We start from the raw sequence: 50537 nt of genomic DNA, 5'->3' as shown, positions 1-50537 counted from the left end.
GGGTGTCTTGTGGTCGTTTTTGTAGTACTCGATCGCGGGGGCGGGGGGGGCGGCGCCCCCGGCCTGGTGGCGGGGCCCGCGGGCGGCGGCCCGGCCCAACCCCTCACGGCATGCGTGGCTGCTGCCCGGGATCAGGCGTTGATGCAGAGGTTGCCGGCCGTCGGGTTCACCAGGCCGATGATGTTGATGCTGTTGCCGCAGATGTTGATCGGGATGTGGATCGGTACCTGGACCACGTTGCCCGACAGGACGCCCGGCGAACCGATGGCGGCGCCGTTGGCGGTGCTGTCGGCGACGGCGGATCCGGCCACGCCGAGCGCCGCGCAGACGGCCAGGGACGCTGCGGCAACCATGGTACGGATCTTCATGAGGATCTCCCATCGACTGAGGGGTGTGCGGGGCCCATCCCATACCAGTTCGCCGCAAATAAGGGCGTTTCACTCTCCCGTGGGCGTGTCCGCAGAGGGCCGAGGGGCGACTGTTGGGAGCCGTGGGGGCTTTGTAATGTCACATCGCATGATGTCCTTATGGCGCGCCGCGTCCACCGCGGCCCTCCTCGCCACCGTCCTGTCCACCGCCGTCACCGTCCCCGCCCACGCCGACGACGGCTCCGCCACCTGCCGGCCCCCGTCCGCCGCGGCGCCCGACCCGGAGCAGGCCCGCCTCGCGGACCCCCGTACCACCGCGCTCGTCGAACGCGGCGGACTCGGCGACTTCGTACGCCGCTTCCCCGCCGCCCTGTGCAGCACCCGCAGCACCGCCGAAGCCGCCCGGCTCCTCGACGGCTGGGGCACCGCGCTCTGGCAGGCCGCCGTCCACCGCACCCAGGGCCGCCGCCCCGGCGGCGACCTCCCCGCGGGCGACGACCGGCCGCTGTACTGGGCGCGCCTCGCCATGACCCTCGAACTCGCCCGCTGGCAGCCCACGTTCACCGTGGACCGCACCGCGCTGCGGACCCGCTTCGAGGACGCCTCGCGCGGCCTGAAGGACAACGCCTTCCGCCCCGCCCCCGGTGTGCGCCGCGTCTTCGTCAGCGGCTTCGATCCCTTCGGCCTCGACACGGAGGTCCGCCGGGCCAACCCCTCCGGCTCCGCCGTCCTCCGGCTCAACGGGCGCCGCATCACCCTCGCCGACGGCACCACCGCCGAGGTCCGCGCCGTCGTACTCCCCGTGCGGTACGCCGACTTCGACGCCGGCATGGTCGAGCGCGCCTTCGCGCCACGGCTGGCCGGCGGCCCCGCCCCGGCGGACCTCATCACCACGGTCAGCCAGGGCTACCCCGGGATCTTCACCCTGGAGGCCTGGGCCGGCCGCTCCCGGTCCGCGGACCCCTACCCCGACAACACGCGCGCCCTCTCCGGCGGCACCCGCGAGCATCCGGTGACGGCTCCCGGCCTCGGCGCCGGCCCGGAGTTCATCCGCACCACCCTGCCCGCCGACGCGGTCACCGCCGCCGTTCAGACGCCGTTCCCCGTGCGCCTGAACACCGCGGTCACCGAGATACCCGCGGGCGGCACCGCCCCCGTCGACCGGGCCGACGGTCCGACGGCGGGCTCGCGGGCCGTCGCGGGCGGCGGGGGCGGCTACCTCTCCAACGAGGTGGCGTACCGCTCCAACCGGCTGCGCGGCGAACTCGCCCCGCGCCTGCCCGGCGGCCACCTGCACACGCCGGTGCTCACCGGCCTGCCGGCCGACCCGCAGGCGCTGACCGGGCCGGAGTTCGAGCAGAACGAGGACGCGATCGCCGCGGAGGTCCGGGCCGTCCTCGAACACGCCGCCACCGCCACCGTACGGCCGTAGCCACTCCGCCGCCGGAGGGCCGCCGTGGATCGGGAAGGGGGCCGGAGCGGACGCACCGCTGCGGCCCCGGGCCCTCAACCGGCGAGGACGTGGACCTCGGTGCTGCCCGTGCCCGTACGGCTCTTCTTGACGGCGGCCACGTCGGGGCGGCCGTCCCGGTTCCAGTCGGTCACGCCGAAGGCGAAGGTGTCGTCGGTCTCGTGCAGGACCGTGCCCGTCTGCAGCATGAAGCCCCGGTAGCCGCCGCCGGCGAGGACGTGGACCTCGGTGCTGCCCGTGCCCGTACGGCTCTTCTTGACCGCCACGACGTCCGGGCGGCTGTCGGCGTTCCAGTACGCGACGTCGAAGTCGAAGGTGCCGTCCGTCTCGTGCAGCGCCGTACCCGTCTGGAGGATGAACCTCTGGAAGTTGCTGGCACCCGAGAGCACGTGGACCTCCGTGCTGCCCGTCCCCGTACGGCTCTTCTTGATCGCGAACAGGTCGACCCGGCCGTCGCCGTTCCAGTCGGCGGCCCGGAAGTCGAAGGTGCCGTCTGTCTCGTGCAGGGCCGTGCCCGTCTGCAGGGCGAACCTGCGGAAGCCGTCCCCGCCGGACAGGACGTGCACCTCGGTGGTGCCGGTGCCGGTACGGCTCTTCTTGACCGCGACGAGGTCGGGGCGGCCGTCGCCGGTGTGGTCCGCGACGTCGAAGTCGAAGGTGCCGTCCGTCTCGTGCAGGGCGGTACCCGTCTGCAGGATGAACTTCCGGAAGTTGCTGGCACCCGAGAGCACGTGGACCTCCGTGCTGCCGGTACCCGTGCCGCTCTTCTTGATCGCGAACAGGTCCGGGCGGCCGTCACCGTCCCAGTCGTCGAAGGCGAAGTCGAACGTGCCGTCCGTCTCGTGCAGGGCCGTGCCGGTCTGCACCAGGAAACGGCCGAACTCCTGGGCCAGATCGGGGGCCGGGGCGGTCCGGGCGGGCCCCTGCTGCACGGCGAGCGCGGAGCCGGGGGCGACGAGGAGGGAGCCGAGGATCAGGGGCGTGACGACCGCGAGGGTCTTCAGCATGCTGCGTCGCATGAGGCGTTCCTTTCTGTCGGCGGGGCCGCCCGGGACGGTCCTCGTGCGGCCCCGCCATGCTAGGAACGCGGGTCGCACCCGGCGGTCCCGATCAGGGACGAAGGCCGAAATCCGGGGAAAACAGTCTCGATTCCACCAGAAGGTCCCGATTCGGCCTGCACCGACTGATTTCCTCCCACGATCCGGACCGCGGCGCCGAGGCAGCAGTGCGAAGTCGGCGGCGGGTACACCCAGCGGGGTGCCGGGAGGGAGCCGTCCGTGCGGAGACCGCTCACCGGGTGCTCCCCCGGGCGGGCAGCGGTGCGTGCCGCAACGGGGTCAGCTGCTGGATGTCGTACCGGGCGCGCAGGGCCTCGACCGCGGCCGGGTCGGGTCCGGCCGGGGAGTCCATCAGCTCCAGCAGTTCCTCGAAGTACCGCTCGTGGTCCGGCGGCGGGGCCGACTGGAAGAGCATCCGGGCCGGTTTCCCGGTGGGGTTGGCGAAGGCGTGCGGACAGCCCGGCGGTACGAGGATCAGGGTGCCGGGAGCGGCTCGTACCGGGCGCGCACCGGTGGCGGACTCCCAGCCCCGCCAGTCGTCGCGCGTGCGCACCGTCGGCTCGAAGGCGAGCACTTCCAGCTCGCCCTCGATCACGTAGAAGAGCTCCTCGCCGCGGGTGTGGGTGTGGGCCCCGACGTCGAAGCCGGGCGGGACGACCACCTCGAAGGTGGACGCGATCCGCGCATGGGCGCCGGTGACCTTGAACGTCACCTCCTGGGCGGGGGTCTTCACGGTGCGCCCGGCCCCTGCCGGGACCACCAGGCCGTCCCCTGGGTACAGCAAGGTCATGGTCGTCTGCTCCTTCCTGCTCGCTCTGCGTGTGCCTGTGCCTGTTGTGCTGCCCGTGCCTGCCGCCTCGCCGCCGCCCGTGCCTGCCGCCTCGTGGCCGGGCCGTCACCACCGGACCGGGAGTTCCTCGGGCCCGCGGATGAGCACCCCGCGCTGCCAGCGCAGTTCGTCCTCGGGCACGGCGAGCCGCAGGCCGGGAAAGCGGTCCCACAGGGTGGCGAGCAGGACCTCGGACTCCAGGCGGGCGAGGGTGGCGCCCGGGCAGTAGTGCGGCCCGTGGGCGAACGCGAGGTGCGAGGCGGCGTCGTCACGGTCGAGGTCGAGGCGCTCCGGGTCGGCGAACACCTCCGGGTCGCGGTTGGCCGACAGGTAGGAGACGTACACGGCGTCGCCCGCCGGGATCGTCACCCCGCCGACCTCGACGTCTTCCAGGGCGATCCGGGCGAGGCCGACCGCGTTGCGGTGCGGGATGTAGCGCAGCAGCTCGTCGACGGCCCGGGGGACGAGTGCGGGTTCGGCGCGCAGCCGGGCCAGCTGGTGGGGGTGGGTGAGGAGGGCGTAGACCATGTTGGCGCTGTTGTTGCGTACGGCGTGCGTCCCGCCGATCTGGATGAGCACGGCGAGGCCGACGGCCTCGTCGAAGCCGATCGTGCCCGCCTCGACCCCGTCGGCGAGGACGTCCACCAGCTGCTCCCGGCGGGCGTCGCCGTCGGCCGGGACCTGGTGGGGGAGGCGGGCGGCGGGTGCCCGGCGCGCGGCACCGATCAGCGCGGCGAAGCGGTCGGCGAGGGCGGCCTTGGCCCGCTCGCTCGCGGTGCGGCCGGCCGCGGCGGAGAGGATGCCGTCGGTCCAGTGCGCCATGGACTCCCGGTCCCTGGCGGGGACGCCCATGAGCTCGCTGACCATCGCCTGCGGGAACGGCCGGGCGACGTGGGCCACGAGGTCGGCCGGGGAGCCGTGCCGCTCCATCTCGTCGAGGAGCCCGTCCAGGACCTGTTGGGCGCGGTCGCGCAGCCGGCGCATGCTGCGGGCGGTGAAGGCGCCCGCGACGACCCTCCGCATGCGGGTGTGGTCGGGCGGGTCGGCGAAAGCGGTCGCGCCGTCCATCGGGATGAAGTGCGGGGCGACCCGGGTGACGTCCCGGCCGAGGACGGCCCGCCGGCTGAACCGGGGGTCGGCGGAGACGAGCCGGACGTCGGCGTGGCGGGTCACGAGCCAGGCGTGTCCTGCGCCGTTGGGCAGCCGGATCCGGCTCACGGGCTCCTCGTGCAGCATCCGGCTGAGGAAGGGGTCGAACTCCAGGCCGGGGAGGTCGGGCGGGCTCCAGAAGTGGATCGGCGATTCGGTGGTCGTCGGCGCGGTGCGCATGGCGGAACCTCGGGTCGTGTCGGGGCGGGCGGCGGCCGGGCAGGCGTCCCCGGGCCGGGCGGGGCGGGGCGTCAGCGGGCCGGCCCCGCGAGGGCGGCGGCCTGGGCGGACCGCTGCCGGCCGATGCCGCAGCTCCCTGCGGTACGGGCGCCCGCGCGGGTGGAGCTGCCGGCGGGAGCGGACCAGCGGCCGAGGGACATCTCTGCGGTGATGCCGGGGCCGAATCCGGCGATGATCCCCTTGGCGTGCTCTGCGGCCCCGCCCTCGTCGAAGAAGCGGGCGAGGGCGTCGAGGACGACGACGCTGGCGATGTTCCCGTACTCGGTGAGCGTGGCCCGGCTGAAGCGGAAGGCGTCCGGCGGCACCCCGAGGTAGCTGCCCAAGTCGTCCAGGATGCGCGGGCCGCCCGCGTGGACCAGGTAGAAGTCCAGGTCGGAGGCGTCCCAGCCGTGGCGATCGGCGAGTTCGGCGAGGACGGGGGCGAGGGGCTCCATGGTGCCGGGCACCCGCTTGTCCAGGAGGAAGTGGAATCCAGTGGCGCGGACGCTGTACGCGATCCAGCCCTCGGTGTCGGGCACGAGGTGGGAGGCGTTGGCCTCCAGCCGGATGCCGGTGCCGCCGGTGCCGCGGACGACGGCCGCGGCCACCGCGTCGCCGAACAGGCCGTTGGACAGGAGGGTTCCGACGCCGAGGTCGGTGGGCTGGTAGCACAGCGAGCAGAACTCGCAGGCGACGATGAGGGCGTTGGCGCCGGGGTAGGCCGTGCAGAAGTCGTGCGCGCGGTTGATGGCGCTGCCCCCGCCGGCGCAGCCGAGCTGGGCGATGGGCAGCTGCCGGGTGCCGGGCCCGAAGCCGAGCTGGTTGATGAGCCAGGCGGTGAGGGACGGCATCATGAAGCCGGTGCACGAGACGTAGACGATCAGGTCGATGTCCCGTGCCGTCAGTTCGGCTTCGGCCAGTGCCCGGTGCACCACGTGCGGGACGTGCCGCTTGGCCTCGGCCTCGTACACCCGGTTGCGGGCCTCGAATCCCGGGTGGCGCAGGATCTCCTCGATCGGCTGGACCAGGTGCCGGGTGCGGACGCCGGTGTTTTCGATCAGGCGTAACGCGAGCGGTAACCGGGGGTGGTCCGCGTGCAGGCCGCGGGCCAGGGCGAGGGTCTGGTCGAGGGTGATGACGTGCTCGGGGACGGCGACGGCGGGGCGGCACAAGGTGGCCATGGCAGGGGATCCCGGGGAGAGGGGGCGACGCCCGGCCGGCCGGCCGGGCGGGGCCGCGATCAGCCCGGAAGGGATCCTTCCCGATCACCACCAAGGGGGCAAACCGGTACGATTAACCCATCATCGGCTGGGTTACGGCACGTTGGCCGTGGTCTCGCAGGCGAGCGAGACGTCGGAGCCGCCCTTGCCGTCGCAGGAGTCCGTCGCGGCGTCATCGCCGCCGTCCATGACGTCGTTGCCGCCCGCGGCCGCGTCCGCCGTGCCGTCGCCGGGCGCCGCCGAGGGGACGGGGGAAGGGGCGGTTGCAGGGGTGACCGCGGGCTTCGGGCGCGAGGCCGAGGGGGTGCCGCTGTCCTGGCGGCCGCGGGAGGCGTGGCCCGAGTTGCCGTCGCCGATGAGCGCGTCCGTGCCGGCGCCGCCCATCAGGACGTCGTTGCCCTCGCCGGTCGCCGTGGCCTCGGCGGAGGAGTCGCCGGTGATGTTGTCGTCACCGGCACCGCCGTCGACGACGTCGTTGCCGCCGCCGGACGCGCTGATGCCGCCGCGACTGTCGCCGACCAGATGGTCGTTGCCGCCCCCGCCGAAGACCATGTCGTTGCCGCCGCCCGCGGCGCTGCCGCCGAAGGAGATGCTGTCGCCTCCGACCCGGTCGTCGCCCGCGCCACCGAAGACGATGTCGTTGCCGCCACCGTCCACGCTCGCCCGGGTGCCGATCAGGTCACCGCGTACGAGGTCGTTGCCGTCGCCGCCGTCCACCTGGTCGTTGCCGAGGCCGCCGGCGATCGAGTCGTTGCCGGCGAGGCCGCAGATCACGTCGTCGCCGCCCTTGCCGTCGATGGTGTCGACCTCCGCCGACCCGACGATGACGTCGTCGCCCTCGGTCCCGTTGATCGTTCCGGAGCCGGTGATCGTCGCGACCCGCCCGAAGCAGGTCGCCTCCTCGGCGGCACCGGCGGCCACCGTCGGGAATCCGAGGGAGAGCAGCGCTGCCGCCGCCAGGATCAGGTGGGACTTGCGGCCGGGCATACGGACCTCCGGTGGTCGCGCGGGGTGGGGGGACGGCAACGTCGAACGCCTGAGGACCATATGAACCGAATCCGACAAAAGCAATCAAATAGTGGGGTGTTGGGGCGTCATACCTTCGATCGGCCCCACGGCGGGTGCCCGCTGTCCCCTGCGGGGCACCCGCCGTGTCCGGCGGCGGGCCCGCTACACCCCCGAGGGGCACCGGCCGGCTCTGTCGGTGCCGTCCGCTCCGTGACGGCACGCCCCCGGACCGTGTCCCCGGCCCGGGGCTTCCTCCGGTGCGGTCCGCGGCTGCGGCGGCGAACCTCCGGAGACGATGAGGGCGAGGAGGACCGCGGCCGCCTCGCTCTGCAGGATCCTGGCCGCCTGCCGCAGGCGCCGCGGGTCGGGGGCCGGCATCGACAGGGCCAAGCACTCCGCGTTCGGCCCGGCCGTGATCGGCACCGCCGCGCACACCGTGCCGATGGCGTACTCCTGGAGGTCCAGCAGCGGTTCGTGCGGCAGCCGGGCGTCGAGCTCGCGGAACAGGGCCCGTTCACTGGTCAGGGTGTGCGGGGTGAACCGGTCGAGCCGGTGTCGGGCCAGGTGGTCCCTGCGGTCCGCGTACGGGAGCTGGGTCAGCAGCGCCTTGCCGACCGCGGAGGCGTGCGCCGCCGCACGGAAGTCGACCCATTCCACCACGGGCGGGGCGGTGGGCGAGTCCGCGTAGTGGGTGATGGCGACCTCGCCGTCCGTGTACCGGGCGACGTAGACGGCCGCGCCCACCGCGTCACGGACCCAGGCCAGGGTCTCGCCCAGCCGGCCCGGCCCGTCCGCGGCTTCGGTCAGGACCAAGGCCGAGCCCGCCACATAGGCGCCCGGGCCGACCCGGGTGGCCAGGTCCGCCCGCACCAGCCGCTCCATGATCCGCGCCAGGACCAGCCGCGGCAGCCGCGTCAGCCGGGCGATCTGGGCCAGGCTCACCCCGCCGGAGAACCTGCCGACCACCTCCAGGACGCGCAGTGCCTGGTGTACCGCCTCCAGCGCGGCCGGAGTGTGCCGCGCGTCCGGGGACCGGCGGGGGGCGGGGGGTACCTGCGGGGGCCGTCGGGCCTCCAGCGCCCAGGCGTTGGCCGCCTGGGTCAGGCGGGCGGTGTCGAGCTGGGCGTGCCGGGCCACGGCGACCGCGATCTGCGGGCCGGCGGTGAACACCTCGCCCAGGTCCGGGTCCTCCTCCGGGACGAGCCCGGCGACGGCCCTGCGCAGCCGGGCGGCCGGCCGGTGGCGGGTCCCGCCCGGGCAGCCCGGCGGGGGCAGGGCGGTGAGGTCCTGGGTGGTGATGGGCGGGGAGGTCCAGATCACCGAGGCGGCGAGCGCCCCTTCGAGGTTGTCGGGGAGCGGCAGCGGCGCCGGCAGGCACGGGTCCGGGGGCAGGGCGCGGGCGTACTGCTTCCAGTGGCGGGCGGTGGCCACCTCGGCCCGTGCCAGGTGGTGCAGGTAGAGGCAGTGGGCGGCGGCCCGGGAGTCGGCGCCGGCCGCGTACTGGAACCAGAACCGGGCGCCCTCCGGGCGTCCCGCGAGGTGCAGCAGGGAGCCGAACAGCAGTGCGGAGGCGGGCCCGTGGGGCCAGGACTCGGGGGCGAGGGCGTGTTCGGCGAGGGCTCTGCTGTCCGCGAGGTGTCCGGCCAGGGCGTCGAGGGCTCTTGCGGCCCGGACGTGGCAGGCCGCGTCCAGGACGAGGGGGTCCATCTCGGCCGCGGCGGCGCCGTGCCCCGCCGGAGCTCCGGCCCCGGTGCGGGCCGCGGCGCGGGCCCGGTCGGCTGCGACGCGGCGGGCGATGCGGCGCAGGGCCGCGTACTCGTCGTATCCGGCGTACTCCTCCGCCAGCACCTGTGCGTCCGCCAGGGCGGCGGCGAGCTCACAGCCGGTGGCGCCGCGGTCGCGGGTCATGTCGCCCACTGGCTCTTCTCCTCTCCTGGGGCCCAGTCCAGGTCGAGCTTCCGGGACAAGGTCCGGCGGGCTCCGCGGATGTGCGAGCGGACCGTGGCGGGGGTGATCCCCATCATGCGGGCGACGGTGTCGTAGTCGTTGCCCATCAGGAAGGCCAGGAGGACGACGTCGTAGTGCCGTTCCGTCAGCTCGGCGATGGCCGCGTACAGCCCCAGCTTGGACTCCAGCAGTTCCAGCCGCTCCCGGGACGCACGGCGCAGGGCGGCGAACCAGGCCGTCTCCACCATGGCCACCGGCCGGCCCAGGACGGCCAGCCGGCGCTCGACGTGTTCGCGCAGGACGGCCCACGCGAAACCGTGCAGGCTCTCCTGCCGCAGGGCGTGCTGCCACACCTTCAGCAGGAAGGTGAACACGTCGTCGACGGTGTCCTCGGCGTCCCTGCGGGTGCCCAGCTGGAGGTGGGCGTAGCGCAGGTAGGCGCGGTGGTGCTGGGAATGGAAGGCCGTGAAGTCCACCGGCAGGACGCCGGCCAGTTCGCTGGAGACCGCGCGGTCCCCGGATGGGTCGAACTCACCCTCGTTCATGCGCTACTCCCCCACAGCTGCTGGTCGCCGCGGAGGTGCGCGGCGGGTACCTCACGGTGACGGGGCTGGCCATCGATACGGCGGCGGCCCTTATCCGCACGTGGGCAACTGTCTGGACGGCGTTCACGTCGGTACGCGACCTTCCGGTGAGAGGGGGTCGGGAGGGCGCCGGTCCCCGTTCCGGCACCCGGGGAGTTCCGGAAAAGGGCTCCCCATCCTCAGCCCATCGCACAGACCGCCCGTTTGTGCACGCGTGGTCCACGATTTTCTTCGGAAATGGCGCATCCAGCGCAGTACGCGCCCCCTCGTTTCCGGCATGCGCCGGTCCGGGTGAGCCCGGGCCGGCGAGCAGAGCCGCCGGTACGGGCGCGGGTACGCGGGCGGGTACGGGGGCGGGGCGGTCAGGCCGGGGTGCCGCTCTCCTGCGCCCCGGTCGTTCCGCCTGCCGGCGCCCCCTCCGTCGCCTCCCTGGCCTCGCGGGCCTCGCGGGCCTCGCGGGCCTCGCGGCGGCGGCGGGCGTCCCGATCGGTCTCGGAGTCGTACGTCAACAGGGACGGCAGGAGGGCGCAGAGGGCCGCCACCGCGCCCATGCACAGCAGTCCACCGCCCCAGAACGCCGGCCGGGTGCCGGTCCAGCCGGCCATCGTTCCGGCGCGGACCTGGCCGAGCTGCGGGCCCACGCTGTACGAGAGCACCTCGATGCCGGCCAGCCGGCCGCGCAGTTCCTCCGGGATGGTCTGGTTCCAGATCGTCGCCCGGCCGAGCCCGCTGAGCATGTCGCCGGCTCCGGCGACCGCCAGGCACAGCAGCACGACCCGGACGTCCGTGAACCAGCCGGCGCCCGCGACGGCCGCGCCCCAGACCGCGGCCCCGCACACCACGAACAGGCCGTGGCGACGCACCCGCGAGGTCCAGCCGCTGGTGACGCCGAGGACGAGCGAGCCCACCGCGCCCGCGGAGTACATCAGGCCCAGCGCCCAGACGGCGTCGAGCTCGTCGGCGAGGAAGGGGTACAGCGTGTGGGGGAAGGCGAAGAACATCGCCGCGAGGTCCACCGCGTAGGTGCCCAGCAGCACCGGCCGGCTCCACGCGTACCGGGCGCCCTCGGCGATCCCGCGCAGCGAGGGCCGCTCCGCGCCGGGCGCGGGCGGCGCGGGGGACAGCCGGGTGCACAGGACGACCGAGACGGCGAACCCCACCACGGTGACGGCGTACGCGGCGGAGTATCCGGCGTAGGCGACCACCAGGCCGGCGACGGCCGGGCCGGCGATCGCGCCGATCTGGTAGCGCAGTGCGTTGAGCGCGGCGGCCGCGGTCATCTGCTCGTGCGGCACGATCCGCGCCAGCAGCGAGTCCAGGGCCGGGCGCTGGAGCCCGGACAGCGCCGAGACGCCGGCCGCGACCACGTACAGGGGCCACAGCAGCGGCTCCGGCAGCAGGGCGTTGACCAGGAGGAGAAGGGCCAGCAGGCCGAGCCCCGCCTCGCTCAGCAGGATCAGCCGCCGCCGGTCCAGGGCGTCGGCGAGCGCCCCTCCGTACAGTCCGAAGACGACCAACGGTACGAGTTCCACCGCGCCCATCGCGCCCACCGCGAACGGGGAGTCCGTCAGCTCCTTGATCTGCAGGGGCAGGGCGATCATCGCCATGAAGGAGCCGAAGAAGGTGACCGCGCCCTGGAAGAACAGGGTGCGGAAGTCGCGGCTGGAACGCCACGGCGAGAGATCGGGCAGGAGGCGGGAGAGGCGACGGGTGGTGCTCACAACGGTTCATCGTCGGCGAGGGCCGCGGCGGGTGGCAAAGCGTTTTCCGCCCGCCGGGCCCCCGGACGGCGGGTCAGGACCCTGCGCCGCCGTCGAGGTGCTGCCACAGGAAGGTGTAGGCGAGGGCCTGGTTGTGGGCGGCCTGTTCGTTGTCGGAGGCGCCGCCGTGGCCGCCGCCGGTGTTCTCGTGGAACAGGACGCGGTGGCCGAGCTCCCGCAGCCGGGCGGCGGCCTTCCGGGCGTGGCCGGGGTGGACCCGGTCGTCGCGGGTGGAGGTCATCAGCAGCACCGGCGGGTACGGCCGCCCGGCGGCGAGGTTGTGGTACGGGGAGATGTCCTCCAGGTGGGGCCGGTCGGCCTCGGTGTCGGGGTCGCCGTACTCGGCGATCCAGGACGCGCCGGCGAGCAGCCGGTGGTAGCGCAGCATGTCGAGGAGGGGGACCTTGGCGACGACCGCGCCGAACAGCTCCGGGTAGCGGACGAGCATGGCGCCCATGAGGAGGCCGCCGTTGCTGGCGCCGGTGATGCCGAGCCGGTCGGGGGTGGTGATGCCGCGGGCGGTGAGGTCGGCGGCGACGGCGGCGAAGTCCTCGAAGGCGCGGACCCGGTGGGCGCCGAGGGCGGCCTGGTGCCAGGCGGGGCCGTATTCGGCGCCGCCGCGGATGTTGGCGACGACGAAGGTGCCGCCGCGGGCGAGCCAGGCGCGGCCGGTGAGGGCGTTGTAGCCGGGGGTCTGCTGGTCGCGGAAGCCGCCGTAACCGTAGAGCAGTGCCGGGCCGGGCCGGTCGCGGTCGGCGGGGCCGACGACGAAGTAGGGCACGGCGGTGCCGTCCCGGGAGGTGGCGAAGTGCTGCCGGACGGCGAGGCCCGCGGTGTCGAAGCGGGCGGGGGCCTGCTTGAGCAGCTCGGTGTCGCCGCCGATGTGTCCGCGGCTGAGGGTGGAGGGCTGGAGGAAGCCGTCCACGTCGAGGAAGTACTCGTCGGAGGTGTCCGGGTCGGTGTCGGTGATGCACGCGGAGGACAGCGGCGGCACGTCGGCCAGCGGGCGGCGGCTCCAGCCGTCGGGGCCGGGCGTGAGGACCTCCAGCCGGGTGGCGACGTCGGCCAGCGTGTCCAAGATCAGGTGGTGGCGGGTCCAGCAGTGGCCGGACAGGGCGGTGCGCTCGTCGGGGGTGAACAGGGCGTGCGCGGTGCGGTCGCCGGCGAGGAAGGCGTCGAAGTCGAACAGGAGGAGCGAGCCGGCAGGGTGGCCGAGCCAGGGGCTCTTCGGGGTGACGACCAGCCACTGCCGGTACGCGTAGGCGCCGGCGTCGGCCGGTACGTCGATCCGGACCAGCCGGTCGCCGTCGGCGAGCAGGTGGAGCTCGTGGTGGAAGAAGTCGGTGGCACGGGAGACGAAGGCGCGCTCGAAGCCGGGCGTGGCGTCGTACCAGCCGGAGGCGGAGACGTCCGCGTGCTCGGCCTCGTAGACGACCTCGGCGTCATCGAGGGCGGTGCCGCGCCGCCAGCGGCGGACGGTGCGGGGGTAGCCGGAGGCCGTCAGGGTGTCGGGGCCGAGGTCGGCGCCGATGAAGAGGGTGTCCTCGTCGATCCAGGCGACGCGGGTCTTCGCCTCGGCGACCTCGAAGCCGCCCGCGACGAACGTGCGCTCTTCCAGGTCGAATTCGCGGACCACGACGGCGTCGGAGCCGTCCCGCGAGAGCATGACCAGCGCGCGCCGGTAGTCCGGGTAGCGGACGGCGGCCCCGGCCCACACCCACTCCTCGCCGTCCGCCGCCGCGAGGGCGTCGACGTCGAGGAGGACCTCCCAGGCGGGGTCGTCCTTGCGGTACTGCTCCAGCGTGGTGCGCCGCCACACGCCCTTCGGCCGGTCGGCGTCCCGCCAGAAGTCGTACAGGTACGCCCCGCGGCGGACGGTGTAGGGGATGCGTTCGGCGTCGTCGAGGACCTCGCGCAGGGCGCCGCGCAGTGTCTCGAAGCGGGGGTCCGAGGTGAGCGCGGCGGCGGTCTCCGCGTTCCGCTCGGCGACCCAGGCCAGCGCGGCTCCACCCTCGACGTCTTCCAACCACAGGAACGGATCTTCACCAGTCACCCCATGATTGTGCCGTCCGCTCCGGCCGCCCGGTGACGCCTCCCCCCTGCGGGCCGCCGCGGGTCGCGTCGCCGGGTCAAGCCGTCATGGGGTGGTCGTGCGCGCGTACGGGGGCGAGGAGGGAGGTGGAGCCGGTGAGGTAGCGGTCGACGGCGGCGGCTGCCGAGCGGCCCTCCGCGATGGCCCACACCACCAGGGACTGCCCGCGCCCGGCGTCCCCGGCGACGAACACCCCGTCCGGCCGGCCGGGGGTGGGGACGCCGCCGTCGGGGGCCGGCGGGGGGAGGGCCTCGAAGCCGGGGGTGCGGGCGTAGGTGCCGCGGGCGTCCCGGGTGAGGCCGAGCTGCTCCTCCAGGGCGGCGGACCGTGCGGGCCCGGAGAAGCCGAGCGCCAGCAGGACCAGTCCGGCCTCGATGACCCGGTCGGTCCCGGGGAGCGGCCGGCGGGTGACCGGTTCCACCGCGGTCAGGTGCAGGGCCCGTACCCGCCCCGCCGCGTCACCGGCGAAGTGCAGCGTGGCGTGGGCGAAGATCCTGGGGTCGCCGCCGTCGCGGTCGCGTGCCTCCTCGTGCGCGTGGGAGATCCGGTAGACCTTCGGGTACACGGGCCAGGGCTCGGTGTCGGACCGGTCGGGGCCGGGTTCCGGGTTGATGTCGAGCTGCACCACCGAGCGGGCGCCCTGCCGCAGTGCGGTGCCCAGGCAGTCCGATCCGGTGTCCCCGCCACCGACGATCACCACGTGCCGGCCCTCGGCGCTGATCGGGGCCGCTGCGAGGTCGCCTTCCTGGACCCGGTTCGCGCCGGTGAGGTACTCCATGGCCTGGTGGATACCGTGCAGGCCGCGGCCCGGTACGGGGAGCTCGCGGCGCTCGCCGGCGCCGACCGCGACGACGACCGCGTCGTGCCGTCTGCGCAGGTCGGCCGCGTCGACGCGGCCTCCGACGTCCACCTCGGTGCGGAAGACGGTGCCCTCGTCGCACATCTGCGCTATACGGCGGTCCAGGTGCTCCTTCGCCATCTTGAAGGCGGGGATGCCGTAGCGCAGCAGGCCGCCGATGCGGTCGGCGCGCTCGTGGACGACGACCGTGTGCCCGGCCCGGGTGAGCTGCTGGGCCGCGGCGAGCCCCGCCGGGCCCGAGCCGATGACGGCGACGGTCCTGCCGGTCGGCCGGGAGGGCGGGACGGGGGCGGCGTACCCGTGCTCCCAGGCCTGGTCGGCGATGGTCTGCTCGACGTTCTTGATGGTGACCGGGTCCGAGTTGATCGCCAGGACGCAGGCGTCCTCGCAGGGGGCGGGGCAGAGCCGGCCGGTGAACTCGGGGAAGTTGTTCGTCGCGTGGAGCCGGTCCGAGGCCGCCCGCCAGTCGCCGTGCGCGGCGTACGCGTTCCACTCGGGTATGAGGTTGCCGAGCGGGCAGCCGTTGTGGCAGAACGGGACACCGCAGTCCATGCACCGGTTGGCCTGCGCGGACACCAGCGGCAGCAGCGCCTGCCCGGCGTGGACCTCCAGCCAGTCGCCGATCCGCTGGTCGGCGGGCCGGGGCGGGACGGGGCTGCGGGCTGTGCGGAGGAACCCGTGCGGATCGGTCATGCGCCGCCTCCCTGTCTCACGGGCGGTTCCGGCGGTTCAGACCAGGCTACGCCGGGTCCGCCGCACCGTCCCGGTGACCGCCGGGACGGTGGTGCGGCCGGTCAGTCCAGGTCGAGGTGGTAGACGCCGGCCGTGGCGTCGGCGAAGAGCGTGAACTGCACCCGGGGCTCGTCCCTGCCGCCCGGGGCGTCCTCGTCGCAGTCGATGTCGAGCTCCACCGGTTCGGCGGCCACGAGGACGTACTCGCCGTAGCTCTCGAAGTCGCCGGGTCCGTCCGCGACACCGATGTGGATCGGGGTGTCGTCGGGCAGTGCGGCCAGCACCTCGCGCAGTCGGCCGGCGGTCCATACCTGCGGGTTGTGATCGAACGTCTCAGCCATGCGGAGACAGTAGAGCCATCCGGGGTCGTCGGTGGTCGCGCCGCGCCGAACGGTTTTTTCCCGGACATGGGTCAGTTTTTCAGGGCGTGTTGGCGCCCTCCCACAGGGCGGCCAGGTGGGCGTGCAGGACGTCCTGCGCCTGGTCCGCTGTGAGGTGGCCGATGAGGACGTGCGCGGTGAGTCCGTCGGCGAGGGCGAGGAGGGTGCGGGCCTCCCGGGCCGGGTCCGGGAGGGCGGCGGCGTCCCCGGCGGCTTCCGCGACGAGGTGGGTGAACGCGTCCTGCAGGGCTGCGTAGTTGGCCCTGACCGCCCGGGCCAGCGGCTCGCTGACGGCGGCCTGGGCGAGGAAGGCCAGCCAGACCCGGGCCTCGGCGCGGTGTTCCTCGCGCAGCAGGGCGAGTTCGGTGGCCGCGTGGCCGAGGGCGGTGCCGGCGGACTGGGCGGGGCTGCGGATCAGACGAGCCCGTACGCGCTGGCCGATGCGGTCGCCGACGTGGGCGAGGGCGAAGAGGAGCATCTCCTCCTTGGTGCGGAAGCACCGCTGGACGGCGCCCATCGACACCTGGGCGCGGTCGGCGACGTCGCGCAGGGTGACGCCCTCCAGTCCGCTCTCGTCGGCGAGGGCGCAGACGGCCTCGGCGATGAGGCGGCGCCGTCCTTCGTGGTCCACCTGCCGGGGCATGGAGTGTTCTCCCGTCCGTCGTGTGCCGTGTGCTGTGTGCCGTGTGCCGTGTTCAGGCGCACTTTATGCGATGCACCCGTATCGGTATCTGGGCTATCGTTCCGATGCAAGCGCATCACAACGACGTACGAGGAGGTGGGGCGCGTGCGCGAACCCCTGTGGCAGCTGTCGGCGGCGGAGCAGGCGGCGGCGGTGCGCCGGGCAGAGGTCTCGGCCGTGGAGCTGGTCGACAGCCATCTGGAGCGCATCGCCGAGGTCAACCCGCGGGTGAACGCCGTCACCCAGCTCATGGCCGAACGGGCCCGGGCGGACGCGGCCGCCCTCGACCGGCGGCGCGCCGCCGGCGAGGACCCGGGACCGCTCGCCGGGGTGCCGTTCACGGTGAAGGAGACCACCGCCGTGGCGGGGATCCCGACGACGTTCGGCGTGGAGCGGTTCCGGGACCTGGTGGCGCCCGCGGACGCGCCCCCGGTGGCGCGGCTGCGCGCGGCCGGGGCGATTCCGGTGGGGCACTCCAACATGCCGACGCTGGTCCTGGCCGGGATGCACACCCGCAGCCAGCTGTTCGGGGACACGCTCAACCCGTGGGACCCCGCGCGAACCCCCGGCGGTACGAGCGGGGGCGACGCGGTAGCCGTCGCAACCGGTATGGCAGCGCTCGGGCTCGGCAACGACTCCGGCGGATCGCTGCGCGTCCCGGCCCACTTCTGCGGGGTCGCGGCGCTCAAGCCGACCACCGGCCGGTTCCCCGCCGACCACCGCGTCCTCGGCCCCGAGGACCCCGGGCCGGCCTCGCAGATGCTGGTCACCGACGGCCCGCTGGCCCGCCGGGTACGCGATCTGCGGCTGGCGTACGAGGTGCTGGCCGGGGCCGATCACCGCGACCCGCGGGCGGTGCCGGTGCCCGTGCGCGGGGAGGCGCTGCCGGGACCGGTGAAGGTCGCGGTGGTGGCGGACCCCGGCGGACACGGCGTCCACCCGGCGGTGCGGGCGTCCGTCGAGGCGGCGGCGGACGCACTGCGCGACGCCGGGTACGACGTGCGCGAGGTGGCGGACGTACCGCGGCTGGACGAGGCGCTGGAGGCGTACGACCGGATCACGATGACGGAGTTCGCGCCGTCCTGGCCCGCGGTGCGGGGGCTGCTCGGCCCGGAGGGGAGCCGCTACGTCGAGATGGCGATGGAGCGGACTCCTCCCGTGGACGCGGCCGGGCTGGTCCGGCTGATGGGCACCTGGCTGGGCATCCGCCGCTCGTGGGCGGAGTTCCTCCACGAGTGGCCGCTGCTGCTCGGCCCGTCGTTCACCGAGCCGCCGGTCGAACCGGGGTTGGAGTCGCGGGACCGGGCGGGCCGGGACCGGGTCGCGTCGGGCCTGCGGCTGTGCACGGCGACGAGCTTCGCGGGCGTGCCCGGGGTGGCCGTGCCGACCGGGACGGACGCCGACGGGCTGCCCTGCGGGGTGCAGATCGTCGGGCGGGCGTTCCGCGAGGACCTGTGCCTGGACGCGGCCCAGGCGGTGGAGGACCGGCTCGGCGTGCTGGCCCCGCTGGATCCGCGCGGCTAGGACGTAACCCGGCCAGCTCCGACGGCTCGGAGGCCTTCGCCCTCGGAACCAACGGCGGCCTCCCGCACATCCCGGCAGGACGGCTCCGGTCACGCAGGGTGGTCGAACTGGCACGCGCTGGGCTGAGCAGGGCACGACGGGGTCCCCGCCCGACTCCCCTACCGGCCGCCCGCGTTGAGCAGCCGGTTCGGGGTCTGCGGCGGGACTCCCGTCAGGACGTCCCGCGCGGCCCGTTCGGTGACCCAGGTGCGGACCTGGGCCGGGGTGGCGTCCCGGTGCGTCGACAGGTACAGGGCGACGGCGCCGGCCACGTGCGGGGCGGCCCACGAGGTGGCGATGGCGTCGCTCGTGACGGTGCCCGCGCCCGCCAGCGCAGAGGTGATCCTCTCGCCGGGGGCGTACAGGTCGACACAGGTGCCGTGCCCGGAGCCGAACGCGTCGCTGTCGCGCCAGTGGCGGTCCTCGGCGGTGGACGCGGCGACCACGAGAGCGCCGCGCGCGCCGGCCGGGGAGTGCTTGCAGGCGTCGTCGGCGAAGTTGCCCGCGGAGACGACGACGGGGATCCCCGAGGCGATGAGGCGCTCCACGGCGGCGTCGAGGACGGCGGAGCGGTTCTCGAGGTTGAGGGACATGTTCACCACGGCCGGGCGGCGGGCGTGCTCGGTCACCCAGTCCACCGCCTTGATGACGGAGGCCTCGGCTGCCGGGCCGGCGTCCTTCGCCTGCGCCGAACCGCCCCCGCCCTCCTCGCAGGCGATGGCCTGCACGCGGACGAGTTCGGCGCGCGGGGCGACACCGTAGGTGCGGCCGCCGATGATGCTGGCCACGAACGTGCCGTGCCCCAGGCCGCCGCCGTCGAGGCAGTCGCCGGCGTCCGGGTCGCCGACGAAGTCGGCGCCGAGGGAGGCGCGACCGCCGAACTCCGCGTGCCTGACCTCCATGCCGGTGTCGAGCACGTACACGCGTACGCCGGTGCCGTCGGCGCCGGCGGCGAAGGTGTGGTCGAGCGGCGGGGTGCGCTGGTCGATCCGGTCCAGGTTCCACGGCACGCCGGTCCGGGGGGCGGGTGCGGCGCCGGGGTTCCCGGTCGGTGGCCGGCTGCCCGTGGGGGCACCGGAGGGTACGGTGCCGCCCGGCGAGCCGATCGGCGCGGGCCGGGACGCACCGGAGGAGGCCGTGGGCGGCCCGGGGGTGCCGGGCGCTTCCGGGTCCTCGGTCGGGGAGCAGGCCGAGAGCCCGAGGGCCACCGCCACCGCGGTGGCCGCCATCGCGTGGGTGCGCGCGCGTGCCATGTCAGTCCCCCGTCGCCGCCGAGGCCGTCTGCCGTCGGGGGCGGAGACGTCCGGGGCGGTGCGGCGGTTGCACGGGGCGAATCCGCCCGTGCGCTCGTGGCCGCGCTCGGCCCGGTCGCGGGCTGCGCGCTGCGGGCTGCGGTCCCGAGGACGCATGACGAACGCCTCGGCCGTGGAGCAGCCGTACACCCGCCCGCACCGCTTCCGGCCCCGGCCCCGGCCCGGCCCGGCCCGGCCTCCGGGCGTCACACCTCCGTGGTGCGGGCCCGGGCGAGGACGGCCCCGGTGTCCACCCCCGTCGGCAGGGTGCCGTACGCACCGCCGCGCTCGCCGCCCAGCCGGGAGGCGCAGAACGCGTCGGCGACCGCGGCCGGGGCGTGCCGCAGCAGCAGCGAAGCCTGGAACACCAGGGCCATGGTCTCGGTCAGCTGCCGGGCCCGGTACTCGGCCTCGGCGGGGTCGGCGAGCTGCTTGTGCAGCCCGGCCACCGCCGCGTCCAGGTGCCGGTCGGCGCCCGCGGCCAGCCCCACCTCGGCGAAGAACGCCTCCACGGTCTCCGGCTGCCGGGCCATGGCCCGCAGCCCGTCCAGCGCGGCCACGTTCCCCGAGCCCTCCCAGATGGACGACAGCGGGGCCTCCCGGTAGAGGCGGGGCATGCCCGAGTCCTCGATGTAGCCGTTGCCGCCCAGGCATTCCAGGGCCTCGGCCGCGTGCCCGGGGGCCCGCTTGCACACCCAGTACTTGGTCACGGCCAGCCCCAGCCGGCGCAGCAGCGTCTCGTCCGTGTCACCGCGGGCGACCCGGTCCGTGGCCCCGGCCAGCCGCATCGCGACGGCGGTGGCGGCCTCGGATTCGAGGGCCAGGTCGGCGAGGACGTTGCGCATCAGGGGCTGGTCGATCAGGGCCTTGCCGAACGCCCGCCGGTGGGTGGCATGGTGGACCGCCCGGATCAGTCCGAGGCGCATGCCGGACGCCCCGCCGAGGACGCAGTCGAGGCGGGTCATGTTGACCATCTCGATGATGGTGGCGACCCCGCGCCCCTCCTCCCCCACCAGCCAGCCGAAGGCCTCGTCGTACTCGATCTCGGCGGAGGCGTTCGAGCGGTTGCCCAGCTTGTCCTTGAGCCGCTGGAGCAGCAGGCGGTTGCGGCTGCCGTCGGGCAGCACCCGCGGGAGCAGGAAGCAGGAGAGTCCGCCCGGGGCCTGTGCCAGGGTGAGGAAGACGTCCGACATGGGCGCCGAGGTGAACCACTTGTGCCCGGTCAGCCGGTACGTGCCGTCCCCGGCGGGGACGGCGGTCGTGGTGTTGGCGCGGACGTCCGATCCGCCCTGCTTCTCCGTCATCGACATGCCGGCGATCAGGCCGCGCTTGGTGTCGGGGCGGCGCAGGCCGAAGTCGTAGGTGCGGGAGGCGAGCAGCGGCTCCAGCCACTCGGCCAGGGCGGGCGTCGTGCGCAGCGCGGGGACGGCCGCGTACGTCATGGAGACCGGGCAGGTGTGGCCCGCCTCGACCTGGCCCCAGACGAGGAACTTCGCCGCGCGGGCGACGTGTGCGCCCGGCCTGTCGTCGGCCCAGGGGGCGGCGTGCAGGCCGTGCAGGACGGCGGTGCGCATCAGCTCGTGCCAGTAGGGGTGGAACTCGACCTCGTCGACGCGGTGGCCGTAGCGGTCGTGGGTGTGCAGGACGGGGGAGTTCTCGTTGGCCAGGCGCCCCCAGTCCGTGGCCCGTTCGGAGCCGGCGAGGACGCCGAGCTCGTGCACCTCCCGCGCGGCCCAGCCGGCTCCCTCGCGGTCGAGGGCCGCGAGCAGGGCCGGGTCGGCGGCGGCGTCGTAGCCGTGGTGCGGCGGTACCTGGTTGGTGACCTCATGCGTCTGCGGCATCGTGTCCTCCAAGGGCGCGCAGGGTGAAGGTGATCAGGCCGGGGATGACGTCGCCGGGGGCCGCGTCGCCGTCGGCGAGGGGGCCGACGAGCGCCTCGGCGATGGCGCCGACCAGGGCGGCGGCGGTCAGCTCGGGGTTCTGCGGGGGCAGTTCGCCGGCGGCCACGCCCGCGGCGATCCGTTCGGCGTACACGTCGCGGAACGCGCGCCGGAAGACGAGGCGCTCGGTGTCGACGGCCGGGTCGGCGGGCTCCGCGAGGAGGGCGAAGGCCCGCCGGGGCGCCTGGAGCGCCCGGGAGGCGAAGGTCTCCACCGCGGCGGCGACCCGCCGGGCAGCCGTTCCGGGGCGGTCCGCGGCGGCGGCGACCGCCTCCAGTTCACGTGCGACCAGGGTGCGGAAGAGCGCGGCGGCGAGCTCGGACTTGCCGGAGAAGGACTGGTAGACGCTGCCGGTGGAGATGCCGGCCTCGGCCGCGATCGCGGCGACGGAGCAGCCGCCGTACCCCTCCCGGGAGAGCAGGCGGACGGCGGCTTCCAGGACCCGGTCGCGGCGGGCGTCGAGACGGGCCTGGACGGCAGGGGGGCGGCGGTAGGGCACGGGAAGGATTGAAGCACTGATTCACTGCTTCATGAAAGACCCTGGCCTGCCCGGCCCGCCGGCTGCGCGAGCGGCGGGCGGCTGCGCGAGCGGCGACTCTCGGTGCGGCGGCTCCCGGTGCGGCGGCTCCCGGTGCGGCGGCTCCCGGGCCCGGCCGCCTCAGGGCGCGGTGGCGTTCAAGGTCGCCGGGGCGGGGCCGTCGGGGCGGACGGTGATGCCGTACGCGGCCCCGGCGGGGGTGGCGCGGAAGGCGACGGTGTACGCGGGCAGCAGCCGCTCCAGCAGGACGGTCGACTCGCGCAGGGCGAACTGCAGGCCGAGGCAGGCGCGCGGGCCCATCCCGAAGGGCAGGTAGGCGCCCGGATCGGCCGGCCGCCCCTGGGGCTCGGTGAAGCGCCGGGGGTCGAAGCGCTCCGGGTCGGGCCACAGCCCCGGGTCGCGGTGCGTGAGGTACGGGCACACGAGGAGGTCGGTGCCGGCGGCGATGGCGTGGCCGGCCAGGACGTCGTCCTCGGCCGCGTGGCGGGGCATCATCCACGCCGACGGGTAGAGCCGCAGCGTCTCGTGGACCAGCGCCCGGACGGCCTGCCCGCGCTCCGGGGAGCCCGCGCCGCCGGCCGCGAGGGCCTGCCCACGGGTCTCGGGATACCGGTCGAGCAGCAGGTACAGCCAGGTCAGGGTGGTCGCGGTGGTCTCGTGCCCGGCGAAGAGCAGCGTGACCAGCTCGTCGCGGATCAGGCGGTCGGTGTACTCGGGCCGCTCCTCGGCCGCGTCGAGCAGGACGTGCAGCAGCCCGGGGCCGTCGGGTCCGGCGGGACCGGTACGGGCGGCGTCGATGGCGTACCGGGCCAACGCGTCGATCCGGGCGACGTCCGCGGCGACGGCGTCCCGGGCGTCGGCCTCGTCGGCGGGCAGGGTGGGCAGCGCGGCCGCCAGGGCGTCGACGGCGCCCAGCTCGCCCTCGGTCCGGGCGTCGAGGGGGTGTCCGGTCAGGGAGCGCCAGATGGTGTCGAGGGCGAAGCGGCGCATCTCCCGTCCGACGTCGAGGGTCTGCCCGGTGGCGGCGTACCCCGCCCAACGCGCGGCGACGGTGTCGGCGGCCCGCTCGATCCGGTGCTCGTAGCGGCGCATCCCGGTGCCGGTGAACTGCGACTGCAGCAGCCTGCGTTGTCGCTTCCAGGCCTCCCCGGTGGCGGCGAGGACCCCGTCGCCGATCAGCAGGCGGGCCCGGTGGGAGCGCTTGACGTACCGGTCGGGTTGCAGGGCGAGCACGTGCCGGACCGCCGCCGGGTCGGTGACCAGGACGGTGGGCGGGGTGCGGCCGTCCGCCGGCCCGAGGCGCAACGCGGCGATGCCGCCGAGCCGTTCACGCGCCAGGGCGAGCAGGTCGACGAGCTCGCCGCCCTCGCCGCGCCACCGCTGCACGTGCACGGGGTCCAGTTCGGGGACCGGGCGGGCCGGTCGGGGCGCCTGCGGGAGCGGGTCCCGGTCGAGGCCGGCTTCGGTGGCCACGCTTCTCCTCCTGCTTCCTGTCGCCTGCCCGGCCACGCCCCTGACGGAGCGTCGGCACGGCATCACGGACTGTACGGGAGGAGGGGCGCCCGATGACAGCCCGCGGCCACGGCCAGCGGCACGTTCCCTGCGGTCGGCCGCCGCACCGGTGGAAGGTGAACCGGCCGGTCCCCGGACCGGTGGGGTGCCGGCGCGCCCCGCCCGGGCGTCCGGCTCGGGCGTCCGGCTCGGGCGTCCGGCCCGGGCGTCCGGCCCCGGCGTCCGGCCCCGGCGTCCGGCCCCGGCGTCCGGCCCCGGCGTGTGGTCTCACACCATCGTCACAGGCGCACGAGCCCCCGTGCACGTTCAGCTGTCAGCAGCCAGTCGACGCTGCAGTTCAGCGTGACGAAACTGGTAGACCGCTCCCACTTGACGCAGAACACCACGCTGTTCATGCGCGTCGGCCAGGAAGCTCATGAGCCGCCATGGCAGTTGCCCCCGCAAGGCCAGCCAGCAACGCGCCACGCCAAAGGCGCCCCAGGCGGCCTGGGCGAGACCAAGCGCCAGGCCGGAGACGAGACCCATCCAGACGCCGGGAACGATCCCGGCCGTGAGTAACACAGCAGAATTGGCCGCCAGTTGCCGTTCCGTGGTGACCGCCAGCCCGGTCACCAATTCGACGACGATGCCAATCGCGAGGGCTGTAGCCAGCGCGATGACCACGAAGGTGCGGAAGTCGCGGCTCAACACCGCGTTCGGATCACCTGCTGCAGTCAGGTTCGTCGGCGCCCCTGCAAGCCCGGCGATCAGTGTGCCAACGGCTCCGGTGACGAGGCCGACCGTCATCCCGACCGCGAGACCGGCGACGAGCGCGGCTGCCAAACCGAGCGCCGCCCCGACCGCGAGGCCGCCGGCGATGCCGACGGGGGACCAGTGCAGTCTCTGCGCCGGTTCGCTCCGCCCCGCCAGCACAGCCGTGAGCCCGGCCGCCAGTCCGATTCCGATGCCGTTGATGATGCCCGACGGAACTCCCGGACCGAGTCCGGACATCAGGCCAGCGGTGGCCCCGCCGACGAAACCGCCGGCCAAGCCCCCTCTGGGGCCGCTCGCGGGCCCGACCGCGAGCCCCACTCCCAGTCCAGCCGCGATTCCCCCTGCGGGCCCGACGGCGAGTCCGATGCCGATCTGGCTCGCCAAACCTGCCGCCAGCCCGCCTCCGAGCCCGCCGGCCAAACCGCCTGCCAGCCCGCTCAGGGGGCCGCGGCCGGTCCGGCTCACCCTCCGGATCGGGAGTCCAACGCCGAAGCCCAGGAGGATTCCCGTCCCCAGACCTGCTCCGAAGCCGATGCCGATGCCCGCCCCGAACCCGGCGACGAGTCCGCCGGCCAAGCCGCTCGCGAAACCGAACACGAGGCCGACGAGAGGCAGCGGGGTTGCGTGCCGCAGTTGCCACCACGCCAGGTCGGTCGTCCCGCGCAGGCGGTGTTCCAGATGGGCGCCGAGGAAGGTCAACCAGCGTTGCGCGTCTTCCGGACGCCAACGGCAACGCTTCCTGGGATCCGGATGAGGCCGGTACGCCGCTGGGATGAAGGCGTCGAAGAGATGCTGCTCGATCTCGGAGGAAGTGGGGAAACGCTCCGTATCGCACAGTTCGCCCGGGTTGGGAAGGAGCCCACTGTGCTCACCGGGCCGGGGGTTGTAGATGGTGCGGGCCAGGAAGAGCATCAGCGGTGTGCTGAGCGCCCGGGCGACCTCGGTCTCGGCTCCGCGCAGATGGGCCAGCACCGGGTCCCAACGTGCTGCTGCAGCGGTCGCCTCCCCGCCGGAGTCTCGCCTGAGGTAGTCGGCAGCCACTTCGGGATCCACCGGCTGCAGTTCGACCCCCGCCGCCCCGGCGAGCTTCGAGGGGATGGAGGAAACAGGGGAAAGCGCCTCCCGGTACTCCTGGACCCTGCTGGACAGAACCACGCCTTGACCCAGTGGCAGTGCTGCGTTGATCCGGTCGAAGGCAGCTGTACGCACGGCTGCGGGGATCTCGTCGAAGCCGTCCAGCACGGGGAGGACCAGTCGGTGCGCCAGCAACGCCTGGGCGCAGTTCATCCGTTCCAACGAGCCCGGCGCCGACTCCCTCAGACCCTCGTAGTCCTGAATGAGCTGCTCGCTCAACCAGGCGTCCAACTCCTGCTCGACCGGATTCCACGACGAGAGGGAGAACAGCACCGGGACGGCGCTGCCGGGCGAACGCTGCCCGACCAGCGTCAGCAGCAGGCGGACCAGCAGCATGGTCTTACCCGAACCAGGTGCACCGAGGACCACCAGGCGGCCGGTAGGAACTCTCTGCAGCAGGACCTCGGCGATCTGCCCGTCGGTCCCGACAAGTCCTCCGGGGCCGGTCGACCATCCACCCCGGTCGGGCTGCGACCCACCTGGCCAACTCACGGCGATCGATTCCAGCCGCGCCCAATCCTCCACCAGGTCCGCGCCCGCCGGAGCCCAGGACACCGGCAACGGATAGGGATCATTGAGCCGTCGCACGCGTGCTTCGGCCTCCCATTGACGGCGCACGGCGAGGGCCAGGTGGTCGGCGATCTGCCCCAGCCCACCCTCTGTAGCGGCCTCCGAACGATCGGAGCGGAACGCCGCCCAGGCGAGATAGGTCGAAGCGACCGTCGGCAACAAGGACGCTGCCGTCGCCGCTGCTCCCACGTCGGCGAGCCACAGCGCTCCACCCGCCCCCGCCAGCGCCAGCAACAGGTAGACCAGGCCAGCACGCCGGGTTCGCAACCTGAGACCCCAATCGCCCACAGCGGCAACGAGTTTGCCGCCCGCCCCGTCCGAGTGTGCCACCAGCGCGGCGGCACTGTCGGCCTGAAGGAGAAAGTGGCTACCGGGTGCTGTGCGGCGGTCGTCGGTCCGGCGAGGACGGGAGCCGCCGGGCCTCGGTCCGGCGCCGCAGCCGCCCCGCTTTCCGGGTCGTCGACGCGGGGTTCCGCTTCGGGCCTCGGGCCGCGGGCCGACCGGGCCGGGATGCGCTCACCGCACGGGGCGGGGCAGGCGCAGGCTGAGGACGGCCGTGAGGGCGATCAGGGCCAGTTGGACCAGCAGGGCCGTGGTGAGCGCGGTCCGGATGCCGTGCGCGGCGGTCAGGGCGAGGAAGAGGCTGCCGAGGGTCGCGACGCCGAGGGCGAGCGCGGACTGTTGGGTGGTGGTCACGACCCCGCTGCCCACGCCGGCCCGGTCGGCCGGCACGTCCGCGAGCATCAGCCGCATCAGCACGGGCACTTGGAAGCCCTGGCCGAGGCCGGCGACGGCCACGCCCGGGGCCAGCTCGGCGATTCCGGGGTTCGGCCCGCCGTACCGGAGCGTGAGCAGCAACACCGTGATGCCGACGGCCTGGAGCACCGCGCCCGCGGTGACGACGCGGCTGCCGAACCGGCCGGTCAGCCGCGGCCCGGCCAGTGAGGCCGCGAAGAAGGCGACGGCCATGGGTGCGAGGGCGAGCCCGGCGGCCACCGGCCCCTTGTGCAGGCCCTCTTGGAGGACCACGGCCATCACGAACATGAATCCGCTGAAGCCGAGGGAGAACGGCACCAGCAGGACCAGGCCCCGGCGCAGCGACGGCAGCCGCAGCAGGCTCGGCGGCACCAGCGGGGTCCGCCCCAGCCGGTCGGCGCGGCGCTCGACGACGACGAAGCCGACGGCCGCGACGGGGAAGGCGCCCAGCGACAGCCAGGTCCACAGGGGCCAGCCGGTGGCCCGCCCCTCGGTCAGCGGCAGCAGCAGCGAGACCAGCGACAGGGCGAGCAGCAGGGTCCCCGGCATGTCGACCGAGGCGGGCCGCTCCGAGCGGGTCTGCGGAACGGTCCGCGCGGCGAGCACCAGCCCGACGAGGGCGACCGGCACGTTCACCAGGAACACCGAGCGCCAACCGAGGCCCGCCACGTCGGCGGCCACCAGGACGCCGCCCAGGACCTGGCCGGCCACCATGGACAACCCGCCCGTGGCCCCGTACAGGCTCATCGCCCGGGCCCGGCGGGGGCCCTGCGTGGTGGCCTGGATGGTGGCGAGCACCTGCGGCAGCATCAGCGCGGCCGCGGCGCCCTGCGCCACCCGGGCCGCGACCAGGGTCCACGCGGTGGGGGCGAGGCCGCAGGCGAGCGAGGTGAGGCCGAAGGCGGCCATGCCGGCGAGGAAGAGCCGGCGCCGCCCCGCGGTGTCGCCGAGGCGGCCGCCGAGGACGAGGAGCACGGCGTACGCGACGCCGTAGCCGCCCACGATCAGTTCGAGCACGGCGGGGCCGGCGGCGAGGTCGCGGTCGACGGCGGGCAGCGCCACGTTGACGATGAAGAAGTCGACCATCGGCAGGGCGGCGCCGAGCAGCACGGTGAAGAGCCCCAGCGGGCCCAGCGCGGCCGGGGCGGGGGCGGCGGCCGCGGCGGGGGCCGGGGCGGGGGCCGGGCCGGGAGCCGGGACGGGAAGGGTTACAGGGGCCGGGGCAGGCGCCCCGCGCGCGGCGGAGGCTGCACCCGGGGCGGCGGCAGCAGTGGGTCGTACGGTCGTCTCACTCACACCCCCGACGATCGCGCTCGGCCCAGCCTGGTACCAGAGTCTCCTTATCCTGGTACTCGAACTACCTGGCAACCGGATCGGCGGTGCGGCACCCTGGTTCCATGACCACTGTGGCCCCCCGGAGCGACGTACGCCGGCACGAGCTGGCCGACTTCCTGCGCAGCCGCCGCGAGCGCATCACCCCCGAACAGGTCGGACTGCCGCGCGGGCGCCGGCGGCGCACGCCGGGGCTGCGTCGCGAGGAGGTCGCCCAGCTCTCCGCCGTCGGCGTCACCTGGTACACCTGGCTGGAGCAGGCCCGCGAGATCCAGGTGTCCGCCCAGGTCCTCGACGCCTTGGCGCGCGCCCTGCTGCTCGACGCGAGCGAGCGCGCGCACCTGTTCGCGCTGGCCGGCGCGGCCGACCCCGCCCCGAACACGCCGTGCCCGAGCGTGACCCCGGCCCTGCGGGCGATGCTGGACCAGCTGGCCCCGCTGCCGGCCTGCGTGCAGAACAGCCGGTACGACATCCTCGCGTACAACAGCACCTACGGGCGGCTGCTGTGCGACCTGGACGCGCTGCCGCGGGAGGACCGCAACTGCCTGTGGCTGGCCTTCACCGACCCCGACTGGCGGGAGTCCGTCGTCGATCACGCGGAGACGCTGCGGATCCTGGCGGCCAAGTTCCGCGCGTCCATGGCCGAGCACCTGGCCGAGCCCGCCTGGAAGGCGCTGGTGGCCCGGCTGGAGGCCCGCTCCCCGGAGTTCCGCGAGGTGTGGGCCCGGCACGAGGTGGTCGGCCAGGGCGCCAGGACGAAGTACATCCTCAACCGGCACGTCGGGCTGCTGCACCTGGAGCACACCAGCCTGTGGCTCGGCCCGGCGCCGGGCCCGCGCCTGGTCACGTACGCGCCGCTGGACGAGGAGACCCGCGCGCGCCTGGAACGGCTCCGGGCGCTCACCGAGACCCAGACCCGGGCCCGGACCCAGACCCGCGCCCAGGACCCGGCCGGGCCGGCGGGACCGGCCCCGGCCCCCGGCCCGGTCGCGGTCTGACGACCCGGCTGCGGGTGCGGTCCGCCCGCTACGGCGTCGCCGCCTCCTCCAGCCCGTCGGGCAGGCGGCCGGTGTGCACCACGCCCAGGCTCTGGGTGGCCCGGGTCAGGGCCACGTACAGGTCGCTCGGGGCGAAGTCCGCGGGCTCGGCGACGATCACCGAGTCGAACTCCAGGCCCTTGGCCTGCCGCGGCTCCAACAGGACCACCGCCCGGGTGAGGTCGGGCTCCGAGCCCGCGCCCACGCCCGGCAGCACCGCGCCCAGCGGCTCGTGCAGGGCCCGCGGCGCGATCACCGCGAGCCGGCCCTCCGCCGGGGTGCCGCGGCGCACCGCGTCGGCCACCGCGGCGGCCAGGTCGTCCGCGGCCCGCACCCAGGGCTGCCGGCCGGTGGAGCGCACGGACCGCGGCGGCTCGAAGCCGGGGTGGCGGGCCCGCAGCACGGCGGTCGCGACGTCCATGATCTCCGCGGGCGTACGGTAGTTGACGCCGAGCCGGACGAGCTCCCACCGGTCGCCGACGTACGGGTCCAGGACCTGGGCCCAGGAGCCGCAGCCGGCCTCGTCGGCCGTCTGGGCCGGGTCCCCGACCAGCGTCATGGAACGGGTCGGGCAGCGCCGCATCAGCAGGCGCCACGCCATGGCGGACAGCTCCTGCGCCTCGTCGACGATGACGTGCCCGAAGGCCCAGGTGCGGTCGGCGGCGGCCCGTTCGGCCGTGCTGCGGTGGTCGGCCTCCTCGTGGCGCTCGGCCATCCGCTCGGCGTCGATGATGTCGTGCGCGGCGAGGAACTCGTTCTCCATGTCCTCGAATTCGTACGACTCCGAGCCGGCGGACAGGTCGAGGACGCCCTGCGCGTACGCGATGCGTTCCTGCCGGGCGCGCTCCTCGGCGGCGCGCTGGGCGCTGTCGTCGACGCCGAGGAGTTCGGCGGCCTCGTCGAGCAGCGGGATGTCGGCGGGCGTCCAGTCGCCGGCCGCGGACGTCGCACGTCGGATCAGCTCGGCTTCGTGGTCCGGGAGGTGGGTGGGGTCCTCGAGGAACTCCGCGATCAGCCGGCGCGGGGTCAGCGGCGGCCACAGGGTGTCGATCGCGGCGTGCACCTCGCTGCTCGTCGCGATCTCCTTGCCGAGCTGCGCGATGTCGTCCGGGCCCAGCAGGTTGGGGCCGCCGAACGGGTCCGCACCGAGCCGGTCGGCGAGCTGCTCGGTGAGCGCGTCGATGACGGAGAACGCGAAGTAGGGGTGGGCCAGGTTGTGCGGCAGCCCGGTGGCACGCGCCCGGTCCCGGGCCTCGTAGGCCATGGTCCGGTCCAGCAGCAGCGTCCCGTACTCGTCGTGGTCGATCTCCAGGGCCGGTTCGGGGACCACGGCGCTGTCCTCACCGCTGCCGGCCGGCACGGTCTCCGGCAGCGTCTGCCGGTCCCGGACGACGCGGGCCAGGACGCCGGCCATCTTCGCGTGGCCCTTGACCGCCGCCGCGCCGGGCCGGTCGGTGCCGGTCGCGCGGATGCCGGGGAACAGCTCGCCGATCGTGGCGAGCAGGACGCCGGTCTCGCCGAGGGCCGGGAGCACCTCGCCGATGTAGCCGAGGAACGCCGGGTCCGGACCGACGATCAGTACGCCGCGCTTGGCGAGCAGTTCGCGGTGCGCGTAGAGCAGGTAGGCCGCCCGGTGCAGGGCGACCGCCGTCTTGCCGGTGCCCGGGCCGCCCTCGACCACGAGCACGCCGCGGTGCGGCGACCGGATGATCCGGTCCTGCTCGGCCTGGATGGTCTCGACGATGTCGTGCATGCGGCCGGTGCGGGCGGCGTCGAGCGCGGCGAGCAGCACGGCGTCCGCGTCGGCGCCCTCGTGTCCGGTGCGCTCGGTGTCGGTGAGGTCGAGGATCTCGTCGTGCAGGGCGGTGACGCGCCGGCCCTGGGTGGTGATGTGCCGGCGCCGGCGCAGCCCCATGGGGTGGTGGCCGGTGGCGAGGTAGAACGGGCGGGCGACGTCGGCCCGCCAGTCGATGACGAGGGGGGTGCGCTCGGTGTCGTCGCGGCGAATCCCGATCCGGCCGATGTGGTGGTCCTGCCCGTCGGAAAACTCCAGTCGGCCGAAGCAGAGGCCGCTCTCGCCGGAGTTCAGCGCGGAAAGCAGCCCGGATTGCTCCGCGACGAGGATGTCGCGTTCCAGGCGGGCCTGCGCGCTGTTTCCCGCGCCGGCCGCGAGTGCGCCGTGCATGGCGCGTTCGGCCAGATCGCGCAGGTCATCGAGGCGCGCGTAGAGCGCGTCGATGAATTGCTGCTCTTTACGGAATTCCTCGGTTGACAATTCCACTCCCGACCCGATACAGTGTCCTCGTAAAGCTTCCTCACGCCTGCCCTCATCGGGGCGGCGTGAACTATTCAATATACGCGGATGAAAACCCTGGACGCCAATTCGGCCCGGGGTTTTTTCGTATGCCCCGGAGTGCTGCGCGGCGCCGCCGTGTCACCCGGACGGCCCACTTGTCGGGCCGTCCGGCCCCGGCCCTGGTGTGGTGGATGCACGAGCTGTCGAGCACACGGGGAAGTCTCATGTACGAAATGCACCTCGGCGAGGCGGCCACCGGGCAGGACCCGGTCTGGCACGTCGTCGCCCGCGACCGCTCCGCCACCCTGTGCGGCCGCCCCCTCCTCCCGGCCGGGTACACCGAGACCGACGCACACTGCGTGCCCTGTATGACGGCCTTCCGCGACGTCATGGGCGGGGAGACCGCGAAGCCCTGACAGGACCGGCCCGGAAGCCGGCTCCGACTGCGGTCCGGGCTCGCCCGGGCCCGCGTCCGGAACTTCCGCCTGACGCGTTTGCGGCCCGGACCACGGGTCAGACGCATGCGTGTTCACCGTTTCCGTAGGAGGGAGTGACCATGTCCGGCAAGGAGAAGGCCAAGGCCAAGGGCGAGCAGCTCAAGGGCAAGGCCAAGGAAGCCGCAGGCCGCATCACCGACGACAAGCGCATGACCACCGAGGGCCGGGCGGAGCGGATCAAGGGAGATGTCCGCGAGGCCGAGGAGAAAACGAAGGACACCCTTGAAAGCTGACGCCGACCCCGCCGAGAACGGCCGGGACGAAACCCCGGAGGAGCGGGCCGACCGGCGGTGGCAGGAGCTCGTCCAGGAGATCCGGGTCGTCCAGACGGGCGTCCAGATCCTGTTCGGGTTCCTGCTGACCGTCGCGTTCACCCCGCACTTCCAGCAGCTGTCACAGGCGGACCGGGCGATCTACACCATCACGGTCGTCCTCGGTTCACTGGCCACCGGCGCGCTGATCGGACCCGTGTCCCTGCACCGCATCGTCCTGGGGAGACGGGTCAAACCGCAACTGGTGGTGTGGGCCTCCCGCCTCACGATGGTCGGCATCGTGCTGCTGCTGGCCACACTCGTCGCCGCCCTGTTCCTGATCCTCCGCGTGTCCACGGACAACACCGTGGTGCCCTGGATCGTGGCCGGGGTGCTGTGGTGGTACCTGCTGTGCTGGTACGCCCTGCCGCTGTGGGTGCGCATCCGGCACGCCTCCGGGTCCTCCTCCGCCAAGTAGTCCCGTCCCCCCGCATCTCCCGCATCGCCCCGCGTCACCCGCATCCACCCGTGTCACCCGCATTCACCCGTGTCCTCCTGCGCAGAAAGCGCGTCGCGCGGCCGGCCCGTCGGCGCCTAGCCTGAGGCGGCCGCGCCGGGGCCGTTCCGGCGCGCAGCCTGCTGCGAAGGAGAAGCGGATGACCGTCACCACTCGGGTGGCCCTGGCCACCTCGGCCCCGGGCCTCGACGCGGACTCGGACATGCCGGCGCTGCTGGAGGCCCTGCGCGCGCGGGGCCTCGACGCCGAGGCCGCGGCCTGGGACGACGAGGACTTCGACTGGTCGGGGTGCGATGCGGTGGTGATCAGGTCCACCTGGGACTACCCGCTGCGGCGGCCGGAGTTCCTGGCGTGGGCCGATGCCGTCCAGGCAGTGGCGCGGCTGGACAATCCCGCGGGTGTCGTGCGGTGGAACACCGACAAGGTCTACCTGCGGGACCTCGCCGGACGCGGCGTTCCCGTCGTCCCGACCCGGTTCGTCGCGCCCGGCGAGGAAGCGGTCCTGCCGGACGGCGGCGAGTTCGTGGTGAAGCCCTCCGTGTCGGCGGGCGCGTACGGCGCCGCCCGGTACACGGCGGCGCAGCGCGATCTGGCGGTGGGGCACGTGGCCGCGCTGCACGACGCCGGGTCGACGGTGATGGTGCAGCCGTACCTGTCCCGGATCGACGAGGGCGAACGGGCGCTCGTCTTCCTCGGCGGCGCGTTCAGCCATGCCATACGCAAGGACCCGGTGCTCACCGAGCCCGGGGTCGTCGACAACGACCGGGTCCCCCACCCGAACCTGCGGCCGCACCGGCCGTCGGCCGCCGAGCTCGCGCTGGCGCGGGCGGCACTGGCCGCCGTACCGGAGCGGCAGGAGGAGCTGCTGTACGCGCGGGTCGACATCGCGTACGCCGACGACGGATCGCCGGTGGTGATGGAGCTGGAGCTGGTGGAGCCGAACCTGTTCATGGACCACGAGGCGCAGGGGCCGGCCCGGTTCGCGGACCTCGTGTACCGGCGCACCGCCGAGCGGGCCGGCGTCACCACCTGACGTCGGCCACGACCGGCAGGTGGTCGCTTCCGGTCGCGGGCAGGGTCCGGACCCGTACGACGGCGGCCGAGCGGGTGAGGACCTGATCGATCCGGGCCACGGGCAGCGCGGCGGGCCAGCTGAAGGCGAAGTCCCGGCCGGGCCGGGTCATCCGGGCGGTGACCGGGGCGAGCCCGCGGTCGTCCACGGTGCTGTTGAGGTCCCCGAGCAGGATCACCCGGTCCAGCGGCTCGGCGGCCAGCGCCCTGCCGAGGAGGACCGCGCTCTCGTCACGGCGGGCGGAGCCGAAGCCGTGCGCGCCGAGGCGGAGCGAGGGCAGGTGCGCGACGTACACGGCCGCCGCCCCGCGCGGGGTCCGGGCGGTCGCCCGCAGCCCGCGGTTCCACTCCTCCCCCAGGCTCGCCGGTCGGATGTCCACCGGCCGCGCGTCGGCGAGGGGGTGCTTCGACCAGAGCCCGACGGTGCCGCCGGCCGCGTGGTACGGGTACTGCGGCGCCAGGGCGGCCGCGTAGGCCGGCAGCGCGGCGGGGGTCAGCTCCTCCAGGGCGATCAGGTCGGCCCCGGTCGCGGCCAGCGCCCGCGCGGTGCCGGCCGGGTCGGGGTTCTCGTCGCTGACGTTGTGCTGGACGGCGACGAGGTCGGCGCCGTCCGGGTCCGGATCCGGGCCGGGGAGCAGGAACCCGCCGAAGAGCCAGAGCCAGGCGGCCGCCGGCAGCAGGGCGGCGTACGCGGCCGGGGCCGACCGGCGCAGCAGGGCCCAGCCGAGGAGGGCCGGGACGGCCAGGCCGAGCCAGGGCAGGAAGGTCTCCAGCAGCCCGGCGGGCCTGCCGGGCAGGTTCGGCAGGGCGCGGTGGAACGCCAGTAGCCCGGCGGTCACGGCCCCGAGCCCGCCGGCAACGGCTGCCCGCGGCATGATCTTCCTCTGCCTCATGCTCCCCGCTCCGGCTCCCCTCACGTTCCGGGGCGAAGACGTGGGAGGCGGGAATCCGGTTCCGCCCGGGTCGTCGTCCCGGCGTTAGCCTGGGCCTCATGGACGAGTTGGACGGTGTGGAAGTGGTCGCCTTCGCCGACGGCGGGGCGTTCGAGGGCTGGCTGGCCGAGCACTACGGGCGGCAGGAAGGGGTGTGGATCAAGGTCGCGAAGAAGAACTCCGGCATCCCCTCGGTCACGAGCGACGAACTGGTCGACAGCGGCCTGTGCTACGGCTGGATCTCCGGTCAACGCCGGTCCCTCGACGAGCAGTTCTACCTGCAGAAGTACGTGCCGCGCAGGCCGCGGAGCCTGTGGTCGCAGGTGAACGTGGAGAAGGTCGCCGAACTGACGGCACTGGGCCGGATGCGCGAACCCGGCCTGGCCGAGGTGCGCAAGGCGCAGGAGGACGGACGGTGGGCGGGGGCCTACGCCTCGCAGAAGTCCGCGGCGGTACCGCAGGACGTCACCGCGGCCCTGGCCGAACACCCCGCCGCCCGGGCGGCGTTCGAGGCGCTCGACCGGACCGGCCGCTACCTGGCGATCCTCCCGGTCCTGCAGGCCCTCACCCCGGAGGCCCGCCGGACCCGCCTCGACCGCGCGGTGACCCTCCTGGCCGCGGGGCAGCCCCGGCGCGACGACGACTGACGGGCGGAATCAGTCCGGATCCCCGTCGAGGAGCAGGTCGACCGGAAGCTCCAGGGACACGCCGACGTGCTCGGGGACGGGGACGGACTCGCCCCGCTTGAAGGTGCGACGGAGGCGGTACGTGCCGTTGCGGGGATCGCAGCAGAGGACGGCCTCGTCGTGGCGCCTGTCCGCGACGAGGTAGACGGGAATGCCTGCGTTGGCGTAGCTGTCGACCTTCACGCCGAGGTCGTCCGACCAGTTCGACGAGGTCACTTCGACGACCAGGCGGAAGACGTCCGGGGCGTAGCAGTTCTTCGCGATCTTGTGGTTCACGAAGTCGGCCTCGACCAGGGAGAAGTCCGGGATGGCGAAGTCGTCCGCCCCGGTGGGCAGCCAGATGCCGATGTTCTGGACGTACCGCAGGCCGGCCTTCCTCGCACCGGCCTCGTAGAACCTCTCGATCAGCCACGTCAGCGACAGGGCGTGCCGCCCGTCGGCGGGTGGTGTCACGGTGAGCCTCCCCTGGAGAATCTCCACTCGGTGCCCGGGAAGCTCCTCGGAAAGACGATCGGCTGCTTCCGCGATCGTGGTCTCGTGCTGCATCACGGCCATGGCTTCCTCCCTCTGGGGGCTCACTCTGTCCCGAGGGTAGACGGCGCCGCCGACATTCCCCCCACATTCGCCCGAACGGGGTGGAGGCTCCAACTCCATTCCCCCACTCGGGGTTTACGATCTTCCGCCGGCGTCACCGCGCCGGCTCGCCAGCCGGCGGAGCCCGGCGGACGCGGGCCAGGATGAGGACCGTGTCGTCCGTGGCGCCGGCGTCGGGGAGGAGCTCGGCGAGGATGCGGTCCGCGGCCTCCTCCAGGGAGTCGACGGGGGCGGCGAGCCGGCTGCGGAGGGTGTCGACACCGGTGTCGATGTCCTGGCCGCGGTTCTCGACGAGCCCGTCGGTGTACAGGGCGAGGACGGCGCCCTCGGGGAGGTCGACCGCGATCGAGCGGTAGGCCACCCCGCCCACCCCGAGCGGGATGCCGAGGTCCTCACCGAGGGTGCGGACGGTGCCGTCCGGGGTGCGGAGCAGGGGCGGCAGGTGGCCGGCGTTGGCGATGCGGGCACTGCCGGTGTGCGGGTCGTAGTCGAGGAACAGGCAGGTCGCCCATTCGATGCCCGCCTCCTGGGCGCAGTCGTCGAGTTCGGCGAGGAGGGCCGCCGGGTCGTCGGAGGTGTGCCGGACCAGGGTCTTGGCGGTGATCCGCAACCGGCCCATGGCCGCGGCAGCGAGGACCCCGTGCCCCATGACGTCGCCGACGACGAGGGCCACCCGGCCGCCGGGCAGGGCGATGGCGTCGTACCAGTCGCCGCCGACCTCGGTGACGCGGCTGCCCGGTAGGTAGCGGTGGGCGATGTCGACGTACGGTCCGGCGGCCGGGGCGCTGGGCAGCAGGGCGCGCTGGAGGGTGAGCGCGATGTCCTGGATCCGGCCGTACAGGCGGGCGTTGTCCAGGCAGAGGGCGGCGCGGGAGGCGAGCTCGCCGGCGAGGCGGAGGTCTTCCGTGGCGAAGGCGGGGCGGCGGGCGGACCGGCCGAAGATGGCGAGGCCCTGCACGGTGCCGCGGGCGATGAGCGGTGCGATGAGGATGTCGGCGAAGCCGCTGTCCAACAGCAGCCGGGCACGCTGCGGGTGGGTGACGGTCCGGGCGAGGAACTCCGCGTCGACCGGGACGGACAGGGGGCGGCCGGTGCTCAGCATCTCGTGGATGCTGGAGCCGGGCGGGTAGACGACCCGCTCCAGGCCGCCGAGGAGTTCGTCGGCGGCGGGGGCGTCGAGGACGGTGCCGGAGGCGATCCGCCGGGTGATGAGCGGCAGTTGCGGGTCGAAGTCCTCGGTCTCGTCCATCCATTCGACGAGTTCCACGACGCAGCCGTCGCCGAAGTCGGGCACGGCCGCCTGGACCAGTTCGTGGGCGGTGACGTCGAGGTCGAGGGTGGTGCCGATGCGGGCCGCGGCCCGGTCGAGGAGGGCGAGGCGCTGCCGGGCGGCGCTGGCTTCGAGGATGGCCCGTTCCCGGTCCGTGACGTCGACCATGAGGCCGCCGACGCCGCGCCGGGTGTCGCCGGCTCCGCTCAGCGGGAAGAAACTGACCGAGCGCACCTGGTCGAGGTCCGGGCGGCCCGGGGTGCGCAGTCCGACGAGGGCGCCGACGACGGTGAGGCCGCCGCGGGCGACGGCCCGCAGCATCCGCTGGTACTCGCCGCCGTCCGAGGTGATCATGATGTCGTCGACGGGGCGCCCGAGGTGGTCGGTGAGGGGGATGCCGTCCATGTCGGCCAGGGCCTGGTTGAGGTGGACGTAGCGCAGTTCCTCGTCGAGCATGACCAGGCCGATCGGGCAGGTCTTGAAGAGGGTGTCGATGAAGACGAGATTGGTCTTGACCCGGTCGAGGTCCTCGCCCCGGGCCGCCAGTCCGAGGACGACGGTGGCGCCCGTCGGGCCGGTCAGCGGGAAGACCCGGAACCCGCAGTTGAAGACGGTGCCGTCCGCGTGCAGCGCGGACATCCGTACCCGCCAGTATCCGAGGGCGTGGGCACGCTCGGCGAGCCGGGCCGCGCTGCCCGGCTCCCCGGGGGAGGGCGGCGGGAAGAGGTCCGCGGCGGGCCGGGACAGCACGGCCTCGGCCGGAAGTCCGAACAGGGCCTGCGCTCCGGGGCCCCAGTAGCAGACCCGCTCCTCCGTATCGATTCCGAAGACGGCCACGGGCACGTCCTCCAGCAGCGCCCCCGGTTCCGAGCGGAGCGGGCTGGTCCCCGGCTCGCCCCCCGGCCCGGCCGCTGGCATCGCCTGGCCCCCTTCCGCGCACGGCCCGCCCGGTGCACGCACGGCCCGCGCGGGAGGCTGTCGGAGCCCGCACGTCAGGTGGCGGGCCGCCTCCTCAATTCTGCGCGCCCCGCGGGCGGAGGACACATCTGACGGAACGCGTTCGGTGCACGACGGAAGGTGACCGGCCGCCGGGTTGCCCACGGCGGTACGGGCGCGCAGGCCGGGGGCGGTTTCCCGCGCGGCCGGGCGACGGGCGACAGGAAACCCGTCGACCTCCCCCGGCCGCGCGCACAGGCTGATCCCGTCACCATCAGCACGCACGCCATACACATGGGGGGAACGATGCGCACCGTGTTCCGCAGTGCCGCCGCCTTCGCCACCGCCGCCGCGGCCGTCCTGGCCCTGGGCGGTGCGGCCGACGCCCGGCCCGCCGACGAATGGGCGGGCTGCCCGTACGGGTCGGTCTGCATATACCCGGAGAACCAGAACCCGGCCGTCAAGCCGACCCACGTCTTCACCCGCTACGGGGCCCACAACCTGAGCAACCAGTACGGCAACCACTGGGTCCTCAACAACCAGTACGGCGGCGCCACCGCGAGCCTGTGCACCGGTTCCAACGGGGTGGGCTGCGGCGCCCCGATCGGTGCGGGCCGGGGCGTCTACGCCAACCTCACGCCGATCAACTCCGTCACCCTCAACCGGCCGTAGCCACGCGCCGGTTCGGGCAGCCTTGCGGATCCGCCGCGCGCCGGCTCCGCAGGGCTGCCCTGCTGTGCTGTTTTCCGCCACGCCGGACGCGGCGCACGCCGGACGGTCCGGCCCCCGCTGTAGCCTGGGGCTGCCATCTCACGACCTGGGCGCACACTGCCATGGGGGACGCCGTGGGGGACCCGGACCCGGACCGCGGACGGAACACCACTGACCAGCCCGACCCGTCCGCAGCAGCGCGGACGCCCGTACCGGCGGCGGCCGGCGACGGCGGCGCGGCGGCGGCGTTCCCGGCCCAGTTGCGCCGGCTGCGGATCGAACGGGGCCTGTCGCTGGCGGGCCTGGCCCGCCAGACGCACTACAGCAAGGGCTACCTGAGCAAGATCGAGACCGGTGCCAAGCGGGTCACCGTGGACGTGGCACTGCGCTGCGACCGGGTGTTGGAGGCCGACGGCACACTGCTGCGGCTGGCTCGGGAGGCGGAGGCGGAGGCGGCCGCGGGCCGGGACGCCGCCGCCCCGCGGGCACCGGCCCCCGCCCCGGTCACCGCCCGTGCCCCGGTCGGCGCCGCGGGCCCCGGGTCCGCGGGTGGGCCGCCGTCCGTCCCGCAGTCGGAGGGGGAGTGCCCCTACCGGGGGCTGGCGGCCTTCACCGACCGGGATGCGGACCGGTTCTTCGGCCGGGAGCGCGTGACGGCCGCGCTCGTCGAGCGGGTCTTCGAGCGGATCGGCTGCGGCCCGCTGCTGCTCGTGGGCCGGTCGGGCGCGGGCAAGTCCTCGCTGCTGAGCGCGGGTCTGGTGCCGGCGCTGCGGCGCCGCGGCGGCTTCCCGGCGGCCGGCGCCGCGTCGTGGCCGGTCGTACGGTTCACCCCGACCGCGCACCCCGTGCAGGAACTGCTGGACTGCACCGCGAAGGTGTTCGGCGGAGATCTCGGCGTCACCCCGCGGGAGCTGGCCGAGCGGCCCGAACGGCTCCTGGAGGTGGTGGGGCAGCGGGGGCCCACGGTACGGCTGGTACTGATCGTCGACCAGTTCGAGGAGGTTTTCACCCTCTGCGGTGACGAGGAGGAACGACACGCCTTCGTCCGCGTGCTCCGCGCCCTGGCCACGGCCCGAACGGAGCAGGACGCCGCCGTCGTGGTCCTCGGGCTGCGCGCCGACTTCTCCGGCAACTGCCTGGACCTCCCCGAGCTCGCCGCGGTCTTCGCCGACGGCCTGTTCGTCCTGCCGCCCATGTCCGTGTCCGAGCTCAAGGAGGCCGTCGCCCGCCCGGCGGAGCACGCCGGGCTCGGCCTCGAACCCGGCCTGCTGCCCCTGCTGTTGCGGGACGCCGGCGTACGCGACGGCCTCGCCGACGCGGACGGCGCCGGGCGGGCCGCGGCACCGGCCGGCGCGCTGCCGCTGGTGTCGCACGCGCTGCTGGCGACGTGGCAGCGGCGCGAGGGGTCGATGCTGACCGTCGCGGGGTACGAGCACACCGGCGGCATCCGGGGGGCCGTGGCGCAGACCGCCGAGAGCGTGTTCGCCCGGCTGTACCCGGCCGAGCAGCGGATGGTGCGCCGGATCCTGGTGGCCCTGGTCCACGTCGCCGAGGACACCGGGCCGACCCGCCGCCGGGTGGGCCGGAGCGCGCTGCTGGAGCAGTTCACGGACGGGGCGGCGCCGGCCGCGCGGGCGCTGGACGCCTTCGTCCGGGCCCGGCTCGTCACGGCGGACCGCGACACCGTGGAGATCACCCACGAGGCCCTGCTGCACGCCTGGCCGCGGCTGCACGGCTGGATCCACGCGGACCGGGACGGTTTGCTGATCCATCGTCAGCTCGCCGAGGCGGCCGCCGAGTGGGAGCGCGAGGGCCGCGACCCGTCGGTCCTGCACCGCGGGACCCGGCTGGAGACCGCCCGGTCCTGGGCCGAGGAGCTCGACGGCGGGAGCCGGCTCACCCCGCTGGAGGCCGAGTACCTGGGGGCGAGCACGGCCGCCGAGGACGCCCGGCGGACGCAGGCCCGGCGCCAGGTCCGGCGCCGGCAGCGGATGCTGGCGCTCCTCTTGGTCCTGCTGGTCCTCTCCGTGAGCGCGGGCGGGGTCGCGTACCGGCAGCGGGGACAGGCCCTCGGCCAGGAACGCGTCGCCCGGTCGCACGCACTCGCCGCGGAGTCGGCGTCGCTCGCGGCCGGCCGGCCCGAGGCCTCGATGCGGCTGGCGGAGGAGGCGTACCGCACGGAGGCGACCCCGCAGGCGCGCGGGGCGCTGCTGAGCACCCAGTCCCAGCCGTTCCTCGCCCGGCTCACCGGGCACAGCGGTCCGGTCAACGCGGTGGCCTTCGCCCCGGGCAACCGGCTGCTGGCGACGGCCGGTTCCGACGGGAAGGTGCTGCTGCGCCGGGTCTCCGACCGGCGGACGGCCGCGACCCTGACGATGCCCGGGCGGGTCCGGTCGGTCGCGTTCAGCCCCGACGGCCTCACCCTCGCGGCGACCTCCACCGAAGGCCCCGTACGCCTGTGGGACACCGCGGGGCGGGTCACGGCCGAGCTGCCGGCGGAGACGGCGGGCGCCCGGGCGGTGGTGTTCTCCCCCGACGGGCGCACCCTCGCCGTGGCGGCCGCCGACGGCACGGTGCAGCTGCGGGATCCGGCGGGCGGGGCGGACCCGCCGCGGGTCCTGACCGGGCACACGGAGCGGGTGGAGACGCTGGCGTACGCACCGGACGGCCGGACGCTGGCCTCGGCCGGCGCCGACCAGACGGTCCGGCTGTGGGACGTGGCCGGGGACCGTCCGCCCGCCGTCCTGCGCGGGCACACGGGCGGGGTGCTGGGCGTGGCCTTCGCCCCGGACGGGCGGAGCGTGGCCAGCGGCGGCAGCGACCGCACGGTGCGGTTGTGGGACGTGGCCGGGCAGCGGGCGACCGCGACCCTGACCGGGCACAGCGACGACGTCAACGCCGTCTCCTACCTGCCGGACGGCACGACGGTCGTCAGCGCCGGCGGCGACGGGGCCACCCGGCTGTGGGACGTGCGCAGCGGCCGGCCGACGGCCACGCTGTCGGGGCACACCGACTACGTGCTGGCGCTCGCCGTGGACCCGGCGGGGGCGGTGCTGGCCACGGCCTCCTTCGACCAGTCCGTGGTGCTGTGGGACCTGCGCGGTCCGGTCCTGGCGTCCCGGCCGTTCGCCGAGGTCTGGCATGCCGCGTACAGCCCGGACGGGAAGCTGCTGGCCACCGCCGACGGCGATCACACGGTGCGGGTGTGGGACGTGGCCGCGCGGCGGGTGGCCGCGGTGTTCGAGGGGCACACGGAGGCCGTCTACGCGGTGGCGTTCGCCCCGGACGGACGGACCCTGGCCTCGGCGGGCTCCGACGGCACGGTCCGGTTGTGGGACGTCGCCGCGCGCACGCCGCTCGCCACGCTGACCGGCCACGGCGGCATCGTGTACGCGGTCGCGTTCGCCCCGGACGGGCGGACGCTCGCCTCGGCGTCCTCCGACCGCACGGTCCGCCTGTGGGACGTGCCCGGGCGGGCGCCCCTGGCCACGCTCACCGGCCACACCGACTTCGCCAATGACGTCGCGTTCAGCCCCGACGGGCGCACCCTCGCGAGCGCGGGCGACGACCTGACGGTCCGCCTGTGGGACGTGGCCGGTCGGGCCCCGCTGGCCACCCTCACCGGGCACGCGGGCGCGGTGCGGGCCGTGGCCTTCGCCCCGGACGGGCGGATCCTGGCGAGCAGCGGCAACGACGGCACCGTACGCCTGTGGGAGGTGCGGCGGCACGCGGTCACGGCGGTGCTGGCTGGACACGTCGGCGCCGCCCGGGGCATCGCCTTCTCCCCCGACGGCCGCACCCTGGCCAGCAGCGGCAACGACCGTACCGTCCGGCTGTGGGACGTGCCGGGGCGACGGCTGTGGGCCGCCCTGGCAGGTCATGTGAACGCGGTGTGGGGCGTGGTCTTCTCTCCCGACGGGCGGACGGTGGCCAGCAGCAGCACCGACGGCACGGTCCGGCTCTGGAACCCCGACCCGGCGGCCCGGCTGGCGGCCATCTGCCGACTCGGCGCGGCCCACGGCCCGTCCGGCGATCCGTCGGACAACCCGCCTGACAATCCATCCGACAACCCGCCCGGCGGATCATCCGACAATCCGTCAGGCAGCCTTCCCGATGATCCGGCGAACATCCCGGAAGCCGCCGCGCACTGCACCGGAAAGCCCTGACCGGCGCGGGTTTCCCGGGGGTTTCCCGTTGCCCGTACGGGTGGGGTGACGCCCGGATCTCGACGCCGCGGCCGCGCTGCCAGCAGGCTCGTGCCCATACCCGCCCACGGCACCAGAAACGGGGTCCCGCATGCTTCGCCGGTCCGCTCCCCTCGGCACGCTCATCGCACTCCTCGCCTTCCTTCTGTGGGCGCCCGGCCCTGCCCCGGCCGCCGCCGACACCTCGTGCCGGGTCCTGGCCCCGGGGGCCTCCCCGGAGGCGGAACGGGCGGTCGCCGCCGCCTGTGAGCAGGTGGCAGCCGGTGTCTGGTACTCCTGGGGCGGTGGTCACGGCCCGGAGCCGGGTGCCACGTACGGCCAGGTGGACCCCACCGACCCGGCGAGCGAGCACGATCCCGAACGGCTCGGCTTCGACTGCTCGGGGCTCGTCCGGTACGCCTATGCGCGGGCCACCGGTTCGGACGTCCTGAACGGGACCGCGTCCTCCCAGTACTACACGCACCGCGCGGCCGAGCGCTTCACGGCCGCCCAGGGCCTCGCGCCGCTCCTCCCCGGCGACCTGCTCGTGTGGGGGACCTCCCGGGACCTGCACCACATCGCCGTCTACCTCGGAGCCGGCAGGATGGCGGAGGCCAGGCAGTCCGGCACCAAGCTGATGGTCAGTGACGTCCGGCTGTCCGGCGACTACTACGGGGCGGTGCGCGTCAACCCCGGTCCCGTGACGGGATCCCTCTTCCGGACGTGGGGCACCGGTGTCTGGACCAAGGCCCTCCCCTCCACCTCGGCCGCCCGCGTGTACGCCTTCCCGGGGCCGACGACGATCCGCGTCCAGTGCCAGAAGCACGCCGAGAAGGTGACCTCGGACGGCTACACCAACGACGCCTGGTCCTACCTGCCCGACTACCGGGCGTGGATGACGAACATCTACATCCAGGGACCCGCATGGCTGGACGGCGTGCCCACCTGCACCTTCTGACGCGTTGCGTGCACGGCGCGCCCCCGGGCGCGCCGTACGATCCCCCCCTCCTCCCCCACTCCGTTCCCCCTTCCTCCCCCCTCCCCCCTCCTCCCTCCTCCTCCCCGTCCTCCCTCCTCCTGTTCTCCGCATCCCGCCGAGGAGCACCGTGCGCCTGCCCACCCACCACCACCACCACCGCCGCCTGACCATCGGCGCCGCCCTGCTGGCCGCAGTGGCCGTCGTGGCACCGGCCGCCACCGCCCATGCCGCCGCCGCGACCCGGCCGGCCGCCACGCCCGCCGGGATCTCCCCCACCCCGGCGCCGCGGCCCGATCTCGACGCGCTCGTACGGGCGTTGCGCAGCACGACCGCGGCCGGCGCCCCCGGGGCCATGGCCCGCTTCACCGGACCGGGCCGCCCCGTGGCCAAGGCGGTCGGGGTGCGGGACCGGGCCGGCGGCGCGGCCATGGACCCACGGGCCCGCTTCCGGATCGGCAGCGTCACCAAGACGTTCTCCGCGGTCGTCCTGCTCCAGCTCGCGGCCGAGGGACGGCTGGGCCTGGACGACCCGGTCGAACGGCACCTGCCCGGGCTGCTGCCCGACGGCGACCGGATCACGGTGCGCCACGTGCTGTCCCACCGCAGCGGCCTGGCCGACTACACGGACGCGATGTTCGCGGACACCGTGCCCGGCTTCGAGGCCGTCCGGAACAAGGTGTTCGGTCCCCGGGAGCTCGTCGCCCTCTCGCTGCGCGAGCCGCGCACCACGCAGCCGGGGGCGGCGTACGCGTACTCGAACACCAACTTCGTGATCGTCGGCATGCTCATCGAGAAGGCCACCGGGCACGGCCTGGCACAGGAGTACGAGCGCCGCATCATCAAGCCGCTGGGGCTGGACCGCACGGCGTACGTGCACCCGGCCACGGCCGTGCCGGGGCGGCACGTGCGCGGCTACCTCCACCCCGACGGGGCAGGGGCGCCGCTGGTGGACTCCACCGAGCAGACGGCCTCGTGGGCGCAGGCCGCCGGGGCGATGATCTCCAGCCCGGCCGACCTGAACACCTTCATGTCCGCGCTGCTCGGGGGGCGGCTGCTGCCGCCGCGGATGCTGGACTCGATGCTCGTCATGAGCCCCACCGACGCCGCGCGCACCCGGTTCTACGGGCTCGGGCTGCGGCGCTACGACCTGACGTGCGGAGTGCAGGTGTACGGCCACACGGGAACGGTGCAGGGCTACTACACGTACGCCTTCGCCACCCGCGACGGGCGGCGCGCGCTGGCCGCCATGGCGAACACCTCGAACCGGGGCCAGGCCAACACCGCGCTGGGCGGCACGCTCGAAGCCGTGTTCTGCGGCGGGAAGTCCGCCGTCGCGCCCACGGGCCGCGGCCTCGCGACGACGCCGGGGCCCGCTCCGGCAGAAGCGGACCTGCCGGAGCGCGGCTGACCCGGTCCGCGCCCCGCGGGCCCCCGGGCCGGCGCTCCCACGGGGGTGGGGCGCCTGCCCGGGGCCTCGGACGAGGCGGTGGCGACGGCGCGGCGCAGCGGCCGTCAGCGCGACGAGCGCGAGGGCGAGGGCCAGGTGGACGGCCGTCCCCTGGCGGTCGGCAGCCGGTCACCCGGTTCCAGGACGCCCGGCCTGAGCGCCTGTTCGACCTGGTCGACGAGCTGTAGGTACGTCGCGACACCGCTGTGCGGCGATGGATCGGAACGGTCAGGCCGACGGGCCGCCGGCGGCCGTGATGGCCCGGATCCGCTCACTGAAGTCCGGTGCAGGGAGGGGGAGTTCGAGATCGTCGTCGACGTAGCGGACCGCGGCGGAGACGTACTCCATGACGGCGTCGACCGTCGCCCGGCCCCGCCCCCGTTCCCGCCCGTCCGCCCGGGGGGTCCGCAGGACGGCGGGCAGCCCGGCCCCTTCGGCCCGGGCGGTCTGGCGGCGCCACCACACCGCCTGCCGGTTCTCGCCCAGGGCCAGGTGGTGGAGGTACAGGCAGTGGGTGGCGATCGGGTCCCCGGCGCCCGCCGCGTACTGCCACCAGAAGCGGGCGGAGTCCTCGGCGTCGGTGAGCAGCAGGATGCAGCCCAGGACACGCGCTCCGGAGGGCTGGGGCAGGGTCTGGGTGAGGAAGCCGCCGCCCAGCGCACTGACGGCGGTGCCGGTGACGGCCGTCTCGCACAGCGCCTGGAGGTCGTCCGCAGCGCCCCGCATGGCCCGCTGCCGGTCGGCGGCGGGGGCGGCGGGCCCGCCGGCGGGGGCGACCTCGGCGGTCGTTCGCTCGGCGGGGGCACGGTCGGGGCCGCGGTCGGGGGTGCGGGTGAGGTCGGCGATGTCGGCGGGCGGGTACGCGGCGTCGTGGAGGCGGGCGCGGGCGAGCAGTGCGTCAATGGTCGAGGCCACGGGGGTGTCCCTCCTCGGCGGTGCTGATCGGGTGCAGGATCGTGTGCAGGTTGCGCTTGGCGTGCCGCGCGGTGGAACGTACGGAGGCGAGGGAGACCCCCAGTTCGCCCGCCACCTGGGTGTCCTCCAGGCCGCACAGGTGCAGCAGGACGACGACGTCCCGCTGTACGGGCGCCAGTTCGGCCACGGCCCGGAACAGCGCCATGGTCTCCTCGACCTGGCCGACCGGGTCGGGGGCCGTGTCCAGGGCGACGGTGTCGAAGGCGGCGAGCGCGAGCGAGGGGCGGCCGTTCTCCTTAGGGGCGTGCTCGAGCACGGTCTGGCGCAGGATCGGCCAGGCGAACCGCTCGGGGTTCTCGCTGGCCAGCGCGTCGTGCCAGAGCAGCAGCAGGAGGGTGAAGACGTCGCCGACGGCCTTGTCGACGAGGGCGGGCCGGCGCAGGAACGCGGCCGCGTAGCGTGCGTAGTGCGGGCGGTGCATCTGCTGGAACGCCAGGTAGTCCAAGGGGACCGGGCCCGCGGCGGCGACGGCCCGGCCGCCGGCGACGCCGCCCGTCCCTGCGACGCCGCCGGTGCCGCCGGCCTCGTGGAGGCAGTCCTTGATCCACGAGGTCCGTTTGCCGGCGTCCCGCGCCGCCAGCACCCAGCGCAACCGCATCGCTGCGTACGACACCCGCGGCTTCAGCACCGTGAGGACGGTGCGGACGAAGGCCCAGCGCGGGTAGCGCTCGACCGCGCGCAGCAGTTCGGAGATGTGCGACTTGGGCCAGCCGGTGCGGTTCTGCAGATCGTCGAGGGTGAGGCCGCTGCCGTGGAAGGCGTCGCGCAGCGGCTCCAGCCAAGCCCGGTGCGCCGCGCCGGTGCCGTCGGCGATGGGGCCGAGCGGCCGCCCCCGCTTGCCCCGCCTGTCCTGTGGCACGTCCCGGGGTGCCGAGGGGACGGTCATCCCTGCTCCTCCTCTTCCCGCTCGGGCTGCGGGGAGGGCCGCCGCTCCCGCCGGCCCTCGGCCGCTCCCGTGCCGACCTGCACGATCTGCTGCACGCCGAGGGCGGCCGACGGGATCAGCGCGGTGATCGCGGCGACGGGCTGGCCCGCCACCACCATCACCACGCTGAAGGCGAAGATCGCTAAGAGCGCCACCACCGTGACGATCATCCGGTTGTTCTTCATCGAGCCGTCCTCCGGCTGCTCTGGCCATGGGCGAATTCCGTTCGGGACAAGGCCCTTGGCGGTGTCTCACGCCCCCCTTCAAGAGCCGAGGCAAGCATGGGGTGAACAGAGATGGACAGGCGCGAAAAAAGCAGAACGGGGAACAATCAGATTCGCCCGGAGAGCCCGCTCGGCGGGGTGGCTGTGCCAGCGGCCGCAGGTCAGCCGCGGTCCGGCAGCAGCGAGTCCGGGGGCAGCGCGTCGAGGCGCACACCGCCCCCACCGCCCCCCGCGCGCAGGGTCCCACCCCGCCCTACGCCTTCCTGCGCCTTCCTACGTCGCAGCGTCGAGGGGGAGGGTGGCCACCAGGCGGGCGCCGGCCGGGGCGTCCCGGGCAGCGAGGGTGCCGCCGAGCCGGGTGGCGATGTCCCGGGCTATGGCCAGGCCCAGGCCGGTGCCGCCCTCGTCGCGGCTGCGGGCGTCGTCGAGTCGGGTGAACCGCTCGAAGACCCGCTCGCGGTCGGCCGCCGGGATGCCCGGACCGTCGTCCCGTACCTCCACGACGGCCGTGCCGCGGTCCCGGTCGACGCGCAGCGTCAGCAGGACCTGCTGCTCGGCGTGGCGCTGCGCGTTGTCCAGGAGGTTGGTGACGAGCCGGGACAGCCAGAGCGTGCTGCCGCGCACGGTGGCCCCGTCGGCGATCTCCAGCTCGACGGGGACGCGGTCGCCGCGGCGGGCGCGGGCCGCCTCCCTGGCCACTTCGGCGACGTCGACCACGGAGTCCGGCGCCGGTTCCGAGGTGTCGAGCCGGGCCAACAGGAGCAGGTCGGAGGCGAGGGCCTGGAGCCGTACGGTGTCCTCCAGCGCACCGTCGACCAGTTCGCCCCACAGCGCCGGGTCGGGGTGGGCCTGGGCGACCTCCAGCTGGGTGCGCAGCACCGTGATGGGGCTGCGCAGTTCGTGCGAGGCGTCGGCGATGAACCGGCGCTGGCGGATCCCGGCGGCTTCCAACCGGTCCAGGGTGTCGTTCATCGTCACGGCGAGCCGGGCGACCTCGTCCTGGCTGCGCGGGACGGGCACCCTGCGGTGCAGGTCCCGTTCGCTGATCTCGGCGACCTCGGCGCGGATCGCCTCGACGGGGCGCAGCGCCCAACCCGTCACCCGCCAGGTGACCAGTGTCACGGTGAGGACGAGCAGCGGCACGACCACGGCCAGGACGGCGGTGATGGTCTCGTCCGCGGCATCCGCCTGGCGCAGGGAGGTCCCCGCGTAGACGGTGACGAGCCCTTCCTCGGTGACGGTGGTGACCTGGACGACGCGGAGGCGGTGTTCGCCGCGCGCCGGAACGGGCTTCCAGGTGTTGCGGACGGTGCCCGGCTTGCCGGGGCGGGTCGGGGTGAGCGCGGGGCGGCCGGCGAGGTCGGGGCTGGCGGCGAGGACGCGGCCCTTGGCGTCGACGACCTGGAGGAAGTCGGTGCCGAGGCCGGGGGTCAGCACGCTGTCGAGCCGGCCGCGTGCCGCGAGGGCGGCGGTGGCGAGGGCCTGCCGTTCGGCATCGGCCTGGGCACCCCGTACGAGCCTGCCGTCCAGGATCCCGAGCAGGGCGAAGGAGGCCGCGCCGAGGGCCAGGGCCACCACGGCGGTGGCGCCGAGCGTGGCCCGGGCGCGGACCGAGCGGGGGCGCAGCCGGCGCACGGCCGCGCGCAGCCGCGCGGCGGTGCCGCGGGGCTCGGGGTCAGCCACCGTCGGCCGCCAGCCGGTAGCCCGCGCCGCGGACGGTCTCCACCGCGGCCCGGCCGAAGGGCGCGTCGATCTTCCGGCGCAGGGCGCTGACGTGGACCTCGACGACGTTCAGATCGCCCTCGTACGCGGAGTCCCAGACGTTCTCCAGTATGTCCCGTTTGGGGACGACCTCCCCGGCGCGCCGGGCCAGGTACTCCAGGACCGCGAACTCCCGTGACGTCAGCCGGGCCTCGGTGCCGCCGCGGGTGCAGCGCTGCCGGGCCGGGTCGATGACCAGGTCGCCGAACTCCATGACCTGCGGGCGGCGGCGGCCGGTGCGCCGGACGAGGGCGCGCAGTCGGGCGACGAGGACGACGTAGGAGAACGGCTTGGAGAGGAAGTCGTCCGCGCCGGTGTCGAGGGCCTCGGCCTCGTCGTACTCGCCGTCCTTGGCGGTGAGCATGAGGATGCCGGACTCGCAGCCGCTCGCCCGCAGCCGGGCGCAGACCCGGTAGCCGTTGAGGCCGGGCAGCATGATGTCGAGCACGATGGCGTCGTAGTCGTGCTCGCAGGCCAGCCAGAGGCCCTCGACGCCGTCGTGGGCGACGTCCACCGAGAAGCCCTCGGCCTGCAGCCCCCGCTGCAGGGCAGCGGCGAGCCGCCGTTCGTCCTCGACCACCAGTACGCGCATGGGGTCAAGGTTCTCAGGTCGCCGCGGCGGTTTGCTGAAGAGGTCTTCAGCCGGCTTCAGCGGAGCTTCAGCATGGCCGGTGCAGGATCCGGCGAGCCGGGCAGGGTGCCCGGAGAACGCGAGGAGCAGTCTCATGACTCAGTCCAGCCCCCAGCCCGCCGAGTCCCCGACGCCGGCGCAGGAGACGAAGTCCGCTCCGGCGGCGGAGAGCCGCGGCCGGATGGCCCGGCTGGTCCGCGAGGGGCGTACGCGGTGGGTGGCGCTCGGGGTGGTCGCGGCGGTCGGTGGCGGTGCGGCGGCGGCCGTGGCCGTGACGGCTGCCGGGCACGACCACCACCGGGAACACGCGCGGGCGAAGTTCGCCGCGCAGGCTCCCGGGCACCACGGCCGCGGGGAGGGGCCGGTGGGCGGCCCGTTCGGGCAGAAGCGGTTCAAGGGCGGCGAGCCGCCCATGGTCGACGGGGAGCGCGGCTGGCCGGTACCGGGCCTGAAGCCGGGCCGGGGCGAGGGCGGCACCGTCAAGGCTCCGGTGCCGCTGCCCGCGCTGCCGGCGGCGCAGGCGGCGGAGAAGGCGGCGGCCGCGGTGGAGGGCGGCAAGGTCGAGGCCCTGCGGGCGGTGCCGCAGGAGGGCGGCAAGAGCGCCTGGCTGGCGGTGGTCCTCGGCACCGACGGCGTCCGCCACGCGGTGACCCTGAACGGCGAGGACGGCACGATCACCAGCAACACGCCCCGCGGCAAGGGCCCCCGTACCTGACCCGGATCCGGGTGCGGCCCGCCCCGCCGCGACGCCCGCGGCGACGCCCGGGCCGCCCCCCGCCGCCCCCCCCCCAGGCGCTTATACACCTCTGACGCGGCCGACGACACTGCCAGGGTTGATCTCGGGGGGGGCCGGGGGATGTAAAAG

40 protein-coding genes and 1 pseudogene are annotated in these 50537 nt (G+C 74.6%); 13 read left to right on the top strand and 28 right to left on the bottom strand.

The features are described 5' to 3' along the window. Positions 1-131: 131 nt before the first annotated feature. The gene (locus ACFVGY_RS07270; RefSeq protein ID WP_385672380.1) at positions 132-368 is read right to left on the bottom strand and encodes a chaplin; all 237 of its coding nucleotides are present in this window, start codon (positions 366-368) and stop codon (positions 132-134) included. Between the two features lie 148 nt (positions 369-516). On the opposite strand from ACFVGY_RS07270, the gene ACFVGY_RS07265 reads away from it, so the two are divergent. Then, on the top strand, positions 517-1800 hold the full coding sequence (locus tag ACFVGY_RS07265) for a pyroglutamyl peptidase (protein ID WP_385672377.1): 1284 nt from the start codon (positions 517-519) through the stop codon (positions 1798-1800). Positions 1801-1874: 74 nt separating this feature from the next. On the opposite strand, the gene ACFVGY_RS07260 is transcribed toward ACFVGY_RS07265, so the two are convergent. From ACFVGY_RS07260 to ACFVGY_RS07205, 12 genes and pseudogenes are all read right to left on the bottom strand, one after another. Further along, on the bottom strand, positions 1875-2858 hold the full coding sequence (locus ACFVGY_RS07260; protein ID WP_385672374.1) for an FG-GAP repeat domain-containing protein: 984 nt from the start codon (positions 2856-2858) through the stop codon (positions 1875-1877). A 271-nt stretch (positions 2859-3129) separates the two neighbouring features. Next, entirely contained in the window at positions 3130-3687 is a 558-nt protein-coding gene (locus ACFVGY_RS07255; RefSeq protein WP_385672372.1) for a cupin domain-containing protein, read from the bottom strand. A gap of 105 nt (positions 3688-3792) precedes the next feature. Beyond that, entirely contained in the window at positions 3793-5055 is a 1263-nt protein-coding gene (locus ACFVGY_RS07250) for a cytochrome P450 (RefSeq protein WP_385672369.1), read from the bottom strand. A gap of 71 nt (positions 5056-5126) precedes the next feature. Then, entirely contained in the window at positions 5127-6275 is a 1149-nt protein-coding gene (locus ACFVGY_RS07245; RefSeq protein WP_385672366.1) for a type III polyketide synthase, read from the bottom strand. Positions 6276-6407: 132 nt separating this feature from the next. After that, positions 6408-7301, bottom strand: coding sequence for a hypothetical protein (locus ACFVGY_RS07240; protein ID WP_385672363.1), 894 nt, complete (start codon positions 7299-7301; stop codon positions 6408-6410). A 312-nt stretch (positions 7302-7613) separates the two neighbouring features. Beyond that, positions 7614-8324, bottom strand: a pseudogene (locus ACFVGY_RS07235) (IclR family transcriptional regulator); the annotation flags it as partial. Positions 8325-9226: 902 nt separating this feature from the next. Further along, positions 9227-9814, bottom strand: coding sequence for an RNA polymerase sigma factor (locus ACFVGY_RS07230; RefSeq protein ID WP_385672361.1), 588 nt, complete (start codon positions 9812-9814; stop codon positions 9227-9229). Positions 9815-10215: 401 nt separating this feature from the next. Further along, positions 10216-11574 carry an MFS transporter gene (locus ACFVGY_RS07225; protein ID WP_385672358.1) on the bottom strand — a complete coding sequence of 453 codons (1359 nt, stop codon included), beginning with the start codon at positions 11572-11574 and terminating at the stop codon, positions 10216-10218. A 73-nt stretch (positions 11575-11647) separates the two neighbouring features. After that, entirely contained in the window at positions 11648-13666 is a 2019-nt protein-coding gene (locus ACFVGY_RS07220) for a prolyl oligopeptidase family protein (RefSeq protein WP_385672356.1), read from the bottom strand. Between the two features lie 76 nt (positions 13667-13742). Beyond that, a complete protein-coding gene (locus ACFVGY_RS07215; RefSeq protein ID WP_385672353.1) occupies positions 13743-15257 on the bottom strand; it encodes a glutamate synthase subunit beta in 1515 nt (504 codons plus the stop codon). Between the two features lie 101 nt (positions 15258-15358). Further along, the gene (locus ACFVGY_RS07210; RefSeq protein WP_385672350.1) at positions 15359-15637 is read right to left on the bottom strand and encodes a DUF6225 family protein; all 279 of its coding nucleotides are present in this window, start codon (positions 15635-15637) and stop codon (positions 15359-15361) included. Positions 15638-15716: 79 nt separating this feature from the next. Beyond that, on the bottom strand, positions 15717-16319 hold the full coding sequence (locus ACFVGY_RS07205) for a TetR/AcrR family transcriptional regulator (protein ID WP_385672347.1): 603 nt from the start codon (positions 16317-16319) through the stop codon (positions 15717-15719). A 144-nt stretch (positions 16320-16463) separates the two neighbouring features. On the opposite strand from ACFVGY_RS07205, the gene ACFVGY_RS07200 reads away from it, so the two are divergent. After that, entirely contained in the window at positions 16464-17882 is a 1419-nt protein-coding gene (locus tag ACFVGY_RS07200) for an amidase (RefSeq protein ID WP_385672344.1), read from the top strand. A gap of 158 nt (positions 17883-18040) precedes the next feature. Here the strand turns inward: ACFVGY_RS07200 and ACFVGY_RS07195 are convergent, their stop codons facing one another. The 6 genes from ACFVGY_RS07195 to ACFVGY_RS07170 form a co-directional block, all read right to left on the bottom strand. Next, positions 18041-19174, bottom strand: coding sequence for a S8 family serine peptidase (locus tag ACFVGY_RS07195; RefSeq protein WP_385672342.1), 1134 nt, complete (start codon positions 19172-19174; stop codon positions 18041-18043). A gap of 245 nt (positions 19175-19419) precedes the next feature. Further along, entirely contained in the window at positions 19420-21054 is a 1635-nt protein-coding gene (locus ACFVGY_RS07190; protein ID WP_385672339.1) for an isovaleryl-CoA dehydrogenase, read from the bottom strand. Next, a complete protein-coding gene (locus tag ACFVGY_RS07185) occupies positions 21038-21652 on the bottom strand; it encodes a TetR/AcrR family transcriptional regulator (RefSeq protein ID WP_385672336.1) in 615 nt (204 codons plus the stop codon). The genes ACFVGY_RS07190 and ACFVGY_RS07185 overlap by 17 nt, the downstream gene beginning before the upstream one ends. 159 nt (positions 21653-21811) lie before the next feature. Then, positions 21812-23164, bottom strand: coding sequence for a cytochrome P450 (locus ACFVGY_RS07180; protein WP_385672333.1), 1353 nt, complete (start codon positions 23162-23164; stop codon positions 21812-21814). A 345-nt stretch (positions 23165-23509) separates the two neighbouring features. Beyond that, complete coding sequence (locus ACFVGY_RS07175; RefSeq protein WP_385672330.1) at positions 23510-25990, bottom strand: NACHT domain-containing protein; 2481 nt, start codon at positions 25988-25990, stop codon at positions 23510-23512. A gap of 186 nt (positions 25991-26176) precedes the next feature. Next, the gene (locus ACFVGY_RS07170; protein ID WP_385672327.1) at positions 26177-27712 is read right to left on the bottom strand and encodes an MFS transporter; all 1536 of its coding nucleotides are present in this window, start codon (positions 27710-27712) and stop codon (positions 26177-26179) included. A 101-nt stretch (positions 27713-27813) separates the two neighbouring features. On the opposite strand from ACFVGY_RS07170, the gene ACFVGY_RS07165 reads away from it, so the two are divergent. Continuing rightward, entirely contained in the window at positions 27814-28746 is a 933-nt protein-coding gene (locus tag ACFVGY_RS07165; protein ID WP_385672324.1) for a helix-turn-helix domain-containing protein, read from the top strand. 28 nt (positions 28747-28774) lie between these two features. Here the strand turns inward: ACFVGY_RS07165 and ACFVGY_RS07160 are convergent, their stop codons facing one another. Next, positions 28775-31060: a HelD family protein gene (locus ACFVGY_RS07160; RefSeq protein WP_385672321.1), complete on the bottom strand. Its 2286-nt coding sequence runs from the start codon at positions 31058-31060 to the stop codon at positions 28775-28777. Between the two features lie 245 nt (positions 31061-31305). Here ACFVGY_RS07160 and ACFVGY_RS07155 point away from each other — a divergent pair, with 245 nt between their 5' ends. The 4 genes from ACFVGY_RS07155 (at position 31306) to ACFVGY_RS07140 (ending at position 33379) form a co-directional block, all read left to right on the top strand. After that, on the top strand, positions 31306-31497 hold the full coding sequence (locus tag ACFVGY_RS07155; RefSeq protein ID WP_385672318.1) for a hypothetical protein: 192 nt from the start codon (positions 31306-31308) through the stop codon (positions 31495-31497). 140 nt (positions 31498-31637) lie between these two features. Then, positions 31638-31811 (top strand): CsbD family protein, encoded by a 174-nt coding sequence (locus tag ACFVGY_RS07150; protein WP_385672316.1) that lies wholly within the window; start codon positions 31638-31640, stop codon positions 31809-31811. Continuing rightward, entirely contained in the window at positions 31765-32307 is a 543-nt protein-coding gene (locus ACFVGY_RS07145; RefSeq protein WP_385672313.1) for a DUF6328 family protein, read from the top strand. The genes ACFVGY_RS07150 and ACFVGY_RS07145 overlap by 47 nt, the downstream gene beginning before the upstream one ends. A gap of 178 nt (positions 32308-32485) precedes the next feature. Beyond that, a complete protein-coding gene (locus ACFVGY_RS07140) occupies positions 32486-33379 on the top strand; it encodes a RimK family alpha-L-glutamate ligase (protein ID WP_385672310.1) in 894 nt (297 codons plus the stop codon). Here the strand turns inward: ACFVGY_RS07140 and ACFVGY_RS07135 are convergent. Further along, entirely contained in the window at positions 33369-34310 is a 942-nt protein-coding gene (locus ACFVGY_RS07135) for an endonuclease/exonuclease/phosphatase family protein (protein WP_385672308.1), read from the bottom strand. The genes ACFVGY_RS07140 and ACFVGY_RS07135 overlap by 11 nt on opposite strands. A gap of 98 nt (positions 34311-34408) precedes the next feature. Here ACFVGY_RS07135 and ACFVGY_RS07130 point away from each other — a divergent pair, with 98 nt between their 5' ends. Next, complete coding sequence (locus ACFVGY_RS07130) at positions 34409-34996, top strand: YdeI family protein (RefSeq protein WP_385672305.1); 588 nt, start codon at positions 34409-34411, stop codon at positions 34994-34996. Between the two features lie 9 nt (positions 34997-35005). Here the strand turns inward: ACFVGY_RS07130 and ACFVGY_RS07125 are convergent, their stop codons facing one another. After that, entirely contained in the window at positions 35006-35590 is a 585-nt protein-coding gene (locus tag ACFVGY_RS07125) for a Uma2 family endonuclease (RefSeq protein ID WP_385672302.1), read from the bottom strand. A 133-nt stretch (positions 35591-35723) separates the two neighbouring features. Next, complete coding sequence (locus tag ACFVGY_RS07120) at positions 35724-37817, bottom strand: SpoIIE family protein phosphatase (RefSeq protein WP_385672300.1); 2094 nt, start codon at positions 37815-37817, stop codon at positions 35724-35726. A 324-nt stretch (positions 37818-38141) separates the two neighbouring features. Between ACFVGY_RS07120 and ACFVGY_RS07115 the strand changes: the two genes are divergently transcribed. The 4 genes from ACFVGY_RS07115 (at position 38142) to ACFVGY_RS07100 (ending at position 45117) form a co-directional block, all read left to right on the top strand. Further along, positions 38142-38507, top strand: a complete 366-nt coding sequence (locus tag ACFVGY_RS07115) for a hypothetical protein (protein ID WP_385672297.1) — start codon at positions 38142-38144, stop codon at positions 38505-38507. 161 nt (positions 38508-38668) lie between these two features. After that, complete coding sequence (locus tag ACFVGY_RS07110) at positions 38669-42712, top strand: helix-turn-helix domain-containing protein (RefSeq protein WP_385672294.1); 4044 nt, start codon at positions 38669-38671, stop codon at positions 42710-42712. A gap of 130 nt (positions 42713-42842) precedes the next feature. Continuing rightward, positions 42843-43688 (top strand): C40 family peptidase, encoded by an 846-nt coding sequence (locus ACFVGY_RS07105; protein ID WP_385672291.1) that lies wholly within the window; start codon positions 42843-42845, stop codon positions 43686-43688. 148 nt (positions 43689-43836) lie between these two features. Next, the gene (locus tag ACFVGY_RS07100; protein ID WP_385672288.1) at positions 43837-45117 is read left to right on the top strand and encodes a serine hydrolase domain-containing protein; all 1281 of its coding nucleotides are present in this window, start codon (positions 43837-43839) and stop codon (positions 45115-45117) included. Positions 45118-45384: 267 nt separating this feature from the next. On the opposite strand, the gene ACFVGY_RS07095 is transcribed toward ACFVGY_RS07100, so the two are convergent. The 5 genes from ACFVGY_RS07095 to ACFVGY_RS07075 all read right to left on the bottom strand — a co-directional run bounded on the left by ACFVGY_RS07095 (position 45385) and on the right by ACFVGY_RS07075 (position 49633). Next, the gene (locus ACFVGY_RS07095) at positions 45385-46071 is read right to left on the bottom strand and encodes a hypothetical protein (RefSeq protein ID WP_385672285.1); all 687 of its coding nucleotides are present in this window, start codon (positions 46069-46071) and stop codon (positions 45385-45387) included. Further along, positions 46055-47017 carry an RNA polymerase sigma factor gene (locus ACFVGY_RS07090; RefSeq protein WP_385672282.1) on the bottom strand — a complete coding sequence of 321 codons (963 nt, stop codon included), beginning with the start codon at positions 47015-47017 and terminating at the stop codon, positions 46055-46057. The genes ACFVGY_RS07095 and ACFVGY_RS07090 overlap by 17 nt, the downstream gene beginning before the upstream one ends. Next, positions 47014-47241: a hypothetical protein gene (locus ACFVGY_RS07085; protein WP_385672279.1), complete on the bottom strand. Its 228-nt coding sequence runs from the start codon at positions 47239-47241 to the stop codon at positions 47014-47016. Before ACFVGY_RS07085 ends, ACFVGY_RS07090 begins: the two co-directional genes overlap by 4 nt. Positions 47242-47553: 312 nt before the next feature. Further along, the gene (locus ACFVGY_RS07080; protein WP_385672276.1) at positions 47554-48963 is read right to left on the bottom strand and encodes a sensor histidine kinase; all 1410 of its coding nucleotides are present in this window, start codon (positions 48961-48963) and stop codon (positions 47554-47556) included. Next, positions 48956-49633, bottom strand: a complete 678-nt coding sequence (locus tag ACFVGY_RS07075) for a response regulator transcription factor (RefSeq protein ID WP_385672273.1) — start codon at positions 49631-49633, stop codon at positions 48956-48958. Before ACFVGY_RS07075 ends, ACFVGY_RS07080 begins: the two co-directional genes overlap by 8 nt. 133 nt (positions 49634-49766) lie before the next feature. On the opposite strand from ACFVGY_RS07075, the gene ACFVGY_RS07070 reads away from it, so the two are divergent. After that, positions 49767-50387 carry a hypothetical protein gene (locus ACFVGY_RS07070; protein WP_385672270.1) on the top strand — a complete coding sequence of 207 codons (621 nt, stop codon included), beginning with the start codon at positions 49767-49769 and terminating at the stop codon, positions 50385-50387. The last annotated feature ends 150 nt before the right edge of the window (positions 50388-50537 follow it).

Source organism: Streptomyces sp. NPDC127106 (assembly GCF_042677605.1).
Classification (GTDB): Bacteria; Actinomycetota; Actinomycetes; order Streptomycetales; family Streptomycetaceae; genus Streptomyces.
The sequence above is the reverse complement of the archived record's forward strand: the minus strand, read 5'-3'. Positions and strand labels throughout refer to the sequence as shown.

Bases quoted from the DNA above. Each gene is read 5' to 3' on its own strand.
- ACFVGY_RS07270 (WP_385672380.1), bottom strand. From the start codon at position 368: ATGAAGATCCGTACCATGGTTGCCGCAGCGTCCCTGGCCGTCTGCGCG.
- ACFVGY_RS07120 (WP_385672300.1), bottom strand. From the start codon at position 37,817: ATGCCAGCGGCCGGGCCGGGGGGCGAGCCGGGGACCAGCCCGCTCCGC.
- ACFVGY_RS07085 (WP_385672279.1), bottom strand. From the start codon at position 47,241: ATGAAGAACAACCGGATGATCGTCACGGTGGTGGCGCTCTTAGCGATC.
- ACFVGY_RS07110 (WP_385672294.1), top strand. From the start codon at position 38,669: ATGGGGGACGCCGTGGGGGACCCGGACCCGGACCGCGGACGGAACACC.
- ACFVGY_RS07190 (WP_385672339.1), bottom strand. From the start codon at position 21,054: ATGCCGCAGACGCATGAGGTCACCAACCAGGTACCGCCGCACCACGGC.
- ACFVGY_RS07255 (WP_385672372.1), bottom strand. From the start codon at position 3,687: ATGACCTTGCTGTACCCAGGGGACGGCCTGGTGGTCCCGGCAGGGGCC.
- ACFVGY_RS07075 (WP_385672273.1), bottom strand. From the start codon at position 49,633: ATGCGCGTACTGGTGGTCGAGGACGAACGGCGGCTCGCCGCTGCCCTG.
- ACFVGY_RS07215 (WP_385672353.1), bottom strand. From the start codon at position 15,257: ATGACCGATCCGCACGGGTTCCTCCGCACAGCCCGCAGCCCCGTCCCG.
- ACFVGY_RS07145 (WP_385672313.1), top strand. From the start codon at position 31,765: ATGTCCGCGAGGCCGAGGAGAAAACGAAGGACACCCTTGAAAGCTGAC.
- ACFVGY_RS07265 (WP_385672377.1), top strand. From the start codon at position 517: ATGATGTCCTTATGGCGCGCCGCGTCCACCGCGGCCCTCCTCGCCACC.
- ACFVGY_RS07155 (WP_385672318.1), top strand. From the start codon at position 31,306: ATGTACGAAATGCACCTCGGCGAGGCGGCCACCGGGCAGGACCCGGTC.
- ACFVGY_RS07245 (WP_385672366.1), bottom strand. From the start codon at position 6,275: ATGGCCACCTTGTGCCGCCCCGCCGTCGCCGTCCCCGAGCACGTCATC.
- ACFVGY_RS07070 (WP_385672270.1), top strand. From the start codon at position 49,767: ATGACTCAGTCCAGCCCCCAGCCCGCCGAGTCCCCGACGCCGGCGCAG.
- ACFVGY_RS07210 (WP_385672350.1), bottom strand. From the start codon at position 15,637: ATGGCTGAGACGTTCGATCACAACCCGCAGGTATGGACCGCCGGCCGA.
- ACFVGY_RS07115 (WP_385672297.1), top strand. From the start codon at position 38,142: ATGCGCACCGTGTTCCGCAGTGCCGCCGCCTTCGCCACCGCCGCCGCG.
- ACFVGY_RS07130 (WP_385672305.1), top strand. From the start codon at position 34,409: ATGGACGAGTTGGACGGTGTGGAAGTGGTCGCCTTCGCCGACGGCGGG.
- ACFVGY_RS07090 (WP_385672282.1), bottom strand. From the start codon at position 47,017: ATGACCGTCCCCTCGGCACCCCGGGACGTGCCACAGGACAGGCGGGGC.
- ACFVGY_RS07135 (WP_385672308.1), bottom strand. From the start codon at position 34,310: ATGAGGCAGAGGAAGATCATGCCGCGGGCAGCCGTTGCCGGCGGGCTC.
- ACFVGY_RS07240 (WP_385672363.1), bottom strand. From the start codon at position 7,301: ATGCCCGGCCGCAAGTCCCACCTGATCCTGGCGGCGGCAGCGCTGCTC.
- ACFVGY_RS07165 (WP_385672324.1), top strand. From the start codon at position 27,814: ATGACCACTGTGGCCCCCCGGAGCGACGTACGCCGGCACGAGCTGGCC.
- ACFVGY_RS07140 (WP_385672310.1), top strand. From the start codon at position 32,486: ATGACCGTCACCACTCGGGTGGCCCTGGCCACCTCGGCCCCGGGCCTC.
- ACFVGY_RS07250 (WP_385672369.1), bottom strand. From the start codon at position 5,055: ATGCGCACCGCGCCGACGACCACCGAATCGCCGATCCACTTCTGGAGC.
- ACFVGY_RS07195 (WP_385672342.1), bottom strand. From the start codon at position 19,174: ATGGCACGCGCGCGCACCCACGCGATGGCGGCCACCGCGGTGGCGGTG.
- ACFVGY_RS07260 (WP_385672374.1), bottom strand. From the start codon at position 2,858: ATGCGACGCAGCATGCTGAAGACCCTCGCGGTCGTCACGCCCCTGATC.
- ACFVGY_RS07230 (WP_385672361.1), bottom strand. From the start codon at position 9,814: ATGAACGAGGGTGAGTTCGACCCATCCGGGGACCGCGCGGTCTCCAGC.
- ACFVGY_RS07150 (WP_385672316.1), top strand. From the start codon at position 31,638: ATGTCCGGCAAGGAGAAGGCCAAGGCCAAGGGCGAGCAGCTCAAGGGC.
- ACFVGY_RS07205 (WP_385672347.1), bottom strand. From the start codon at position 16,319: ATGCCCCGGCAGGTGGACCACGAAGGACGGCGCCGCCTCATCGCCGAG.
- ACFVGY_RS07105 (WP_385672291.1), top strand. From the start codon at position 42,843: ATGCTTCGCCGGTCCGCTCCCCTCGGCACGCTCATCGCACTCCTCGCC.
- ACFVGY_RS07125 (WP_385672302.1), bottom strand. From the start codon at position 35,590: ATGGCCGTGATGCAGCACGAGACCACGATCGCGGAAGCAGCCGATCGT.